The following is a 55,409-nucleotide window of genomic DNA, read 5'->3' on the forward strand; positions in this document are numbered from 1 at the left end:
CTGTGGTCACCGGCGGTGCCGTAATCACCGGGCGGCTGGCTCCGGAAGCCGCGTGGCGGCAGCGTGTGTCGGAGGTGCTGCGGGACTCGGACCGCCTCGGCCCGTTCTCCGACGTCTTCACCACCGACCGGGCGCAGGGCCGGTCCCGCAGCGGCGAACCGCCCACGCATCTGCACTTCCACGTCGCCCGCATCCTTCAGGGCACCATCGGAATCCCCGAGACGGGCGGGATGTACCGCGTCGCGATCAAGGACGTCAGCGCCTGGACGGTCGGCGACTTCAGCTACTCGGACCACTGACCCGCCTGCGGGGCGGCATACGACGAGAGCCCGGCCGGCATCTGCCGGTCGGGCCCTTGTCGCTGCTCCGGTGCGGGTTCTCGGCCGGCTGGTCCGGCTACACCGGCGAGCCGGCGCCGAGCTCTGCCGCAGCCTTCTCCAACGGCGTGAGGACGGGCGCGGGCGCGGCTTCCTGCCGGGCGCAGCAGGTGAAGCCGAGGCGGGTCATGGCCCTGGTGACCTCACCGGCGGTGAAGTCACGCCGGTCCTGCCGGGTGATGACCTCGCCCACCTGCTTGACGGGGTAGTGGCGGCGTCCGATGATCACGGACTCGCCCACGACGGGCTCCGGCTTGATCCCCTTCATCGACTCCAGCACTCCGCTTTTGGTCAGGTCGAAGGGGAAACGGGCGATGACGCAGCGCATGGTGCCTCACAGGTGGTGGGAAGTTTCGGCGGGGGAGCGGATCAGTGCGAGAGGGCGAGCACGCCCACCGCGCAGCCGTACTCGTCGACGACGGGCAGGGCCGCGAGCTGCCTGTGCAGCATCGAGCGCTCCGCTTCGACCATGGTGGTCACGGGGGAGGCGAACGGCCCGCCGTCGCCGGCGATGTCCCGCAGGCGGATCCGATCCGTGTAGGCGCGACCGTCGCGGACGGCGGTGAGCCGCGCCCTGGTGACCAGGTCGCTGTACCGGCCGTCCACGTCACAGACGAGCAGGTGCCCGACCCGGGCACTTGTCATTACGGACAAGGCCACTTCCACGGTCATGTCGTCCCAGACCTGCGGTCCGGGCGCGTCCATGGCGTCGACCACCGTCCGGGGGACGGGGCAGGCCGGGCGCGGCTTCGTCTGAACCGGCGTCAAAATGCCTCCTGCGGAGATGGGCCGGGTGCTCCGGTCACGAGGGTTCACGGGACAGAACTCAGGCCGCCGCGTCGACGGCCGGCCCCCGCCGGCCCGTGCGGCGCGCCGCCTGGCCGGTCCGGCGCTCGCCGTTGCGGCTGCGCCGCCCGCGGGAGGCGGAGGCGCCGCGCTTGGCGCGCTCGACGACGGGCGCCGCGATGACGACCGGGACGCCGGTCGGGGTCTGCGCGCCGGTGATACGGCTCAGTTCGGACTCGCCCGAGCGGACCTGCGTGGTCTGCGGGCGGATCCCGGCGTCCGCCATGAGGCGCACCATGTCGCGACGCTGGTTGGGCGTGACCAGGGTGACGACGAGGCCGGACTCCCCGGCGCGGGCCGTCCGGCCGCCCCGGTGGAGGTAGTCCTTGTGGTCACTGGGCGGGTCCACGTTGACCACCAGGTCGAGATTGTCGACGTGGATCCCGCGCGCCGCGACGTTGGTCGCCACCAGCACGGTCACATGGCCGGTCTTGAACTGGGCGAGCGTACGCGTGCGCTGCGGCTGCGACTTCCCACCGTGCAGCGCCGCGGCCCGTACACCGCTGTTCAGCAGGTGCTTGGTGAGCTGGTCGACGGCGTGCTTGGTGTCCAGGAACATGATCACCCGGCCCTCGCGCGCCGCGATCTCGGTCGTCGCCCGGTGTTTGTCCGCGCCGTGCACATGAAGCACGTGGTGCTCCATCGTGGTGACCGCGCCCGCGGACGGGTCGACGGAATGGACCACCGGGTCGGTCAGGTAGCGGCGCACCAGGAGATCGACGTTGCGGTCCAGCGTCGCCGAGAACAGCATTCGCTGCCCCTTGGGACGGACCTGGTCCAGCAGCGCGGTGACCTGCGGCATGAAGCCCATGTCGGCCATCTGGTCGGCCTCGTCCAGGACGGTGATGCCGACCTGGTCCAGGCGGCAGTCGCCCCGGTCGATCAGGTCCTTCAGCCGGCCCGGCGTCGCGACGACGACCTCCGCGCCGGAACGCAGCGCACCGGCCTGCCTGCCGATCGACATCCCGCCGACCACCGTGGCCAACCGCAGCCGCACGGAGCGGGCGTACGGAGTGAGCGCCTCGGTGACCTGCTGTGCCAGTTCCCGGGTGGGCACCAGAACCAGGGCCAGCGGCTGCCGCGGCTCGGCCCGCGCGCCGGCCGTACGGGCGAGCAGCGCGAGGCCGAAGGCGAGGGTCTTTCCGGATCCGGTGCGTCCACGGCCCAGTACGTCGCGCCCGGCGAGGGAGTTGGGGAGGGTCGCCGCCTGGATCGGGAAGGGTACGGTCACGCCTTCGCCGGCGAGCGCGGCCAGCAACTGCCCGGGCATGTCGAGATCGGCGAACGCCTCGACGGCGGGGAGCGCGGGAGTGACGGACACGGGGAGGGCGAACTCGCCCTGCGGCGCGGCGGGACGGCGTCCGTAGCCGCCGATGCGTTTCGGGGCTCCGGAGCGGCCGGAAGCCGAGGCGCCCGGACGACCGCCCCTCGTGGAGTTGAAACCGCCGTCGCGGGTACGGGTGAAACGGTCGTTCTTACGTGTGCGGTTCATGCAGAACCTTCCTTGGATCGGCACGTATCAAGGAATTTCTCCGGCAGTGAGCGGCGCAGAGAATCGCAAGAACGAGCCGTGAAAAAATGCGAAAGCGAATTCGACCGGCGGATGACTCTCGCGGGTCGAGAGGCTGGAACGGGAGGCGCGATCCGGATCGGAAAGGCCAGGGTCGACGGCGCGGAGGCTCCGGCGGATCTGCGTCGGGGCCGGCGGTGGAACATTCGTCCAGTGGCGGGGCCGCGGAGCGCGAGACGGCGGCGCTGCCCCGGAAATGCAACGAGCCGGGGCCCGCACCCCAAGGTGCGGGCCCCAGCTGTCGAATGCGCGTGTGAGCGTCAGACGGAGACGATGTTCTCGGCCGTCGGGCCCTTCTGGCCCTGCGCGATGTCGAAGCTCACCTTCTGGCCTTCCTGCAGCTCGCGGAAGCCCTGGGAGGCGATGTTCGAGTAGTGGGCGAACACGTCGGCGCCGCCACCGTCCTGCTCGATGAAGCCGAAACCCTTTTCCGCGTTGAACCACTTCACGGTGCCAGTAGCCATGTCATATCTCCTTCGGGGCAGTGCCCGGAGTCCGCACTGTGCCGACTCCGTGTCGCCGCGATGATTGCCCCGCCCGGAAACTGCCGGAAATACAAAAGGACTCTCATCGGCCTGGAGGGCCGGTGAGGGAACTTGGAATTTTGGGAACCACAACTGCAACTGAGATCGACAGTAGCACGGCACGATCGACTCGTGCGGGTCAATTGGCCTGGTCCGCCGGTCGCGCGAGAAACCCTCATTGCGCGTCGCGCCGATTTCTCACTTCACCAACACAGATATTGGTTTGCCCGGAGCACAGCGTTTGCTCGGAGGCCGCTGCGCGAGCAGGGACGCGGCGTCCTCCGGCCGGGAAGGCTCCCGCTTCCGGCGGTGTGAGCCAAGGCACAGGACGTCTTTTCCCCTACGGCATCGGGATCTCGAAGTGCACGGTGCCGACGCCGCAGCCGTGCTCGCCCGTGGTGCGCGCGTCGAAGATCTCCTTGGCCATACCGCGCCAGAAGGCTTCGGCGCCCTCCACGTCGACATTGGTGTGCAGGTAGATGCTGTCGTATCCAGGCGTGTTGGCGACGAACTCACATGCCTGGCGCACCAGCGTCCGCGCCAGGCCGTGCCGCCGGTGCTCCTGCCGTACGTAGACCCGTACGAGCTGCGCCGTGGAACCCGAGGGGTAGCGCTCCGCCAGCCACCGAGGATGCGGCGGGTGTGCCGGACCCGACGAACGTACGCCCGTCGTGGCCACCACTTCGCCGTCGCGCTCGGCGACCAGCAGCAGGTGGCGGGGGTCGTCGAGATAGGTGGCCTCGAGGGCGACGACGTCGCGGTGCCATTCGGGAACGTAGCCGTACCCGAAGTCGCGGTAGAAGGTGTCGAGCATGAGTCGGCGGGCGCCCTCCGCGTCGGCCGCGGTGGCGGGGCGCAGGGTGTAGGACGGGTGTGCGGGGCGGATCATGGGGGGCTCCTGTGGGCAGCAGAGGGGTCAGGGTGTCGGCAGTCCGGGGCCGGCGCAGTGCACATCCGCCGCCGGGACGGTTCCGTGGATCAGATACGCGGCCGCCGCCTCGTCCACGCACGCGTTGCCGCGGCTGGCGAAGACGCCGTGCGAGTAGTCGTCGTGCAGGGTCACGAGACGTGATCCCGGCAGTCGGCTCGCCAGTCGCCGCGCGCCCTCGATCGGCGTGACGGGGTCGTACTCGGACGCGACCAGCAGGACCGGCGGGGCTTTTGGACTGCCGAGACGGGTACGCAGAGCGGGCCGGTGGTGCCAGTAGGCGCAGGCGGAGGCTTCCATGCCGGTGAGGACGGGCAGCGGGTCCAGCCGGCGTATTCGCCGCAGGTCCGTCACGACGCGGGAGGCCGAAGGGCCGGGGCCGTCGGCGCACTTCACGGTGCGGTTGGCGGACTCGTACGTACGGGAGGCAGGGCTGTCGAAGGGCTCCTTGGGGCGGAGCAGTGCGGTGCTGCCGTCGCGCAGGTACGCGCGGATGCCGTCGGCGAGGCCCGCCCAGCGCTCGGTGCGGCCGAGGGCCCGGTAGACGGCCCGGTCGAACTCGGCGGCTCCGAAACCGTCCTGGGGGCGGGCCGCCAGCCGGTCGCGGGCGCGTTCGTAGGCATCTCGTACGCCGGCGGACCCGGAACCGGACCCGGAACCGGACCCGGACCCGGAACCGGACCCGGAACCGGACCCGGACCCTGAACCGGACCCTGAACCGGACCCTGAACCGAGGCCGAAGCGCTCCTCGTGCCGGGCGGCCCAGGCGAAGAACACCTCGCGCTGGCGCAGCAGGGCCTGGCTCTGCAGCAGGTCGAAGTCGTACCAGTCCCACGGGCCCACGACACTGTCGAGCACCATCCGGCCGACGTGCCGCGGGAACAGGCCCGCGTAGGCGGCGCCCAGGTAACTCCCGTACGAGACACCGAGAAAGCTGATCCGGTCCTCGCCGAGGGCGGCGCGGATGGCGTCCATGTCGTGGGCGGTCGCGGTGGTGGACAGGTGCGGCAGGGCCTCGCCGACGCCGGTGGCGCAGTCGTCCGCCATGCGTTCGAGCGAGTCGAGGTACGCCTTCTCCGCGGTGCGTCCGACCGGTACGGGGTCGGGGCCGGGACTGTCGAAGAGGCCGCCCATGGCGCCGCAGTCGGCGGGCGCGCTCCGCCCGGTGCCGCGTGGGTCGAAGCCGATGACGTCGTACGCGCGACGCACGCTCTCCGGGAGTTTCGCCCGCTTCGTGACGGCGTAGGACAGCCCGGACCCGCCTGGTCCGCCCGGGTTGACCAGCAGGACGCCGCGCCGCTCCTTCGGTGTCCCGGAGGCGGGCACCCGCGAGACGGCGATGTGTATCCGCCTGCCGTCCGGGTCCGCCCGGTCCAGCGGGACCTCGAGCGATCCGCATTCGACCCGGTCGGGTGCGGGCGGGGCGGGTACGGACTTCGGGCAGGCGTCGAAGCGGAGCGGGGTGGTGGTGCCGCGGGGCTGGGCGGAAGCCGCGGAGGCCGGCGTGGCGGTCAGGGCGAGCGCGGCGACGAGGGCGAACAGGGCACTTCGGGGACGTACGGCGTGTGACACGGATCTCGCATTCGGGAAGCGACGTTCCATCAGGTGACAATGAAAACGATTATCGATAAGGTCGCCCTCGGTCAAGCCGGTGGCGCCCGCGGGGAGTCGCCGACGGGACAGGAAGCCTCAACCGCACTGTGAGAAGGGGAAAGCCGTGGCTCATCTGCTGATGGTCGAGAGCTGGGTCGGATCGATGAGCAGACTGCTGCCGAGGGCTGTCCGCGAGGCAGGCCACGAGTTCACGTTCCTGACGCGAGATCTGCACCACTATCTGCGCTCCGCACCCGAGGGCACCGCACATCCCCTGCTCGCCGCCCGGCACGTGCTCACCACGGAGACCAACGACACCGACGCGCTGCTCCCGTTCGTCGAGCGGGCCCATGAAGTGCTGGGCTTCGACGGAGTGATCACCTCCTGCGACTACTACCTGCGGACCGCCGCGCGGATCGCCGGCCGTCTGGGGCTGCCCGGACCCGCACCGGAAGCCGTCGAGAACGCGTGCCGCAAGGACGCGACCCGCCAGGTGCTGGCCGAAGCGGGGCTGCCGGGACCGCGCTTCGCGGTCTGCGCCGACTGGGCGGAGGCCGCCGGCGCGGCCCGCGAGATCGGCTATCCGCTGGTGCTCAAGCCCGTCGACCTGTGCGCAGGGATGTTCGTACGCCGCGTCGACGACGAACCGGCGCTCGCGGACGCCTACCGGGCACTCGCCGGATTCCCCGTCAACGCCCGCGGCCAGCGCCGGGCCCCCGTCGTGCTGCTCGAGGAACTCCTCGAAGGCCCGGAGGTCAGCGTCGAGACCGTGTCGCACGCCGGGACGTCGCACGTCATCGGCGTCACCGACAAGAGCGTCGGCGGCGCCCCCGCCTTCATCGAGACCGGCCACATGTTCCCCGCCGCGCTGTCACCGGCGGACCACGAGGCGGCGGTGGAGACCACGCGCCTGGCCCTCAAGGCCCTCGGCCTCGACGGCGTCGTGACCCACACCGAGATCAAGCTGACGGCCGACGGCCCGCGCGTCGTCGAGGTCAACCCCCGCCCCGCGGGCAACCGCATCACCGAGCTCATACGCCATGTCACCGGCATCGACCTCGCCGCCGCCTGCGTGGATGTCGCTCTGGGCCGCGAACCGGATCTGCGCCCCCGGGCCACCGGACTGAGCAGCGCCGCCATCGGCTTCCTGGTGCCGGACAGGGAGGGGACACTGGAGGCCGTCGACGGAGCCGACGCGGTGCGCGGCGCCGACGGCCTGCTGGAACTCCAACTCGCCGAGCCGGGCAAGGCCGTCAAGGCCGCGGGCAGCAACAACGAGTACCTGGGCCACGTCATGGCCTCGGACGCCGACGGCCCGGGCGCCCGCGATCGCGTCGAAGCACTGCTCGCCGGGCTCAGCCCCCGGGTGGTGACCCGATGACCACCCTCGACGGCGTGCGGAACGACGGCGCACGGAACGACGGCGCACGGAACGACGGCGTGCGGAACGACGGCGCACGGAACGACGGCGTGCGGAACGACGGCGTGCGGAACGACGACGCACGGAACACGGCCTCCTCCTGCTCCTCCTACGACGATCTCGTCGAGCGCGTCCTGGACGGGAGGATGGGCCCCGACCCGCGCGGCGTGCGGGTCGCGGTCGCCTTCACCACCCGCCAGGCGGTACGGCACGAGGGACGCAGCGGCGGCTACCGCAACGAGGTGCTGAGCCTGCGTCTCGCCGAAGCGGTGGGTTCCTGCGCGGTCGAACCGGGCCGGCTGCCCGACAGCGCCGTCGAGGACTGCGTCGGCGCGGACATCGCCCGCCTGCTGGAACACGAACTGCTGCCGGTACGGGTCGCCGCCCTCGACGCGTACCTGATGCACACCCTGCCGCACGTTCCCGAGAACGGCGCGCGGCCCTTCCCGCTCGCCGCCGGCACGTCGCTGGAGAAGTCCCGCGCCAGGGCGGCGGCCGTCGTTGACCTGGTCGACATCCCGCCCGGTGCCACCGTGCTCGTGGTGGGCGTGGTCAACTCGCTGCTGGAGGCGCTGCGGGCGCGCGGCCTCGCGTACATCCCCTGCGACCTCAAGGGCGGCGCGACCGAGTGGGGCGAGCCGGTGTCCACGGACGCCCTGGCGGAGCTGGAGCGCTGCGACGCGGTCCTCGCCTCCGGCATGACCCTCGGCAACGGCAGCTTCGAGCCCCTGCGGCAGCACGCACAGCGCCACGGCAAGCCACTGGTGATGTTCGCGCAGACCGGCAGCGCCGTGCTGCCGCGTCTGATCGGGGCCGGGGTGAGCGCCGTGTGCGCGGAGCCGTACCCCTTCTTCTGGCTCGACGGCGGTCCGGGGACCGTCCACCGCTACGGAGCCGCCCTGTGACCACGGCCGTGCTCGGCACCGGGAACACCGCGGGCAACCGGCAACTGCTCGGCCTGCTCGGCCGGACCCCGCTCGCCCGCGTCTTCGTCGACCTGCCGTGCCCGCAGCCGGGCTTCTGGGCCAAGCTCGAAGGGCTCGGCGTCGGTGGGATGAAGGCCAGGGCGGCGGTCTCCATGCTGCTCGGCGCCGAGGAGCGCGGCGAACTGCGTCCGGGCGCACCGGTGGTGGAGTCCACGTCAGGCACGCTCGGCGTCGGACTGGCCTTCGCCGGGCAGGCCCTCGGCCACCCGATCGTGCTGGTCGGCGACATCGAGCTCGAACCGTCGATGCGGCAGCTGCTGCGCTCGCACGGCGTTCGCCTGGAGCTTGTCGACCGTCCCGCGGCGGAGGGCGGCTGGCAGGCGGCCCGGCTGGCCAGACTGCGCGAACTGCTGACGCTGCTCCCGGACGCGTACTGGCCCGACCAGTACAACAACCCCGACAACACCCTGGGTTACGCCTCCCTGGCAGCCGAACTGGCCACCCAGCTCGACCATCTCGACGTGCTGGTGTGCAGTGTCGGAACGGGTGGCCACAGCGCGGGCGTCATCGGCCCCCTGCGCCGCCACTGGCCCGGCGTACGGCTCATCGGAGTGGACGCCACCGGTTCGACGATCTTCGGTCAGCCCGCGAGACCACGACTGATGCGCGGTCTCGGCAGCAGCATCCACCCGCGCAACGTCGCCTACGACGCCTTCGACGAAGTCCACTGGGTCGGTCCCGTGGAGGCCGCCGACGCGTGCCGTCGGATGGCCGCCGGCAACTTCGTCAGCGGGGGCTGGAGCACCGGGGCAGCGGCACTCGTCGCGGCCTGGGCCGCCCGCGTCCACCCGGGGGCCGTCGTCGCCACCGTCTTCCCCGACGGGCCGCACCGCTATCTCGGCAACGTCTACGACGACGACTTCGCCGCCGCCCACGGCCTCGACCCGGCGACGGCCGCCACCCGTCCCGTCGAGATCCCGAACCCGCGTGCCGTGGAGGCCACCGGATGGGCCCGGTGCCGCACCGTCACCGATCCACTCGACACCACCTTGGAAGAGAACCCGTGAAAGCCGGCCGGCGCACCGTACGCCTCGAACTCACCGAACCGCTGCGCATATCCCGCTCCACCATGACTGCCCGTGAGGCGGTGTGGCTGACCGTCGAGCACGAAGGGCTGCGCGGCCACGGGGAGGCCGTCAGCAGCGTGTACTACGGCCTGGACGCGGACACGCTGGAACGGCTGCTGCAGGTGGAGTCCCACTGGTTGGCCCGCTTCGCCGACCCCGAGACCGCGCTGGAGGCCTTCCGGGCCGGCGAGCGGGAAGGTGCCGCCCCGCCGGCCGTGACCGCCGCCGTGGAGTCGGCGCTGCTGGACCTCGTGGGCAAACGCGCGGGCGTCCCGGTCCACCGGCTGCTCGGCGCCGAAGGCGTTTCGCCCGGCACTCCGCCCGGCACTCCGCCCGGCACTCCGCCCGGCACTCCGCCCGGCGTCGCGCCCGGTGCCCCGTCCGGTGCCCCGTCCGGCGTCCCGTCCGGCGTCGCGACCGCCCGCACCATCGGCATCACGACACCGGGACGGGCCGAGACGCAGGCCGCCCGCCTGGTACGGGACGGATTCTCGGTCCTCAAGATCAAGGCAGGGTCCCCGGACCCGGCAGAGGACCTTGACCGCGTACGAGCCGTACGCGCCGCCGCCCCCGACGCACGGCTGCTGCTGGACCCCAACGGCGCGTGGGACGCCGGCACGGCGGAGCGACTGCTGCCGCTCTTCGCGGAGCTCGGAGTTGAGGCCGTCGAGCAGCCGTTGACGCCCGGCGACCCGGAGGCCCTGGCGAAGCTCGCTGAACGCTCACCGCTCCCGGTCATCGCGGACGAGGACGCGGTCGACCACGAGGACGCGCGCCGCCTCGCCGGACGTGTCCAGGGGATCAACGTCAAGCTCGCCAAGTGCGGCGGCGTGAGCGCCGCACTGCGGATCGCCGCACTCGTCGCGGGCACGGGCACCGAGCTGATGCTCGGCTGTCTCACCGCCAGCACGCTCGGCATCGCCCCCGCCGTCCATCTCGCCGACCGCGCCCGCTGGATCGACCTCGACGGGCATCTGCTGCTCGCGCAGGACCCGTGGACCGGGATCGGCGGCTTTGACGGCACCGTACGGGCGGGCGACGGCCCGGGTCTCGGGGTGCACCCGAACAGCGAGGCCGCACAGGGCGCCGAGGAGGCACGGGAGTGAGGACATGGCACGAGATACGAGGGTTCCCGCTCGCCATCCGGCTCCTCCTGGTCAACCAGCTCGGCGTCAACACCGGCTTCTACCTGCTCGTCCCGTACCTCGCCCTGCACCTGGGGGAGAACCTGGGGATGTCGGCGGCCGTCGTCGGCATCGTCCTCGGGGTCCGTAACCTCAGCCAGCAGGGCCTGTTCCTCATCGGCGGATCGGCATCCGACCGGCTCGGAGCGCGCGGCGTCATCATCGCCGGGTGCGCCCTGCGCACCGTCGGCTTCGGGCTGTTCGCGCTCGGCGACGGGCTCCTCGTACTGCTCGCCGCCTCCGTGCTCAGCGGGCTGGCCGGTGCCCTGTTCAACCCTGCCGTGCGGGCGTACCTCGCCCTGGAGGCGGGCGAGCGCAAGGCCGAGGCGTTCGCCCTGTTCAACGTGTTCGCCACGACCGGGGCGCTGATCGGACCGCTGCTCGGCAGCGCCCTGCTGCTCGTCGACTTCCGTGCCTCCGCGCTCACCGCCGCCGGGATATTCGCGGTGCTCACCGTCGCCCAGGCCATGGTGCTCCCCGCCCGCAAGGCGGTGCCGAGCGGGAACAGCGTCCTCGCCGACTGGCGGGAAGTGGTCGGCAACCGGCGCTTCCTGGCATTCGCCCTGGCCATGGTCGGCATGTTCACCATGGAGAACCAGCTGTACCTGCTGCTGCCGGAGGGCGCGCGCCGGGCCACCGGCTGGGACGGTGCGGCCGGCCTCGTCTTCCTCGTCGGCACTCTCACCAACCTCTGGCTCCAGCTCCGTATCACCCGCGCGTTGAAGGAGCGCGGCAGCCGCGGCCGCTGGATCGGCGCCGGACTCGCGCTGATGGGGCTGTCGTTCCTGCCGCCGATGGTGGTGGCGGGATCGGGGACGGCTCCCGACGGCGTCGCGGACGCGGTGCTGCGCGCTCTGCCCGTCCTGGCCGGGGCCGTTCTGCTCTATCTCGGGGTGATGATCGCCCAGCCGTTCGTGATGGAGCTGATCCCGGGCTTCGGCCGGAGCGAGCTCACCGGCACGTACTTCGGCCTGTTCTACGTGGTGTCGGGCATCGCCGCCGCGGTGGGCAACGCGCTCGTCGGCTGGGCCATGGACGCGGGTGAACACGCGGACGCGCGCTGGCTGCCGTGGGCCTGCTGCGTGCTGATCGGGCTCGCGTCCGCCGCCGGCGTCGCCTGGCTGCACAGCCGCCGGGTCCTTCCCGGCGCCACCGCGACCGTACCGGCCGGCGCGACGGTGTGAGGAGACACGTATGACGACCACCACGAACCTGCTCACCGACAACCCCGCGCTCTACGAGGCCCGTTTCCCCGACCCGGACCGGGCCGCCGGGCGCTGGGCGGAGGACTGCCTGCGGCGGTACGGGGCCGGCGCGCGCGTCCTGGACATCGGCTGCGGCACCGGCCGCGACGCCGCCCACCTGCACGGCGCCGGTCGCAGGGTCACCGGCGCCGACCTGTCGGACGCGATGCTGGCGTACGCCGCGGAACACCATCCCGGCCCCGCGTACGTACGGGCCGACCTGCGCGCCTTCGACCTCGGCCCGCGGTCCTTCGACGCGGTGGTGTGCCTGGACAGCGCGCTTCTGTACTGCCACACCAACGACGACCTCGACGGCTTCCTGGACTCCTGCCGCCGCTCGCTCGCCCCCGGCGGCCTGCTCGTCGCGGAAATGCGCAACGGTGCCTTCTTCCTGGGCCGTACGGAACTGCTGGACGCCCCGACCGTCAACGGCTTCACCTGGCAGGGAACCGCCTACCGCTCCACCACCACCCTGTACGTCGACAGGAGCGCGCAACTCCTGCGCCGCACACGGGTGTGGACGGCCGACGACGGTTCACCGCCCGTCGAGCAGCGCTCCGCGTGGCGCCTGCTCTTCCCCCAGGAGCTGCGCCACGTCCTGACCGCGCACGGCTTCGAGGTGCTGGACCTGCACGACGGGCCAGGCCCACGCACCGAGCCGCCGTGGCGCGAGGGCGATCTGCCGGGCCCGGCGGCCGACGCCGACCGGCTCCATCTCGTCGCTCGCCTGACACGACCCGTCTGAGCCCGGCTCCCCGCCTTCACCCGCTCGCATCACAGCAAGGACACCGCCATGAACGGCACCCCGATGAACGATCCCTCCGTGAACGAACCCTCCGTGAGCCACGCCTCCGTGAGCCACGCCTCCCTGGGCGACGTCTCCATGAGCGGCGGCTCCCTGAGCGACCGGGCAACGAGCGGCGCCGTGAACGCCCGCCGGTTCCCCGGCCTGCGCCGCCGCGGCTTCCTCGCCGCCGCCGGAGGCGCCGCGGGGCTCGGTGCCCTCGCCCTCACCGGCTGTGCCGGATCCGGCCCCTCCACCTCCGCGGGCAAGGGCGAGGGCAAGCCCAAGCGGGGCGGACGGCTGCGCGCCGCCTTCGCCGGCGGTGGCGCGAGCGAGACCCTCGACCCGCACCTCGCCAACCTCTTCGCCGACGTCGCCCGCGCCAAGGCCCTCTTCGACAAGCTCGCCGACTACGGTCCCGACCTGGCCGCACAGCCCCGCCTCGCCGCCCGGTGGGAGCCGAACGCCGGCCTGGACCGCTGGAAGGTCACCCTGCGCGAGGCCTCCTTCCACGACGGCAGGCCGGTCACCGCCGCCGACGTCCTCCACAGCTACCGGCGCATCGCCGACCCGAAGAAGGCGTTCCGCGCCAAGGCGTCCCTGGAGCCCATCGACCTCGAGGCGAGCCGCGCCACGGACGACCGGACCGTCGAGTTCGTCCTCAAGCGTCCGACGGCCGAATTCCCGAACGTGCTCGCGGCGTTCGGCGCGTACATCGTCCCCGCGGGCGAACAGGACTTCGACAGGAAGCCGGTCGGCAGCGGCCCGTTCCGCTTCGTCTCCTTCGCCCCCGGCAGGTCCGCCGTCCTCAAGCGCAACGACGACTACTGGGACGGCGCCCCCCACCTCGACGAGCTGGAGTTCGTCGTCGCCAACGAGGAATCCGCCCGCGTCAACGCCCTCCTCGGCGGCCAGGTCGAGTACGCCCACGAACTCAACCCCACCACCGCCCGTGCCCACGAGGGCAACGGCCGGATCGAGATCGTGCGGCTGCGCAACAGCGTCATGCAGTGCTTCGCCATGAAGACCGACCGCAAGCCCTTCGACGACAAGCGCGTCCGTGAGGCGTTCTTCCTGATCGCCGACCGCAAGGAGCTCGTCGACGGCGCCCTGTCCGGCGCGGGGGAGATCGGCAACGACCTGTTCGGCAAGGGCTACGAGTACTACGCCGCCGGCCTGCCCCAGCGCGAACAGGACCTCGACCGGGCCAAGGCACTGCTGAAGGAAGCCGGGGCGGAGGGCCTCGAGGTCACCCTCGACACCTCCCCCGTCGCCGCCGGATTCACCGAGGCCGCCGCGATCTTCCGCGACCAGGCCGCCAAGGCCGGCGTCACCGTCCGTATCAGGACCGGAAGCAAGGACAGCTACTGGAAGGACATCCTCGACTCGGGCACCATCTGCTCCTACCGCTCCGGCGCCATGCCCATCGAGGCCCACATCTCCCAGCGACTGCTCAGCGGGTCCACCACCAACGCCACCAAGTGGCACCACAAGGACTTCGACGCCCTCTACCAGCAGGCGCAGTCCACCAAGGACAAGCAGCAGCGCGCCGCCGTCTACGAGCGCATGCAGCGCCGTCTGCACGCGGAAGGCGGCTTCCTGGTCTGGGGGTTCTCCGACTGGATCCTCGGCACCGCCCCCCGCGTCCGGGGCGTCAAGGCCGACGCACCCGCCAACTCCCTCGACTGGGCACGCTTCGACAAGGTCTGGCTCGCGTGAGCGGACTGCGCTCCTGGATCGCCCGGCGGCTGCTGTTCGGTGTGGCGCAGACGGCGGCCGTCGTGCTGCTGGTCTTCGCCCTCACCGAGGCGCTGCCGGGCGACGCCGCCGTCGCGCTCGCCGGGGACCAGCCCGACCCCGAGCGCATCGCCGCCATCCGTGAGGCGATGCGTCTGGACCGGCCCGCGCACGAACGTCTGGCGGACTGGGCGGCCGGTCTGCTGCACGGCGACTTCGGCACGTCGCTGGCCTCCGGGCGGCCCGTCAGCACGTACATCACGGGCGGCTTCGGTCCCACGATGTTGCTCGCCGGCCTGACCGTGGCGCTGCTCGTCCCGGTCGGCGTCGGCCTCGGCGTGCTCGCGGCCCGCCACGAGGGCCGGCTCGTGGACCGGCTCGTCAGCTCGGTGACGCTCGGCGTGTACGCCGTGCCCGAATTCGCCTTCGGGGTACTGCTGATCACGGTCTTCGCCCTGCGACTGGGCTGGCTGCCACCGACCGCGGTCGGCTACGGCACCGACCTGCTCGCGCACCCGGCGGCCCTGGTGCTGCCCGTCCTCGTCCTGCTGTCCCGGCCGGTGTGCTCCCTCGCCCGCCTCGTACGGGCCGGCATGATCGACGCGCTGGCCTCCCCGTACGTCGCCCAGGCCCGCCGCTACGGCATCCCCGGCACCCGCGTCCGGTACGGGCACGCCCTGCCGGGCGCCGTCGCGCCCGCCGCCCAGCAACTCGCCCGCACCGTCGACTGGCTGCTGTGCGGGGTCATCGTCGTGGAGGCCCTGTTCGTGATTCCCGGCCTCGGAACCGTCCTGATGAACGCGGTCGCCGAACGCGACGTCCCCGTCGTCCAGGGCCTCGCCGTCGTCTTCGGTGTCGTGACCGTCGTCCTCAACATCGGCGCCGACCTGGTCGCACGCCGCTTCGCCCCCCGCATGGAGGTGGCGGCATGAAGCCCCGCTTCGCGCTCGGCGCGGTCGTCGTCGGCGTACCGCTCGCCCTCGCCCTGCTCGGACCGCTGCTCGTGGGCGACCCCGGTCCGCGCGCCGCGTCCTTCACCCTCGGCGGCGGGCACTGGCTCGGTACCGACTTCGTCGGCCGGGACGTGTGGCGGCAGGTGCTGCTCGGAGGGCGGTCGGTCGTCCTCGTCGCCCTCGCGGCGACGGCACTCGCCTACCTGGTGGCGCTTCCCCTGGGCCTCATCAGCGCCCTCACGCACCGCACCTGGCTCGAGGAGCTGCTGATGCGGCCCCTGGACGTGCTGCTCGCCGTGCCGTCGCTGCTGATGATCCTGCTCGTCGCCGCCGTGTTCTCACCGGGCACGGTGGGGCTCGCGCTGCTCGTGGCGCTCGTCAACATCCCGGACGCCGCCCGTATCGTGCGGGCCGCCGCCGCGGAGGTCGCCTCGCGCCCCGCGGTCGAGGCGCTGCGGATGCAGGGCGAGTCCTGGTGGCGCACCGCCGTCGGCTACGTCGGCAGGTCGGTCACGCGCACGCTCGCCGCCGACGCCGGCGTACGGCTCACCGGCGTGCTCTACCTGGTGGCGACCGCCGCGTTCCTCGGCGTCGGCGTGGAACCGGACGCCGCCGACTGGGCCGTGATGGTGGACCGGAACCGAACCGGACTGTTCGTGCAGCCCTGGGCCGTGGTCGTGCCCGCCCTGCTCATCGTCGCCCTCACCATGGGCGGCAACCTGCTCGTCGACGCCCTGCTGGAGAAGAGGAAACGTACGTGAACGCGGTGCCTGTCGCGGAGATCAAGAACCTGCGCGTGGAGGTCGGCGGCCGGGCGATCGTCGACGGGGTGAACCTGCGGGTCCTCCCCGGCAGGATCACCGCCCTCGTGGGCGCGTCCGGCAGCGGCAAGACGACCACGGGCCTCGCCCTGCTCGGCGAGCGTCCGGCGGGCGCCCGCGTCAGCGGCGACGTACGCGTACCGGACGGACTGGTCGGCTACGTTCCCCAGCACCCGGGCGCCGTCCTCAACCCCGCCCGCCGTGTCGGCGCACTGCTGCGGGACATCGCCCTCACACAGGTACGGCGCCTGCCGCGGGCCGAACGCCGCGCCGCCGTCCGTGAACGCGTCCTGCGGGCCCTGTCCCTCGCCCAGCTCCCCGACGCCGAGACGATGCTGCGCCGCTACCCGCACCAACTGTCGGGCGGCCAGCAGCAGCGCGTCGTCCTGGCGCAGGCGCTGCTGCTGGGAGCCAAGGTGATCGTCGCCGACGAACCGACCACCGGCCAGGACGTCCTGACGAAGCGGCGGATCGTCGACCAGTTCGCGGCCGTCTCCCGCGAGGGCATCGCCGTCGTGCTGCTCAGCCACGACCTGGAGGTCGTACGGGCTCTCGCCGACGAAGTGCTGGTCATGCGCGACGGACGCGTGGTGGAGTCGGGTCCGGCGGAGCGCCTGTGGTCCGCGCCCCGGCACCCCTGGACCGCCGAGCTCCTGGCCGGCGAGAGCACCACCGGCTCCGTCGAGCCGCCCGCCAACAGCGGCGCGGAAGTCCTGCGGACCCTGCCCCTCACCGCACGGCACGGTCGTACGACCGTGCTGCGCACTCCCGGGCTCACCCTCCGCGCCGGTGAATGCCTTGCCGTCGTCGGCCGGTCGGGCAGCGGCAAGACCACGCTGGGACGCTGCCTGGTCGGTCTGCACCGCGACCACGACGGCGAGATCCTCCTCGACGGCAGCCCGCTCCCGCGAAGTCTGCGCGACCGCACGCGCCGGCAACTGGCCGCCGTGCAGTACGTCTTCCAGGACGCCAGGGCCGCCTTCGACGAACACCGGCCGGTCCTGGACCAGGTGGCCCGCACCGCGGTCCGGCTCCGCGGAGCGACCGAGGCGGACGCGCTCCTCGAAGCCCTCCGCACGCTGACCGATCTCGGCCTGGCCGAAGACCTCGTACGCCGCCGGCCGCCCCAGTTGTCCGGTGGGGAGCTCCAGCGCGCCGCGCTCGCCCGAGCCCTGCTGGCCCACCCCCGCGTGCTCATCTGCGACGAGATCACCTCCGGCCTGGACACGGTCACCCGGCGCGGCATCCTCGACACCCTCGCCGGTCTGCTGCGCGAGCGCCGCGATCTGTCGCTGGTCCTGATCACCCATGACCTGGACACCGCCGCGCCGGCCACCCATATCGCCGTCCTCGACGGAGGCGAACTCGTGGAGGAGGGCCCGGCGCGGCAGATCCTCACCTCGCCACGGCACCCGTTCACCGTCGCCCTGATGGAGACCGCCGCACACCTGACGGCACAGTCGCGGGCCTAGCAGCGGCCGTGAGGAGCGCTGACGTCCGTCCGTCGTCCTGCGCTTCGGCGCTGCCTCCCACGGCCCGGCAAGCACGCAGGCGCCCGCCTGTCCGCCGGAGTCCCGCATCCACTCCCGGTACCGGATCGATCCGGAACGGCCCCCGTCCGTGCCGGCCCTCCGCACCTGGTACGGAACGGTTCTCAAGGCGGAGATCCGTTCGCACGGCGACGGCATCCATCTCACCGTTCCCCGGCCTCGATGGCGCCGGGGCGCGCCGGGCGAGGACGACCCGGCCCGGCCCCGGCGGTCGTAGCGGCGAGGCACAGGCAGGCGTGGGACCTCAGTTGGCCCGGACGACCGGGCTGTCCTCGAGGCGTGGGACCTCAGTTGGCCCAGACGACCGGGCTGTCCTCGTACGCGTCGCCCTCGTCGAACGAGGCGGCCGTGACGGGCGCGCCGTTCGTGGCGCTGAGGGCGCAGGTCTCGAACGACGCACCCTTGGTGGTGAACTCCTTGGGCGCGCTCTCCTTGTCGCACTTGCCCGCGATGTCGCCGATCAGCACGACGCCCGTGCCGCTGCCGTCCTCCAGCACGCCGTCCAGCCTCACCGACGCGTACGACAGGTCGGTGCCACCGACGTTCTCCACCTTCATCTTGATGAAGTAGGGCGTCATTCCCTTCGCCTTCTCACCGAAGGCGGCCATGTCGGCCTCGGTGCCCTTCTCGATCGCCGTGACGGTCACGGCGATGGTGCCCTTCTTGCTGCTCGAGTACTCGAACGGCAGAACAGCCCTCTCGCCGACCTTGAACTTGGTGCCCGGTGCGGTGACATCACCCTCGACCGGAGCGGCACCGTCGTCGCCGCCCTCGGTGGCCGGGGGTTCGCTGCTCGGCTCGGACGGAGCAGAGGCCGACGCCTCCGGAGAGTTCTTCGCCGCCGATCCCTCCTCACTGCCGCCACAGGCCGTGAGCCCGAGCCCCGCGGTGACCAGAGCAGCCGCGAAAGCGATACGTCCCTTGTGCGTCACTATTACCTCGCTGGTTACGAGAGCTGTCCGATACGACAGCTCGAATGTGCGATTCCTCAAGAAAATGACCGACAATGCAGCCGGACGTGCCGGAGTATCCTGACACGGAATTCCGTTGCTCAGGCGCACAGTTGCACCTCCCGGAATACGTCTGGTACACGCCGGGAACACGTCTGGTACACGCCGGGAACACGAGACGGCTGCCGTACGGCTCGGCGGACGCCGGCTCCGACGGCGGCCGTCTCCTCGGCCGAATTCCGCGCGCCGGTGTCCTGTCCCGCCGCGGCTCGCAGCCGGGGCCCTGCGGCCCGATTAGCGACCCGGAACTCATGGCCGCCGCCGCAGAAGGAACGAGCGCTCGTAATCCGAAACGCCTTGAGAATTCACCGTCGAATCCGGACTCGCCTTCAACCCTCTTAGGTCGCCAATTCGGGTGACTTGGGCGACTTGAGCGACTCGGCGCACGCGGTCGATATCGCGGACAGACGCGTCGCATCGGCCGACCGACTTGATCGTCGTCGGGAAGGGGAGCGACCCAGGGGCCGCCGTCACGACGCGGCGCCGAGTCCCGGCCCTACGTACGGGCACGAGGGCCCAACGGGCGGCAGGAGTGGGACCCGGCCGGTGCCTTCAGGACGTGTACAGCGACTGGAGCCGGGTCACCCGGCCCTCTCCGTCGAAACTCAGGTCGTACCCGACGAGCGTGCGGGCCGAGGACGACTGGGCCGTCAGCCGCTTGACGAACTCGGCCTGGGAGAAGGGCGCGGCATGCTTCTCATCGCCGATCGGGACCGACAGCAGCAGCTGGGCGTCCTCGGCCATGGGCACCTCCGTGTAGGGCCCCTCACCCGGAACGATCACCCAGGCCTCGAACTGCGGGTGTGACTCCTTCTGGGCGGGCCGCACCGACAGGTACGTCCGTCCACCGCTGGTCCTGGCCTCGTTGATCTGCACGAACTGCTTGGTACCGGCCCAGGGGGCGGCACTCTTCGACGCCGACGCGTCGTCCGGGCCCGCATCGCCGTCCGACGCGGTGGCAGGGACCGTCGCGTCGGCCGACGCGGAAGGAGTCGCCGTTGCCGCGGGTGCGGTGGGAGCCGCCTGCCCGTCGTCCTCGGCACCGCACCCGGTGAGGGCGACAAGGCTGAAGGCGAGAGCGGCGACGCAGCGTACGGTGGCCCGGCGGTGTGAGAAGCGCATGGACAAGGGGTCCCCCAAGGATCATGTGTGGTTCGGCTACACGGTCTCTACGCGCAGCCTCACCCTCGGGGTTGCATGCCGATCCAGTTTATTTTCGCGCCGCCCGCCCCGGCGTTCCGGTGCGGACTCAGTCGGCGAGCCAGTACGCCTCCCGCAGTGAGCGCACCTGGCCCGCGCTGTCGTAGTCGATCGCGAAAACCCACTGCCGCTCGGCGGACAGTCGGTCCACCAGCCGGTCCAGCCGCACGTCCGCAGGGGCCCCGCCCGCCAGTCGCCGTGCCTCGACCAGCGTCCCCCGCGGCAGGGTCAGTGTGTGAACCACACCGGAGGGTGCCGTGGTCCCCCGCACGGTACGGAGCTGCTCGACGGTGACCCGCACCGTGTCCCCCTTGAACACCGCGCCGTACACACGACCCAGCTCGGCGGCGTACTCCTCACCCGGAGCGGGTATCGGCGGCACGAACCGCGAAACGGTGGGCGTCGGGTCGGCGGCGGGCGGCTCGGCCCCCCGGAAGGCTGTGGTCAGTGACAGGCCCCCCGCGGCCAGAGCCACGACCAGCAGCGTGCCGCCGGACGCCAGAGCGGCCCGCCTGCGGCGCAGGCGCTGCTCACCACGCGCTCGGATCCGCTCGGCGGCAAGCGGCGCCGTGTGCCGCCGCCCCGACTCGGCGAGGTCGGCCAGACATACGTCGAGTCCCGTCTCGTCAGCCATGACGCACCTCCGACAGCCGCGTCGTCCGCGGATCCAGCTCAGTATCGGCCAGCAGTCGGGCCAGCGCCGTACGCCCCCGGCTCAGCTGCGCCTTGACCGTGCCGACGGGGGAGTTGGCCTCGGCAGCCACCTGCTCGACCGTCAGGTCGCACAAGTGGTGGAGCACCACGGCCCGTCGCTGCGCCTCGGGGATCTGCCGCAGCGCCTGAACCAGCAGCACATGGTGCGGTTCCGGTGGCGGAACCGTCGCAGGCGGGCCCTGCCGCCGGGCGAAGGCGAGCGCGGTGCGCACCCGCCGCCACCGGCTGACCGCCAGCCGCCAGGCCACCGTGCGCACCCACGCCTCGGGGGCGCTGTCCAGGTCCAGCTCGCTCCGGCGTTCCCACGCCCGGGCGAATGCCTCCTGGACCACGTCCTGCGCCTCGGCGAGGTCGCCTGTCATCGCGTACAGCTGGCCGATGAGCCGGCTGACGCTCGCCGCGTAGAAGGCGTCGAACTCGTGCTCGTCCACACCCCGGCCGCCGCGTGGTTCATCTGGTCGCATGCGCCTCCCGTCACGCTGCACCGTGCCACTTGGCTCCCGCGCAGCACAAGAAGACGGCGACGCGCGGCACCCCCAGAGCCTGCCACCCCGCCGCCCGTCCGGCCTCGCCCCGACGAGTCGCGGTCGATCGAAAGGGGCGGCGTCCGGATCGGTCACCGTCGTCGATGTCCACGAGCGATGTCAGCCTCCATCCACCGAACCCGGGTGACGCCGGCTTCGGTGCGGCACCTGAGCCCGCCGGCTGCCGTGACCCCCTGAGCCCCGCGCCCTGCGGCACGCCTCGGCACGGGCAGCCCCGCGGGAGCTCCTCAGTCCACGGGGATCAGGTGCGCCCAGACGGTGCGAAGCCTCTCGAGCAGGACACGCTGCTCGTCGATCCAGCCACGGTCCACGGTGAGGGAGACGGCGAGTCTTGTGGTCTGCTGGTCCGCGACGGTGACCGTGATCCCATCGTGGTCGTCCTCCCGCCGGTCCAGGCGGATGCCGATCTCGGCGACGCGCGCGGCTTCGCGCCAGACGGCGTCGTTCCCCGCGGCGACCTCGTCCAGCACGTGCGCCCAGCCGGCCAGGTCGGTCGGGTCCACGTAGGTGTCCTGGACGCCGGACACGAAGTCGTTGTGGACCAGGAGCTGTCCCTTCACGTCCGGGATTCCCGGGGCGTACGAGTCGTTCAACTCGACCACGACACTGCCGCCGTACGTGCCGGTGATCCGCAGCACCGCGAACCGCTCGTGCTCCGTCATGTCCACCCCCTGGGTGCTCTGTCGAGTGTCGATGTCGCGCACTCCAGGCCGTGCCAAGCCGACCGGATTCGAACCGGCGTCCTCGCGGTTTTGGAGACCGCGCGCGACCACCTCTGCGCTACGGCTCGGCCCAGCCGCGATCCTAATCCCGCCGCGCCGCAGGACAGACCGAAGCGCCGAATCCCCTGATCACCACAGGACGCGGGCGATCGCCGAGGCCGCGGTACGGCGGTGCTGTACGGACGACCGCTTCCTCCCGCAGCGACTCGGACGACTCATCGGCCTCCGGCTGATGCGCCCACTCTGCCGCTGCTCATCGGCGTTGTCGCGCAGTTGGACGCTCAGAACCGGAGTTCCGCGATCGCCGGATTGGCCGCCAGCCGTGGGTGATCGACGACGAGCTGCGACAGCACGGACTCGCGAAGGACCAGACAGGCGTTCCTGAGATCAACGCGATCGCAGACCGCTTCTGCCGTTGTGTAGGAGCAGGAGACCCGCACCTGCTCGCCGTCCGGGAGGAAGTCGATCAAGTCGGCGTTCTCCGTGAAGCCGATGTTCGTGGGCTCGCCTCGCTCCAGGTCTTCGAGTGCCCCCTTCATCGACCACAGGAAGTCGAAAACGGGCGTCCACGACCACGGCGGTGTCAGATCCACCTCGCCGACCCTGAACGTGAGGTCGGACAGGAAGTAGTACCAGCGCAGGTCGGAGCCGCTGACGACGGCGAGGTCGACTCCCTCGCGGTTCTCCTGGCCTTGGCCCACGTACGGACCGGTCCGGTGGTATTCGATCTTGATCATCGGAACTCCTGTTGACGGTGACGCGCCTTGCCCATGAGCGCGACAGCAGCTGATCATTCGAGCATGAGGCCAGAAGTCCAGGTGTTCGTCGCTGAAGGCCCGCTCCCCGACTGGGACAGGAGCGAAGAAGAGATCGACAGGCGCGACAGGCAGCTTCGGGCAATCTCCCGACCGGTTACGGCGGAGGAAGCACGGGCGCTGGCAGCGTGCTTCGGGACCGACGACTGCTATGGCGTCGCCTGGACGCTGGTGCACCTCATCGAGACGGGCCCTGGACCGGTGCCCTCAGTGGCTCCTCCTGCACCAGACGCCGACCACTGGCACCACACCCTGCGGGGGCGGTGGGGGACACCGGGGCCGTGATCCTCGAGACTCGCCCATGCCTGCTGCCTTGACGCTATGCCAGGGACGGCAGCTGGGCGCCCGGACCACGCACGCGGTCCGGGCCCCTGCTCCTGCGATGCTGCCCTGGCGCGGTGGCGCGTCAGCTCTGTGCGGTGTCGTCGCCCGCCTGCCCGTCGCCTGCCGCTGCGCCTGTCTTCTCGCGCATCTTGCGCACCAGCTCGGCCTTCTGGTCGGCCGCACCCTTGCGGTCGAGGTTCCGGTGCGGTCCGTTGTTCTGCCGCTCTGCGCGGGACAGCTTCTTGCGCTGGCCGCCGCCCATGCCCACGGGGTTGTTGATGTTCTTGCTCACTGTCATGGGTTCTCCCGGATTGATGTGAAGTGATCTACGGATTCATCGACGGGGGACGGGCGCGGCGACGTCGAGGGACGTCAGCAGGGGCCCATCACGCTCTCACTCGTAAATCGGCGTCTGGAAGAACATGACAAAGACGTTACCCGGTTCCGTCGGCCCCGCCCGCCAAGTCTCTCGCCGCCCCGGCGTCGGCCGGGCCTGCCGTGAACGCCCGGCTCAGGTCTCGACGGATGTCACTGGGCCGTTGCCGGCGTGGTGACTGGTCGCGAGCAAACCGGCGACATGAGTTCGGGATCTGTGCAACCCGGCGTGCAAGGCCACTACGGCAAGCGATTGACACGCGTCAACGGGGTGCCCTGTTCCGGGCGTCCCCCTCAGCGTGCTGTCAGACCGCCGTCAGAGGGTGACACGACTCCCGATTCGTATGCCGTGATCACCAACTGGGCGCGGTCGCGGGCGGCCAGTTTGGACAGCAGGCGGCCGATGTGAGTTTTCACCGTGCCCATGCTCAGATGCAGGCGGGCCGTGATCTCGTCGTTCGACAAGCCCCGTGCGATCAGCTCCAGGACCTAGCGCTCCCGTTCCGTCACCCCAGTCAGCAGGACAGCAGCGGGGCCGGGCAGCGGGGCCGGGCGGCGGGCGAACTTCTCGATGAGACGGCGGTTCGCGGACGGGGCCAGCAGGGAGCCAGCCCTGGCGACGACCCGGACGGCGGCCAGGACTCGGCCGGGGTGACGACGGCCTTCCCGGTGAGGACCGCTGCCGCCGCGAGGGCGAGTGAGGCGCCGAGTACCGGCTGCGGCCTCCGCGCCCTGCCGGTCGGCGAGCTGGAAGGCGAGATGGTCCACACCGGCGTGGAACGTCCGGGCGAAGAGCCCCATCACGGCGAGGACCCCGCCCCAAAGGGCCGTTCCAGGACTGCGACGGCCGATCCGCGCCGCCAGAACGGCGAGCGCCGGCCACAGCAGGACGGTCCCGCCGCGAAGGCGCCGTACGAGAGCGCGATCGGGCCGGGGTGCTCGACCCGGGCGGCGAGCTGCTCCGGGAAGAAGAAGGGGAAGGGCAGCCGCAGCAGGACTCCGACCCCCAGCAGTACAGGTGCCGCCACCAGCGAGACGCCGCCCACCCACCGCCCGGGAAAGGGCGCGTCGCCGTCCCACGCCAGGGCAGCAGAGGAACCTTGGCAGGAGTGGCGGCGCCGTGTACGGCGCGTGCTCTCCGCCTCGTTGTCGTCATGTCCTGAACGATCCCGCTCGGACGGCGATTTCCGCGTCGGAGCACGGTCCGATCCTCCCGCCGCCCCCGCATCGGACCGTGGTCCGACATCCGCGAACCCGCGCTCCGAGCTTGGGTCAGCGAGCGATGATGCACGCCCGGCTGCCGCGAAGCCCGCTGCCTTGCGGGGATCTTGGTCAGCCTGGCCTTTGCCGGCCAGGGCAGACGGTCGGTTGGCGGCAGGACTGCACAACACCGGCAAGATCCAAGCGGGTTGTTCGCGACCTATCAGGGAAAGATTTCGAGTGGATCTCAGTGAGTCGGAGGGGGCTGCTCATGAGCGGTGCATCACGGTCGCGGAACAACAGGTCAGAGCCCGGGCCGCCGCCCGAGCGCGCCACCGATCGCTTCAGCGACGGCACCCCTGATCCCCTCGCCTCGATGCTGGCCAAGGTCAATAGGGGGGAACACATATCGGCTCCTGGAGACAACGCGGACGGCGAAGGCCGCGACCCCAGTGACGAGGAATGGCGGGAACATGATCGCCACGGCCCCTATGCGCAGGGGCGTCGCCGGAGGAACTGACGCGCAGGGAGGCGTTCCAGTCCGCGGCAGCGCAGGCGGGGCTTGGAACGAGGGCTGCTCACGAGGTAGAGAAACTCTCTCCCGCGCAGAGGTCTGGAGCTCGTCACCATCCGGCTTGTGGTTCGCCCAAGACCTCGCTGCCGATGTGTGCGGCGAGTTTCTGGGCCCGGGACAGGTCCCCGAACTTGCCCATGTGGACGAACACGGTGTGATGGTCGGTCCACGGGTCCCACTGAGCGCTACCACCGTGGAACACGACTTGGACTCCGTCGTACTTCGTCGACCCGTAGTGATCCGCTTCCGGTTCGTCCGGCCACATGCCGTGCCAGTCGATGGCGGCCATGCCCTGGCCAAGAGCACTTACGAAGCGCTCCTCCACGCTCCCTCGCGGGACCTCCTCCATGAGGTCCAGTGGGAGGTGCTGTTCCAGTGTGGCGTCGTCCGTCGCCGTAACGTCGAGGTCGAACCAGACGTACTCCCCCGCCGGGCCGGTGCGCATCTCCGTGTAGTCCAAGTTCGCCTCGGGCAAGATCGACGTCATTTGCCGAAGGTCTGCGACGGTCCGTAGTTCGGCGAAGAGCCCGACCTTGTCATCGTGCTTCGCCAGTAGCGCGTACAGGCGCTTGGCCTGTGTGTACGCCACCGTCGCGTCGGTGGTCTCGAGAACGGGATAGGCCGTGGAGTTACCCATGGACCGAACCGTCACATGCGTTTTCGGCCCCTCGCCAACGTATTTACCGCACTGTGGTCAGGTGACTGCCGTCATGGCTCCGGACGTGGGGGCCGTGCCCGTCCAGTGCGTCGAGCAGGCGCACCGCGTAGACCTCCGCCACCCGCTCGGAGACCTCTTCGGCGTGAGCCAGTCAACTGCTGTCGATCGGCGGAGGTTCGCTCGACGCCGTCGGATGGCTCGCACCGGAACACCAGGACGACGATGTCGCGCGCCGTGTGCTTGTAGACCCCGGTGAGCTCGCTGACCTAGACCCGGATGCCTGTCTCTTCCCAGACTTTGCGGGCCGCTCTGTCTTCGGGGAGTTGGTGAGCTCGAGCACGCCGCCCAGGAGCTCCCACGTTCCGTTGTCTGCTCAGCGGATCGCCAGGAGTCGCCCGTGCTCGCGCACGACCGCTCCGCGACTGACACGGAGTGCAACAAAGAAGCCCCAGGCCGCTGGCCTGGGGCTTTTGCTTGGAGCGGGTGACGGGAATCGAACCCGCGCTCTGAGCTTGGGAATCACCGCGCCTTTGGGCGTAGTTGGCGACCTGACCAGCGGCAACGGGTGCCAGGGCGAAGCCTTGCGCTCATCCTGACACCCGCTATTGACCGTGGCTTACCGACTTGTTGGGCACGGATCGGGCACGATGCTAAGCATCGCCTTTGGGCGTTCGATCGGAACCTGTTCAGCCCTCGTGCGACCGCCGGACAGAAGAACCCGTGTGCGCGACTGTTCACCGTCGTTGACGCCAGTGGTGGATGTCCGAGCTGTCCTGACAGGCAGTCAGGACGCACCGCCGCTACGAGTTGATGAGCTCGACGGTGTACACCTTGCTAGAGCGCAGCCGTAGAACGACAGGCATGACGCCATCTTCGTAGACTCCATAGAAGTCCATGAAGTCGCCGACCGTGGAGAACGAACTGGCTTCGACTGTTCGCTCGTCGTCGTAGCCCTTGTTGATCGCGTACTTGTCCATGGCGATCAACCCTTCGAGCGCTTGGGGTCATTGCCCTTGGGGACGGTGTTCTGCTCTCGCACCTGACCGTTCTTGCCACGGACGCGAAGCTCCCCGCCCCCGTCGTTGGCGAGGATCTCCTTGCCCCTTGAGATGGCTTCCGCCTGGGTCGGGAGGACTGCACTGGCGCGTTCGGATCCGGGCTTCGTCACAGCCCATCCATCGTCGCGGGGTGAAATGTCTCGTACGTTCGGGCGGTCTGACATGAGCTGTCCGTTCCGAGGTCAGACGCGCAACACCGACGTCTTGGAGGAACCAAGAGATGCCGGTAGGGTCCCGAAAGCGCGACCAACGCATCAGGCCCTTGTTACACGTCCGACCTCAAGTCGGGCCCCGACAGGGGCCTGCTTTGGTTGACGATGTAAGTGAAGCACCTCCGACTGCCCGTCAGCAAGCAAGCCACCCCTACATGTAGGGGTGGCTTGCGGGAGCGACACAAGATGTGGCTCTGAGGGCAGAGTCGTGCAATAGGCTACCGCCCCCCACTGACAACTTGCGGCGCCTCAGTAACCGGTTGAGTCGGCGGGCCTCCCATGGCGAGGGTGGTGCATCTGCTATCGGCTCATCGGGATCTCGTAGACGATCTCGCACAGAGCGGCGGGGATGACGACGTCTGCAGTCTCCACGGGCCGTCCCTGGTCGCTGTAGTACGTCCGCCGGATGTGCGTAACCAGGGCTCCCTTCTGGATCCCCAGGAGTGACGCCTCTTCGGCGCTCGCCTGCCGCGGCTCCGGCTGCTCCACGGCGTGGCTGACCGTGATGCCGATCGCGGCCATGCGGTTCGCAACTCCCGCTCCGGCGTGTGGTCCTCCCTCGGGAAGGACGACGAGTGTGCCGGCGGTGAGGTCGTACGGCTCCCAGCTCGTCGAGAGCTGTACGGGCTTGCCGTCGGCGAGGAACTCGTACACGGTGCGGACGCACAGGTCGCCTTCGCCGATGCCGAGCCGCGCCGCGATCTCGGCAGGCGCCGGGACCTTGGCCTCGGTCCGGCTCTCCCAGTTCCCTTGCTTGCCCACGGCCGTCATGTCCGCGCGGAACGGGGAACCGTCGCGCTGCTCTCGCGCCGAAGAGCGGACCATGCGTACGCGTTGCCGGGGTTCTGCGACGTACGTGCCGGAGCCTGCGCGGCCTTCGAGTACTCCCTGGGAGATCAGTAGTTCCTGCGCCCGGCGGACCACGTTATCGCCGACGCCGCACTCCTCGGCGATCTGGGCGCGCGAGGGGAGCCGGTCTCCGGGTGTCCACTCGCGCTCCGCGATGCGCTGCCGGAGAACGTCGGCGATGCGGAGATACGGCGGTTGCTCAGGCATATGGAAAATCTAGTCCACTAGCTCTAATCTAGTTAACTAGCTTCACGTAAAGTGATCGCCTGGCGACGGAGGCTTTCCTGTGCCCGCTTCGGAGGCAAGCGCCGAGGGCATCGCCGCCCGGCTTTCAGCCCTCGGACTCACGCCGCGCGTGGACCAGCACGCCCGGTACACGTCGATCGAAGCGGAGGTGCCGGAACCCCTCTCGGCTGAGACATGGCGGGAGGTCTTGAACGTGGTGGCGGAGGCCGATCGGTTCGGGCTTCTCGCCGGCAAGTCGGACGGCCGCACCTTATGGGCCGCCGTACACAGAGCGGTCCCCGCGACGGGCGATGTCCGGTGACCTGGCCATCAGCGATAGGAGCTGATCAGCGTGTTCAACCGTATCCGCCGCGCCGTCTCGCAAGCCAGAGCGCGGTACCTCCCGAGAGGTCGGCACCGCCGCCCCTTGAGCCCCGCCCGGCCGACCGCCGTTCACCTCGGACGCTCCAACGGGCCGACGCTCCTCGTGGGCCAGCACCGGAACCGTGAGGACGTTTCTTGCTGGCGAGGAGACCGCACTCGTCCGCCCATACGTGCTCGCCAGCGAAGAGCGCGCGTCGCGAGGCTCGACGGCCGCCCCCAACGACCTCTTCGCGTACACCTGCTACGCGCCGGAGGTGGCCCTCTGATGCCTCCTCGGCGACAGCCTCGCGCGACGCACTCCGCCGCTCCCTACCAGTCGAACGCCTGCCGGATCGGTACGCACCATGAGTGCGCGCAGTCCTCCCCCGCGACGGCGCCGGCCGACGTACCCCTGGTCTACGAAGCCTGCGCCTGTTCGTGCCACGCGGCAGTCGACCGGGGCGCGGCGACGGAGGTGTCCCCGTGAGGACATGGGCACCCAGCGGCGGGCTTGCCGCCAGCGTCGAGATCACCCCGGTGACTGTGCGGCGCGGCGACGTTATCCAAATCGGTGGCCAGCCGTGCCGCGTGGCCGATCTTTTCCATCTGCCCGGCGGGGCGAAGCGGCTGCTCTTCGAGTCGGGGGAACTGCTGACCATGCACTCCCGAAGCCGTCTCGTCGCCCTGCGGATGCTGAGAGTTGGTGATTCACCCAGTGCCTTCTCGCCGCCACGTCGTCGCCGATGATCTCCGGAACCAGATTGCGACTGGTCGCATCAAGGCCGGCGAACGTCTCCCCTCTGAGGCGGAGCTTGCCTCCCGCTACGCGGTCAGCACACCAACGCTGCGAAGCGCCCTCGCCGTCCTCCAGGGCGAAGGGCTCGTCGAGAAGATTCACGGCAAGGGGAACTTCGTCCGGAGCCCCCTGCGAAGAGTCACGTACCTTGGCGGCGGTCGCCTGTCCAGCGTGCGAACCATGGCCGACGCCGCCCTCGAAGTCACGATCCGCGCGACCAGTCTCCGGGCGCAAGGGGACCTCGTCGCCCTGCTCAAGGTCTCCGCGAGTAGCCCGTTGACCGAGTTCCGCTGTCTCAGTCACGACGGGGAATCGCCGCACAGCCTTGCCCGGATCTATGTTCCTCGCGATCTGGCACCGGTCGACGTGTCCAGCCCGTCGCCCTGGTGCGAGGGGACGGAAGCGGAGTTGACGGCGTTCTGCCCGCGACTGGCGTATGTCCAAGAGACGGTCAGCGCCCGCCTCCCGACACCGGAGGAAGCGGCGACGCTTCGGATCAGCTCAGCCCTGGCCGTTCTCGCGATCACCCGCATTGCGGCCGACATCACCGGGCGCGTGATCGAGGCCGCGCTCCTGGTGTTCCCCGGCGACCGCGCCAACGCGGTCTTCAAAACCCACCACATGACCGAAGAGAGGGGGACGGAAGGATGACGACTCACAGCGAACTGCGCCTCCTCCCGTGGGTCGGCCCTGAGGGCAAGCCCTGCTACCTGAGCACCGACGACAGCGACGGTCACCTGTCCCGCCTGGCCGACCACACCGAAGCGGTGCAGCTCGGCATGGCGGAGGAGCTCCTGGAGCACGGTCAGAAGTACTCCACGATGTAGGGCCGGAAGAGCTGCGGCTCCTGGCGATGAAGCTGACGGGAGCGCTCCGGGCCACGCTCCGCGTGGCGGTAAGCCGCGGCCACCGCCTGGCGACACCGGACCTGGCCGTTCCTGACGGAGACGACGAGGGCCCTCGACTGCCGGCGTCGGCCTTCGGATAGCCGCAACGCGCAGCCAACGATGGAGAGAAGCTCCGGGCTCACAGCCTGGGGCTTCTCTTCTTGGACCGGGACGCCATCTGCACGCCGTCCGACAGTCCTCGCGACCGCGTCGGTCAGTGACAGCTCTGCCCAGTACATGGTCCGTTGCGTAGGTGATCAGCCTGTTCGAACTACGCGGGTGGGGCGACACCCGCTTTAAGGCGTTCGATCACGGGGCTGGCTGTCCTCAGGAATACTGGGCCTAGGTGCCAGGAAGGCAGCTGTGCCATGATCCGCCCGATAAAGCCGTCGTCCGCAGCTGTTGATGTCAGCTATGGATGTCGGGCGGAACTGACTCCGACCTTGTCGACTCGACTGGAGCGCTACCCCCTGCGACCGAACCACTTGAAGTTTGCATCAATCAACTTATGCATTGTCTCTACCGCTTCAGTGTGCTCCTTGAGGGCGCGTGCCCTCCAATCTGGGTCGTTTTTGTGTCTCGCTACGTCACTGGCCTGCCATCCCGAGGCTTGGTATGCATTGGCAAGCTTGACCTGCGCCTCCCGAGCGAGCTCACGGATCCGGCGTCGAGGATGTCCGGTGCTCACCACGAGAAGCCGTTCGCGAGCGGTCTGGTTCTGCTGTGCTAGCTGTGCCCACTTTGCCGTCTCGACCTCCGGGTCCGAGCTGACGTTGAACGACACTCGGTCGGGATGTACGAGGTCGAGTAGCAGCATCGCCGGGCCGAAAGCTTCTGCATCGCTTGACTGGCGCCCGCGACGCAACCCCAGATAAGTCAGAACCGCCGGGACTCCTGCGCCAATCAGGCCACCGATGAGAGCGCTCCACTCCATGCTGTCGCCCTTCGTCTGCTCTTGAACCGGCCGCGCGTCGCTTGTCGCCAACGTAGGGCCGTCATCAGGCCGGTGCACTTCCTCTTGCCCTGTGTCTTGCTAGTGATCTCGGCGACCTGAGTTTTCGTTGGTCCGGGGGCTGGTCGGGCGCCCCTTGCTGGTCGTCATTGGTCGTCGTTGGCCACTCTCGAGCGGCCTCGGCCGGCCGAGAGACGGTCCAACTCCCGTGCAAGTCCGGTGTCACCCTTGCAGCAACTGAACACATGTGCGCTGCGATACACCGTAATCTCGCAATATGACTGGTGATGCGACCGATTCCAAGGATCAAGATCCATCCGTTAGAGGGGGACCAAGGGGGGTGAAGCCCCTGCAACAACTCTCGTCCCAACAGCCCTCCCTATCAACGGCAGCACGGGCCCAGCAGCAGATCTCGGCCCACGTGAGCACGCAAGTAGCGCAGGCAGTAGTGCGGATGCAAGAGCAGCTCTCGGCCCAGAATGCGCCCATCGCTGCGGTAGTCGCCCGAGCTCAGCAACAACTCTCCTCCCAGGCCCGGTCCGCAGCGCTCGCTCACCAGCGCGGGCAGCAGACGATGATGCAGTCTCTGGTCCCGGCCCTACGGACGGCCACGGTGGCGCAGGCCCTGAACCAAACCACCCTTGTCGCTCTCCGCGAGCTAGCGAACGGTTCTTGGCAGCGTCAGATGCATGCCGCCATGCCACTCCTGCAAGATCGCTTCGCTCCGGCAGTACTCGACGTCGTCGACACGGCTCTCCAAGGGCTCGAGGAACTGGCGGAGGAAGCGGAACCCGGAGCACTTCGAGAAGATCTCTCTGAAGAGACAGTCAGAGAAATCGAGGAAGCTCTCTCTAGCTTCGAAGATGCGACTCAGGGACTTCCTCCCGCCGTTACCCGCCGCTTGTGGATCTTGTGGGTCCAGATCTTCGTCTTTGCCCTGTCGCTGCAAGCCCTTGTGCTCCTTCCTGTCGCTGCGGAGGTTGCGGCACTCATGGGCAGCAGTGCTCTACCGGCAGCGCAGCAAGCGGGGCTCGCTGCTGCGAGAGTCTGGGACAGGCTGCACGGTCAGTCGGACCCGGCTGCGTCCAGCGACGAATGATGCTCGACAGCCCTGAAGCAACAAGCCCGCTTCTGCTGAGGCCGGCGGAGTCGCAATGACTCAAACCTTGTCGAGATGCGGTCAGTAGCCGAAGAAGTGACGCGGGGCCTCGCTGACCTGCGGCCTCCTGAGCGACCAACGCTGTGAACAGCGGTTTAGCTGTCGACGGTTGTCAACGTTGGTCGCCTTCGGCTGCCTTCGGACGGCCCGGCGACGGCCCCGAAGTGCCTTTATGTGATCTGGCGAACGAACTTCCGGAACTTGGTGTGAGCGCCTGGAGCCATCGGCATGTCGAGCTCGCTGCCCGATGATCAGGCATCGGGCACGGAACGGGCACGCGAAGCCTGATCCGGTCTAGACAACAAAGAAGCCCCGGACTCTTGGCCTGGGGCTTTCTCGTGGAGCGGGTCACGGGAATGAACCCGCCCTCTGAGCTTGGGAATCAACGGTTCTTGAGAAGGCGAAGCCGCTCTGGCCTCCATGCTTGGCGGGTGCGGGCAAGGGCGGTGCGGCCTCTGGAAGCCGTACTCGTCCGCTGCTGTCCGCTCCGAAGGGCACGGATGGGGCACGAACGCGGTTGCTGCCAGGGAGCGGCCTTTGGGTGTGTCACGCCCAAGCGGTGATGAGGTCGTCGGGGGTGAGGTTGAGGATGCCGGTGGCGCTGCTTCCGCTGCGGGCGACGGCGAGCAAGGGGGTGGAGTCCTCAGTGCCGGGCAGTTGTGAGCGGTGGGCGACGAGTCGGGCGAGGTCGCGGTTGTCGAAGGGTTTGTTCTCCAGCCACTTGATGGATCCGACGAAGGTGATCTTCTTGGCGATAGGGGATCGGTCGGCACCGACGAGGTCGATTTCAGGGTCGTTGGTGCGGGTCCAATAGCCGCCGATCACGTTGGTGGCCTCGGGTAGCCGGTCGTCGGTCAGGCGCCACAGCGCCTCGCGGATCACAGGTTCGACGGCGCGGCCCCGCCAGGACGTCCAACTGGTGCGGATCGATTCGAGTACACGGTCTCCACGCCCGCGCTCGATCATGGGGATGCCGGGCCCGATGAAGGAGAGCCAGAAGCGCAGGTACGGATCGGCGACGTGGTAGCGGCTCTCACGGCTCGGCCTGGTGGACAGGGGAAGGTCGGCCGCCACCATGCGTCGGCTGGTGAGGAGTTCCAGGGATCGTTTCACGGAGCCTGGATTGAGGTCGCCGGCTGCCCGGCCGATGAGGGTGAAGGTGCGTTCCCCGTGTCCGATGGCGCTCAGTACGGTGCGGGCCTGTGCCTCGGTGGGGAATTCGGCGGCCAGAGTGCGCTCGCCACTGACGAGGAGGGCGGATGTCGGACGGACCAGTGCCTGTTCCAGGTAGTCCCAGAGGGTGGCACCTGCAGGCCATTCTTCAAGGATGAGCGGGAGGCCGCCGGAGACGAGAAAGGCGTCGAACGCTTCAGCCGGCGGGAGGTCGAGCATGGCACCGACCTCGGCCGGATTGAGCGGAGGCACGACCATCTCGGTGCCGCGCTGGTAGAAGGGACGACCGTAGGTGTTCAGCTGCTCCATCATCGCGATGTCCGAGCCGATGAGGACGAGTAGTACGGGGAGCTTGGACAACGTCCGATCGAATGCCTTCTGTAGCGCGCCCTCGAAAGTGGGGTCATCGCGTACGAGGTAGGGCATCTCGTCGAGTACGACCACGCTGGGTGTGTTTTGAGGCAGGACGCTGGCGAGCAGGCTCAAAGCCGCGTCCCAGGTCTGCGGGGTGGCGAAGTCCGCGACCCGACCGGCGTCGGGGAGCGGAGAGGCGGCGAGCTCGGCGGCGAAGCCTGCCAGATCCTCGGCCTTCGAGCCGCCGACTGCGGTGAAGAAGACATGAGGAAGCCCGGAGCGTTCCAGGAACTCCTCCACGAGCCGGGACTTGCCGACGCGCCTCCGCCCTCGGATCAGTACGGCGCGCCCGGGCCGACCGCTGCGTCCGCCGGTCCGTACAGGGGCCAGTAGGTCATCCAGAAGGCCGAGCTCCGTACGACGCCCAACGAATCCGTTCACAGGCTCCACCTCGCCCATCGTTCATTCCCTGCGGACAGATTACTTCCTTGAATGAAAGTTGCGCGAATGCAATGCTTCCTTCGTGGCTGGTGCCGGTTGTCCGGTGAGACGAGCTGCTGTCGATCAGGAGACGTTCGCTCTCTGTCCCCAGCCACTTCTGGCTTCCGAAGATGCCGGGGAGCAACTGCTCGAATCCCGCCCGGTCGGTGAACTCATCTACGACCACCTTGGGGATGTCGCGGCGGGGCACGGGGGCGAGTGGGGTGCCCGTCACCGCGGCGCGAAGGCAGTTCATCGCTCAGGCCCTCTTCATGCTCATGGAGCCTGTGGCGGAGATGTCGTGGGCTCTGGGACACGCCAAACGATTCGTACTTGTTCGTCGAGGGGGAGCGAGGGGCCACCCACGTAGATGCATTGGATGAGATAGAGGATGGCCAGCCGGTAGGCGTCCGGTTCGATGTCGTCCACCGTCTCCACTGTTGCCCGGCTGAGTTTGTGCACCTGTCGGACGATGCGTGGCTCGGTTTCGAGGGAGCCGAGTTCGGCCACGATGCTCGGCTCCAGATCGATTTCCTCTCGCATCGCTCGGATCGAGCGCTGCACGAGGTCGGGCTCGGCATCGATGCGGTCGAGTATGCGGTCGAGCACGTAGGCATGGATGACGTCCGCTTCGATACTGCCGTGTTCCTCGGGCTCCTCCCCGGTGCAACTTGGGCAGCCCTCGCATTCGACGAGTTCGTCCTCCGGACCTTCGTCGGCCTGCCGGGTGGAGGCGAAGCACGCGGCCACCCACATGAGCTCGGTTCGGTTAAGCCCCAGGTCCTCTGCAGTCCACAGATCGACGTTCGGGACCCCGGGGCCGTCCGAGGGTTCCGGCAACGGAAGCTCGGACCGCATCAGCGACTCCAGAGTGACCCAAGCCGGTTCCCATTCCTGGGTGCTGAGCAACAGCGTCGCCACTGCGTCGCCTGGGCGCTTCCAGAAGATGAGGTCATCGTCGTCACCGTTGACGAAGTGCAGAACGTGATCTGCAGGGTCGAATTCCGCTCCGGACATCTCCTCGAGATGAGTGAGGACGGCCTGCCGGCCCCGATAGCGGCCGACGTAGCGGCGTGCCTGCGCGACGAAGGAACCCATGGTGGTGTCGTCCAGCACCGCATTGGGGCTGATCCCGATGAAGTGTGGTGCATGGAAGGAACCGGAGCGGCGCAGTTGTTGGGTGGCGTTGGCCCAGTACAACTTCTTGCTATCCGGGTCGTACACCACACAGTAGACCGGGATGTTGCCCTCTGACCAGGTATCACGATGCCGGTCGACGGGCACGACGTAGCCGTTGCCCCGACGCCAGCTGCTCCCTCCCTTGACCTGGACCTTGATCGTGTCGCTGGTGACATCCCCTTCGTCGGTGAAGGTGACGTAGAAATCCTCACCGAAGTCGTTCTGCCCGGATATCTCCTGCACGATGTGGTCGTGCTCTTCAAGCAGCGTGCGCAGCGCGTTCACTGCGGCCTGGCCTACCCGCCGCCCTTCGGGGATCTTCGGCATGTCACTTTCTCCACAGGTTCCTCGTCTACTCGGGCGAGCCGTGACAGCCCCGCCCCCGGCCACCTTGCACCATGCGTCTGACATCGCCTCTGTGGAGTGACCGGATGACCAAGCGCAGACCAGGAGCGCCCCGAGCCGGTGCAGCTAGGAGCGGCGTCCGCGGGATGGGCGCAGGCGGCGTAGAGGCGGTGCGCGACGTTTCGATCGGTCCGGACAACAAAGAAGCCCCGGGCTCTTGGCCTGGGGCTTTCTCGTGGAGCGGGTGACGGGAATCGAACCCGCGCTCTGAGCTTGGGAAGCTCATGTTCTACCATTAAACTACACCCGCACGCGCACCGGTGATCGGTGCCGCATCGTCGCACACTCTACCCCATTGCTCGCCCCACGGCGTATTGCGCCGCGGGGCGTTCGTGCTGTCCCTGGCGTGGACGCGCGTGCGAGGGGCGGGAGTTGGGGCGTACGGTGGCGAGGCGGAGTGCCGCGTGTGGTGGCGTCCGAGACATCCCCTAATGTGAGGTTCGTCCGCATTCGTTGGGGAAGGGGCCCGATGGACTTGATGGAGCGCACCGTCGTCCGCTGTGCCGAGGGGCATGTGTTCAGTACCGCTTCGTTTCCGATGCAGCAGCTCGGGACCGACCGGATCGGGCCAGGACGGCTCATCCGGTGCCCGCGGTGCGCGCGGTTGAGGAGCGCCGTGCCCGTGGTGCAGGGGCGGCAGCGCAAGCAGTGAGCCGGTAGTCAAGGGTGGTCGGAGCGCGCGGGCCGGTGTCCGATTGGGGACGGCCCGCGCGCTCTGCGTATCCTCGGGGCGTGCTTCTCTCAGACAAGGACATCCGGGCCGAGATCGACGCCGGACGCGTGCGCATCGATCCGTACGACGAATCCATGGTGCAGCCCTCGAGCATCGATGTGCGGCTGGACCGCTACTTCCGGGTGTTCGAGAATCACCGCTATCCGCACATCGACCCCGCGGTCGAGCAGAGCGACCTGACCCGGCTCGTGGAGCCCGAGGGCGACGAGGCGTTCATCCTGCACCCCGGCGAGTTCGTGCTGGCATCGACCTACGAGGTCATCTCGCTGCCCGACGACCTCGCCTCGAGGCTGGAGGGGAAGTCCAGCCTCGGGCGGCTGGGCCTGGTGACGCACTCGACGGCCGGCTTCATCGACCCCGGGTTCTCCGGACACGTGACGCTCGAGCTGTCGAATCTCGCCACGCTGCCGATCAAGCTCTGGCCCGGTATGAAGATCGGGCAGCTCTGCATGTTCCGGCTCACCTCGCCCGCCGAGGAGCCGTACGGAAGCTCCCGGTACGGCTCCCGCTACCAGGGGCAGCGCGGACCGACGGCCTCCCGGTCGTTTCTCAATTTCCATCGGACGCAGGTGTGAGGACCGGAGCGGCATGAGTGACGTACGCGAGAACCTGACCTACGAGAAGTTCGGCGGCGCGATCCGCGAGCTGGCGCAGACTATCGCCGACGACGGCTACGAGCCCGATGTCGTGCTGTCCATCGCGCGCGGCGGTGTGTTCGTGGCCGGCGGTCTGGCCTACGCGCTGGACTGCAAGAACATCCACCTCGTGAATGTGGAGTTCTACACCGGGGTGGGGACCACGCTGGAGATGCCGGTCATGCTGGCACCGGTGCCCAACGTCATCGACTTCTCCAACAAGAAGGTCCTCATCGCGGACGACGTCGCCGACACCGGCAAGACGCTCAAGCTCGTCCACGACTTCTGCCTGGACCATGTGGCGGAGGTGCGGTCCGCCGTGATCTACGAGAAGTCCCACTCGCTCGTGAAGTGCGAGTACGTCTGGAAGCGCACGGACGACTGGATCAACTTCCCCTGGAGTGTGGAGAAGCCGGTCGTACGCCGGAGCGGTCAGGTCCTGGACGCCTGACGGCGGGAACAGCGACACGACACGGGCGCGTACGAGGAGGCCCCCGCCGGACCGGTTCGTTCGGTACGGCGGGGGCCTTCGTGCCTGCGTGGCTCAGATGGTGCCGAGCTTGATGATCGACAGCAGCGCGATCAGCTGGATCGCCGAGGCGCCGAGAGCCTTGGGCCACGGCAGGTCGTGCGACTTGCTCACCATCGAGGTGAACAGCGCGCCCGCCGCCAGCCAGGTGACCCAACCGAGCACCTGCACCAGCGAGTTCTCGCCGCCGAGGAACATGGCGAAGACCAGGCGCGGTGCGTCCGTGATCGACATGATCAGCATGGAGAGACCGACCGTGGGCTGCCATGCGCCGGTGCCGCCGAGCTGCCGCGCCAGGGTGTTGGTCACGGCGCCGAGGACCAGGCCACTGATGACGAACGTGACGCCCGTGATCAGGACGTACGGAACGGCGTTGGAGAGCGTCGCGTTGATGACCTCGTCGCGGGGCGCGTCGAAGCCGAAGATCGCGAGCGTGCCGTAGAGGAAGGTGACGACGAGCGCCGGTACCCAGACCGGGTAGTCGCGCATCTGCAGGAACGTCGGGCCCGGCCGCAGCACGATGCCGCTCAGCAGCTGCTTCCAGGGCAGCCGGGGGCCGGCGGGGGCCACCGGGGCGGCGGCACCGGCGTGATAGGTCGCGCCGTCACCGTAGGGGTCGTCGTGCACGCTGAACATCTGCGTGTGTCCAGGGTTGTTGGCCGCGTACGGGTCCTGGGGCGCGCCGTACTGCGGGTGCGGGTCGCCGAAGTACTCCGGCTCGCCGTACCCGCCGCCCTGAGGTCCCGCTCCGTGTTGGGGCGCGCCGCCGGCCTGGGGCCACTGCTGCTGCCGCTGTTGCTGCCCGTACGGCGGAGCTGCCGCGTGACCGCCGCCGCCCTGGTAGGGCGGCGGTGCCTGCTGCGCCTGCTGTCCTTGCGGGGTGCGGTTGTCCCGGCCGCGTCCGATCCTGAATCCAGCCACGTAATCGAACGTACCCGGTCCGCGAGCGCGAGGTGGCGGCGGGCCGGGTTCCAGGGCCCTTTGCTGCCGAGCTGTGACATCCCTTAGGGGAACCCTGGGGGGACTTCCTCACCGGGCCCGACCGCAGGTCAGAAGGGGTTCGGCAACGGGCGGCCGGGTAGGAGCGATCAGGCGGGCGGCAGGAAGACGGACGTGCTGAAGGTGACGGCCGGGCGGGCTTCGGCGGGCCTCGCGGCCGGGTACAGCGCGATGACGTCGACGCGCTCTCCGCGGTGGGTGCGTGTCACCAGGTCGAGCTTCCGGTCGCCGTCGAAGTCCGCGTACGCGAGCACGTCCGTCACCGGTTTCGTCTCGCCCGCTGGGAGATCGGGGGCGGGCGGGAGCGTGAGCGCGTCGAAGACATACGCCCCACCGGGGCGGACGGGACCTCCGGGGCCGCCGAGCAGGAGCGTGCCCCTGGCGGCCGCGCCCGCCACAGGGGTACGGGGCAGGACGACCAGGTCGTCGGCGCCGTCGCCGTCGGTGTCGGCCGCCCCCGCGGGCGCCGCGATGGCCGGTCCGCCGCCGGGGACGGGCGCGGTGGCGGCGCGCGGGGCACCGGTACGGGAGAACGGGCCGCGCAGGAAGCTGACGCGCCCGGCGGAGGCGGTGACGGCCAGGTCCGTGGACCCGTCGCCGTCGAAGTCGCCGCAGACGGGGTGGTCGGGCCAGTCGTCGCCGTGGCGGGCCTGCTCGGGGACGCGCAGGACGACGGCCTTCCCGGTGATGCCGGAGGGGGAGCCGAAGAGCAGCTGGAGCGGTACGGGCGGGCGGCCGGTGCCGTCGTACGGCGGGTCGGTGGTGACGATCAGGTCCGCGTAGCCGTCCTCGTCGAGGTCGCAGGAGACCTTGGCGTCGAACGCCGCAGGCAGCACGCCCTCGACCTCTGCGCCGTGCGTCCGGGGTGCGAGGAGTTGACGTGTCGCCGGGTCGAGGCGACGGTCGGTGCCTGTGCCCGCATCGGTGCCTGCGTCTGCGCCTGCGTCTGCGTCTGTGCCTGTGCCTGTGCCTGTGCCGTAGACGATGCCGATGCCCGCGTCGTCCCCGTGGCTGTCGGCCGGGGCCTTCACCAGGTCGTTCAGGACGAGATCGCGGTGTCCGTCGCCGTTGAAGTCGGAGGGGACCTTGCTGCCCTTGCCGTGCGGCACGGGGAGCGCAGGGGTGGTGGTGCGGGCCGCGAGGGGGGCCGCGTCGCCGTTCTTGGTCGTGGGACGGTCGGCAGGCGGGGGGCCGGCGCACCCGGCCAGGGCCGTCAGCAGCAGCGCGGAGGTGCAGAGCGCGCTCACCGTCGCCGCGAAGGCCGGTACTCGCACGAGCCACCCCCGTATCGCTGTCGTCCACCGTCCCGCCTCGCCCCCGCACGATGCTCGGGGAGGCGGCGCTGCCGGGGCAATGGACGATTCCTGATCGAAGGCCAAAGGGTATGCGCCATGGGCGGCCCGGGACCGCCGGTTCAGCGCAACCGGACCGGCGGCGGCCGCGGGCGCCAAGTCCTCGGGACGGACCGGGCGGCGGGGCGCCGTGACCCTCGCATACGCGAGCGGCCGGTCCTGCCCCCGAGGCAGGTCCGGCCGCTCGCTGTTCTCCCGAGGAGACGGTTACTTCACGGGCTCCGGTTCCGGAGCGTCCTCGGACTCGGTCTCCGGGGCCGGGTCGGCCGGCGGGGTCTTCACCGAGTCGAGCAGCAACTGGGCGACGTCCACGACCTGGAGGGACTCCTTGGGTGCCTTGCCGCCCGCGGTGGAGCCGCTTTCGGCCTCGGCCTTCTTGCCGTTGACCGAGTCGGTGAGCATGACCAGGCAGAACGGGCAGGCGGTGGAGACGATGTCCGGGTTGAGGGACAGCGCCTCGTCGACGCGCTCGGTGTTGATGCGCTTGCCGATCCGCTCCTCCATCCACATCCGCGCGCCGCCGGCGCCGCAGCAGAAGCCGCGTTCCTTGTGGCGGTGCATCTCCTGCTGGCGCAGGCCGGGGACGGCCGACATGATCTCGCGCGGGGGCGTGTAGACCTTGTTGTGGCGGCCCAGGTAGCACGGGTCGTGGTAGGTGATCAGACCGTCGACCGGCGTGATCGGGACGAGCCTGCCCTCGTCGATGAGGTGCTGCAGCAGCTGCGTGTGGTGGATGACCTCGAACTCGCCGCCCAGCTGCGGGTACTCGTTCGCGATCGTGTTGAAGCAGTGCGGGCAGGTGGCGACGATCTTCTTCGCCGACTTGGGCTTCTTCGTCTCCGGGTCGTCGTCGTCCTCGCCGAAGGCCATGTTGAGCATGGCGACGTTCTCCTGGCCGAGCTGCTGGAACAGCGGCTCGTTGCCGAGGCGGCGGGGCGAGTCACCGGTGCACTTCTCGTCGCCGCCCATGATCGCGAACTTGACGCCCGCGATGTTCAGCAGCTCGGCGAAGGCCTTGGTGGTCTTCTTGGCCCGGTCCTCCAGGGCGCCGGCGCAGCCGACCCAGTAGAGGTAGTCGACCTCGCTGAGGTCCTCGACGTCCTTGCCGACGATCGGGACCTCGAAGTCGACCTCCTTGGTCCACTCGACGCGCTGCTTCTTGGCCAGACCCCAGGGGTTGCCCTTCTTCTCCAGGTTCTTGAGCATCGTGCCCGCCTCGGACGGGAACGAGGACTCGATCATGACCTGGTAGCGGCGCATGTCGACGATGTGGTCGATGTGCTCGATGTCGACCGGGCACTGCTCGACACAGGCGCCGCAGGTGGTGCAGGACCACAGGACGTCGGGGTCGATGACGCCGTTCTCCTCCACGGTGCCGATCAGCGGCCGCTCGGCCTCGGCGAGGGCGGACGCCGGGACGTCCTTCAGCTGCTCCGCGGTGGCCTTCTCGTTGCCCTCCATGTCCTTGCCGCCGCCGGCCAGCAGGTACGGGGCCTTGGCGTGCGCGTGGTCGCGCAGGGACATGATCAGGAGCTTCGGCGAGAGCGGCTTGCCGGTGTTCCACGCGGGGCACTGCGACTGGCAGCGGCCGCACTCGGTGCAGGTGGAGAAGTCGAGGATGCCCTTCCAGGAGAACTGCTCGACCTGGGAGACGCCGAACACGTCGTCCTCGCCCGGGTCCTCCCAGTCGATCTCCTTGCCGCCCGACGTCATCGGCTTCAGCTCGCCCAGGGCGGACTCGCCGGTCGCGTTGCGCTTGAACCAGATGTTCGGGAAGCCGAGGAAGCGGTGCCAGGCCACACCCATGTTGGTGTTGAGCGAGACCGTGATCATCCAGATCAGCGAGGTGCCGATCTTGATCATCGCGGTGAAGTAGACCAGCGTCTGCAGTGTGGCGACGCTCAGCCCCTTGAAGGCCAGCACCAGCGGGTACGAGGCGAAGTACGCGGCCTCGTAGCCCTCGACGTGGTGGATGGCGCCTTCCAGGCCGCGCAGCACGTAGATCGCCAGGCCGATGGTGAGGATGACGTACTCGACGAAATACGCCTGCCAGGCCTTGGAGCCCGCGAAGCGCGACTTGCGGCCGGCCCGGGACGGCAGGTTCAGCAGCCGGATCGCCATCAGGACCAGGATGCCCAGGATCGTCATGACACCGATGAACTCGATGTACATCTCGAACGGCAGGAAGCCGCCGACGATCGGCAGTACCCAGTCCGCCTGGAACAGCTGGCCGTACGCCTGCGCCAGCGTCGGCGGCAGCGTCAGGAAGCCGATCGCGACGAACCAGTGCGCGAAGCCCACGATGCCCCAGCGGTTCATCCTGGTGTGGCCGAGGAACTCCTTGGCCAGGGTGATCGTGCGGGCCTTGGGGTTGTCGGTGCGACTGCCCGCAGGCACGGGCTGACCGAGCTTGACGAAGCGGTAGATCTGCGCGACGGCTCGGGCGATGAGCGCAACGCCGACCACGGTCAGGGTCAGCGACACAATGATCGCGGCGAGTTGCATTTGGGGGCTCCTCGGGCCTGCGAGGTGGGAAAGTCCGACACTACTAAGCGGTAACTTAATCAGTCTGTCTGAGACTACCCACTTATTCCGCCGCACTGTAGTTGGGCAGGCGGTGATCTGTGTCGCTCAGGCAACCCTGACCGGGGTGACCGGGGCGGGGTGGACGGGGCGCCGTCCGGCGACCGCCACGGGCACCGTGCGGGCCAGGATCGCCAGGTCGAGTCCCAGCCAGTGCTGCTCCACATAATGCAGGTCCAGCACGGCCATTTCCTCCCAGGGCAGCTCCGAGCGTCCGCTGACCTGCCAGAGGCCGGTGATTCCGGGGCGTACGGAGAGCCTGGCGCGCTCGGGTCCGGTGGCCACCGAGCCGGCCCTCGGCGGCAGGGGATGCGGTCCCACCAGGGACATCTCCCCGCGGACGACGTTGAGCAACTGCGGGAGCCGGTCCAGGAAGTGGCGGCGCAGAGCCCGGCCCACGGCGGTGACGGAGTCCCCGTGCCGGCTGCGGAACATGAACATCGCGAAGGTGCGGCCGCCGCGACCCACCCGGTCGGTCCGTCGCAGGACGGGTCCGGGCGAGCTCGCCGCCACCGCTGCCGCCGTGACGAGCAGCAGCGGGGACAGCAGGAGCAGGAGCAGCAGGCCACCTGTCAGATCGATCGCTCTCTTCGATGACATGGGAGCGCCCTTCTCATCCATACTTGATACTTCTTGACCGATTTTTTCGGATATGACTCTCCCAGAGCGCGGGTGTCGAAAGTGTGCGCCACGCGCGCGGGCGGCTCGGGGGCTCGGACCCCGAGATGCGCGGTGCATGGAGTCGGTGGGTGCCGGGCAGCGGCCAGGGGTTGGCGCGAGAGCTGCACGTAAGGGCGGGATAAAAGTTGAGTGGGCTCGACTCAGGTCTATTGACTGGGTGAGAGCCGTCGTGCATCCTTGAGCCAGATCCACTCAAGTCAGTTGTTGGAGGAATCGAAATGGCACGTGCGGTCGGCATCGACCTGGGCACGACTAACTCCGTCGTCAGCGTTCTGGAGGGCGGCGAGCCCACCGTCATCACCAACGCCGAGGGTGCCAGGACCACGCCGTCCGTCGTCGCCTTCGCGAAGAACGGTGAGGTGCTGGTCGGCGAGGTCGCCAAGCGTCAGGCGGTCACGAACGTCGATCGGACCATCCGGTCCGTCAAGCGCCACATGGGCACGGACTGGAAGATCGAGCTCGACGGGAAGAACTTCAACCCGCAGCAGATGAGCGCGTTCATCCTGCAGAAGCTGAAGCGCGACGCCGAGTCGTACCTGGGCGAGAAGGTCACCGACGCGGTGATCACCGTCCCGGCGTACTTCAACGACTCGGAGCGCCAGGCCACCAAGGAGGCCGGTGAGATCGCCGGTCTGAACGTGCTCCGCATCGTCAACGAGCCCACCGCGGCCGCCCTGGCCTACGGCCTGGACAAGGACGACCAGACGATCCTCGTCTTCGACCTCGGTGGCGGCACCTTCGACGTCTCGCTGCTGGAGATCGGCGACGGCGTCGTCGAGGTGAAGGCCACCAACGGTGACAACCACCTCGGTGGTGACGACTGGGACCAGCGCGTCGTCGACTACCTGGTCAAGCAGTTCCAGTCCGGGCACGGCGTCGACCTGTCCAAGGACAAGATGGCCATCCAGCGTCTCCGCGAGGCCGCGGAGAAGGCGAAGATCGAGCTGTCGTCCTCGACCGAGACGTCGATCAACCTGCCGTACATCACGGCCTCCGCAGAGGGCCCGCTGCACCTCGACGAGAAGCTCACCCGCGCGCAGTTCCAGCAGCTGACCGCGGACCTGCTCGAGCGCTGCAAGACCCCGTTCCACAACGTCGTCAAGGACGCCGGCATCGCGCTGTCCGAGATCGACCACGTGGTCCTGGTCGGCGGTTCGACCCGTATGCCCGCCGTCGCCGAGCTCGTCAAGGAGCTGACCGGCGGCAAGGAGGCCAACAAGGGTGTGAACCCGGACGAGGTCGTCGCCATCGGCGCCTCGCTCCAGGCCGGTGTCCTCAAGGGTGAGGTCAAGGACGTCCTGCTCCTCGACGTGACCCCGCTGTCCCTCGGTATCGAGACCAAGGGCGGCATCATGACCAAGCTCATCGAGCGCAACACCACGATCCCGACCAAGCGGTCCGAGATCTTCACCACGGCCGAGGACAACCAGCCGTCCGTGCAGATCCAGGTCTACCAGGGCGAGCGCGAGATCGCGGCGTACAACAAGAAGCTCGGGATGTTCGAGCTGACCGGTCTGCCGCCGGCCCCGCGCGGTGTGCCGCAGATCGAGGTCTCCTTCGACATCGACGCCAACGGCATCATGCACGTGACCGCCAAGGACCTGGGCACGGGCAAGGAGCAGAAGATGACCGTCACCGGCGGCTCCTCGCTGCCGAAGGACGAGGTCGACCGGATGCGCCAGGAGGCCGAGCAGTACGCGGACGAGGACCACCGCCGCCGCGAGGCCGCCGAGACCCGCAACCAGGGCGAGCAGCTCGTCTACCAGACCGAGAAGTTCCTCAAGGACAACGAGGACAAGGTCCCCGGCGACGTCAAGACCGAGGTGGAGACCGCGCTCACCGAGCTGAAGGAGAAGCTCAAGGGCGAGGACTCGGCCGAGATCCGCACCGCGACCGAGAAGGTCGCCGCGGTCAGCCAGAAGCTCGGCCAGGCGATGTACGCCAACGCCGCGCCCGAGGGTGCTGCCGCCGGCGGCGCCGAGGGAGCGGCCGGCGCCGCTGCCGACGACGACGTCGTCGACGCCGAGATCGTCGACGAGGACAAGCCGAAGAAGGACGGTGCCGCGTGACGGAGGAGACCCCGGGCTTCGAGGAGAAGCCCGACGTCCCCTCGGGCGCCACCCCTGACGACGCCGCCGAGACCGCCGAGACCTCCGAACAGGAGAGCCCGGCGGCCCCGGCAGGGGACGCAGCAAAGATCGCCGGCCTGACGGCACAGCTGGACCAGGTCCGTACCGCCCTCAACGAGCGGACGGCCGACCTCCAGCGGCTCCAGGCCGAGTACCAGAACTACCGCCGCCGCGTGGAGCGCGACAGGGTCACGGTCAAGGAGATCGCCACGGCGGCGCTCCTGACCGAGCTGCTGCCCGTGCTCGACGACATCGGCCGCGCCCGGGAACACGGGGAACTGGTGGGCGGGTTCAAGGTGGTGGCGGAGTCTCTCGAGACCGCCGCCGCCAAGATGGGCCTGCAGCAGTTCGGCAAGGAGGGCGAGCCCTTCGACCCGACGATCCACGAGGCCCTGATGCACTCGTACGCACCGGATGTCACCGAGACCACGTGCATCGCGATCCTGCAGCCCGGGTATCGCAGCGGTGAGCGCACCATCCGCCCCGCGCGGGTCGCGGTCGCCGAGCCGCAGCCGGGTGCGGCGCCCGCGGCGCAGAAGGAAGAGACGCAGGCCGACGAGGAGAGCGGTGGCCCCGAAGAGGGCTGACGCGGGAAACGTCCGGAAGGAGGGACGCCGATGAACACGAAGGACTTCGTCGAGAAGGACTACTACAAGGTCCTCGGCGTCCCCAAGGACGCCACAGAGGCCGAGATCAAGAAGGCGTACCGGAAGCTCGCCCGCGAGTTCCACCCGGACGCCAACAAGGGTGACGCCAAGGCCGAGGAGCGCTTCAAGGAGATCTCCGAGGCCAACGACATCCTCGGCGACCCCAAGCGGCGCAAGGAGTACGACGACGCCCGCGCCCTGTTCGGGAACGGCGGCTTCAGGGCACCTGGAGCCGGCGGTCCCGGCGGCGCCTTCAACTTCGACCTGGGCGACCTCTTCGGAGGTCCCCAGGGCGGGGGCCAGGGCGGCGCGGGCGGCTTCGGCGGTGGCCTCGGGGACGTCTTCGGCGGCCTGTTCAACCGGGGCGCCGGTGCCGGCGCCCGCACACAGCCGCGCCGCGGCCAGGACATCGAGTCCGAGGTGACGCTCAGCTTCACCGAGGCGGTCGACGGGGCCACGGTCCCGCTCCGGATGTCCAGTTCGGCTGCGTGCAAGGCGTGTTCGGGCACCGGTGACAAGAACGGCACCCCGCGGGTGTGCCCGACCTGTGTCGGAACCGGCCAGGTCTCGCGCGGCGGCACCGGTTCCTTCTCGCTGACCGACCCGTGCGTGGACTGCAAGGGCCGCGGCCTGATCGCCGAGACCCCTTGCGACGTCTGCAAGGGAAGCGGCAGGGCCCGTTCCTCGCGCACCATGCAGGTCCGCATTCCCTCCGGAGTCTTCGACGGGCAGCGGATCCGGCTGCGCGGCAAGGGCGCTCCGGGCGAGCGCGGCGGCCCGGCCGGCGACCTGTACGTCGTCGTCCACGTCGACGCCCACCCGGTCTTCGGACGCAAGGGCGACAACCTCACCGTCACGGTGCCCGTCACGTTCACAGAGGCGGCCCTCGGCGGCGAGATCAAGGTGCCGACGCTCGGCGGCCCTCCGGTCACCCTCAAGCTGCCCGCCGGCACACCCGGTGGGCGCACGATGCGCGCCCGCGGCAAGGGTGCGATCCGCAAGGACGGCACCCGCGGCGACCTGCTGGTCACCATCGAGGTCGCCGTACCCCAGGAACTGGGCGACAAGGCGAAGGAAGCGCTGGAGGCGTACCGCGAAGCCACCGCGGACGAGGATCCGCGGACGGAGCTGTTCCAGGCCGCGAAGGGAGCTTGATATGGACCGGTCGGGGCGCAGTCGCAACCCTTACGAACTGACCGACGAGTCGCCGGTGTACGTCATCTCGGTCGCCGCGCAGCTGTCGGGCCTGCATCCGCAGACCCTTCGGCAGTACGACCGGCTGGGTCTCGTCTCCCCCGACCGCACGGCCGGCAGGGGCCGGCGCTACTCGGCCCGCGACATCGAACTGCTCCGTACGGTGCAGCAGTTGTCGCAGGACGAGGGCATCAACCTGGCGGGCATCAAGCGGATCATCGAGCTGGAGAACCAGGTCGCGGCGCTTCAGCAGCGGGTCGCCGAGCTGTCGGCGGCCGTCGAGGGCGCGGCGGTGGCGATGCAGCAGCGCGAGGCCCAGGTGCATGCCTCGTACCGGCGCGATCTCGTGCCGTACCAGGACGTGCAGCAGGCGAGCGCCCTCGTCGTGTGGCGGCCCAAGCGCACCGACTGACACGACTGCGGAAACGGCGACCTGTACGGCTGCGGGCCGGAGGAACGAACGGTTCCTCCGGCCCGCAGCCGTATCGCGGAGCGTACGGTCCGCGCCCACACGACGAACATCGTGCGCGAACTGAACCTGAAGTCACGCTTCGAAGCGGCGCTCGTCTCCCACCTGTACGCGGACGACATCAGGGGCCTCAGGTCTGATCGGACCGCGGGGCCACAGGGGAAGCAGCCGGGTTCCGAGCCGCCCCGGGCCGCAGCTCCTCGTGAGCGGGAGCCCGTCGGCGTACTCGGAGGGAGACGCGGACGTCTCCGGCGTGCCCTACGGGACGGCGGCGCCGACGGCGTCGACCGCCATGATCCACATGGGCTGCCCACCGGTCCCGAAGGCCGCCGCCAGTGCGTACGCGACCGCTGCGTCGGCCGCCGCCACCTCGGCCTCCTCCCGCCACTCGGCGATCACCAGGCCGTCGCCGTCGCTCGAGAAGTCCCCCATGCGCACGCCGTCCCTGGTGAACCTGCTGCTCGGGATCGAGTCGGGCCGGAGGCGGTAGGACTTCCCGTCGTACGTCACGTCCACCCGGTACGAGCTCCGGCTCAGCCGCCCCTTGCCGGGCCTCAGTTCAACGGTTTCGCCGTCCACGCTCATCGTGAGGTGGCGGGGGTCGCGCGTCCCGATGGCGATGTGGTCGTCCTTCTCCGACTCCGCGGCGCGGACGATCTCCACACGCGGGACCTTCTCCCCGTCGACGACCAGCGTTTCCTGGTTCTCCAGATGGACGGTCACCTCACCGAAGCGGGTGTCCTGGACGGTGACTGAGGTGGGGGCGGGGTCGTGCTCGGTGTCGTGCATGAGGTTGTGGTCCTTCGTCCTTCAGCGTGGTCAGAACTGACGGTGTGTGGGGCTGCCGGGTCAGTCGACGACGGCCCGCTGGGCCGCGGTCAGCTCCCGGTACAGATCATTCCTCGCAGCTCCTGATGGCGGCCATGGCCGTGGACCCGGCCGTCCTGGAGGAGGACCGGCCGGTCCGCCGGTGTCACGGTGGACATCCGGTGGACGATCATCAGGACCCTCGTCCAGCAGCACCGGGGCTTGCGGAGCGAGGCCCTGGCGATGGCGCGGCGTCGGCGCTCGCCGCCGGAAGGGCCAGGCGCCCCCGCCAGGCGCCCCCGCCGGGCGCCCCACGGCCGACCGGGACGGCGACCTGACCCCGGCGGTCGGGCCAGGCGTCCTGGCCCCGCCTCCCGGTGCCTCACCTCACGGCGTGACGGGGTCCTCGCCCAGGATCCCCGACTGGGCGATGAGATAGCCCAGTTGCGCCCGGCTTCCGCTGCCGAGTGTGGCGTTCAGCTTCGCGATGTGCGCACGACAGGTGCGCACGTTCATCCCGAGGCGGCGCGCGATCGAGTCGTCGACATGGCCTTCGACGAGGAGTTTGGCGATGGAGCGCTGCACGCTGGTGATGCCGTCCAGTTCGGGGGCGTACGACAGTTGCTCCTCCCACGGGGTGGCGTGCAGCCAGAACTGCTCGAAGACGCCCACGAGATAGCGCACCAGGCCTTCGTGACGCAGCTCCAGGGCGACCTGCCGGTCGCTGCGAGCCGGCACGAAGGCGACCTTGCGGTCGACGATGATCAGACGGTCGATGATCTCCTCGAGGGTGCGGACCTCCACCCCGTACGGACTGACCCGCTCGACGTACGCCAGGGTCGACGGGTGGTGCCGGGCGGTGTGCTGGTAGAGGGTGCGCATCTTCACGCCGTTCTTGAGCAGCGGCTCGGCCCGTCGCAGACCGTGCTCCAGGGTGTCCGGTCGCCGTCCGCTGCCCGGCTGGATGGTCAGGAGCTCCACGGCGCATTCGGTGGTGACACGGTCCAGTGCTGCGTTGATGAGTCCCAGACCCTCGAGCACGGTGATCGCGTGCCGGGTCGAGAGATCCTGGGCCGTCAGGTTCATGAACGGCTCGAATGTGCCCGCGATGGACATGGCGAGCTGCCGGCGTTCCTGGATCTCCCGCTCGATGGGGTATATCAGCTGGTTGAGTGCGAGTGACGGCGGAACCGGTCGGAGCCACTGCGCGTCGTCGGGGTCGGGTCGCAGCAGGGAGAGATCGAGGAGGCATGGTACGTCCGCGGCCTCCGCGCGGGAGACCTGGCCGCTGCGCAGAGCCGTTGCGTAGAGATTCTTCCCTGCTTCGCACAGTTCGGCACCAGTATGCTTATGCCCGATATTGTCCTGGCTCGACGTCATTTGACACCCCCTCAGGGTCCTGAATTACAGGAACATGATGCCTGTGGTCGCTGGTGGAAGCATTCGGCGTGAGACATCGTCTTAGACGCGGGGGGAGGGTATTGAACAGAATGGGGTGGAGATCCTCCATGAACAGGACGGTTCGCATACTTTGCGCACTTGCTGCCGGTGCAGCCGCGTTCAGCGTCAGTGTGATCAGCGGTGAGCCGACTTGGGAGTCCGAGCCGGCGCACACGGTGATCGCGGGTGAGCCGACTTGGGAGTCCGAGCCGACGCACGCGGTGATCGCGGGTGAGCCGACTTGGGAGACCGGGCCGGGCGGTGTCGTGACCACGGGCACCGACGAACTCACATGGGAGATCGCTCCCGTGGACGCGGATCCGGGCGCATGACCATCCCTCCGGATGATCGTGTCTTCCGGCGCGAGATGGCGACGGCCTATCGGTCCGGGTGGCATTTCATCGACCTCGTCACTGCGATTCCGCATCGTGGCGACTCGTTGATGGTCACCCTGTTCGGTGAGCCGATCGTCGTCGCCCGCGAGGAGGACGAGGACGTCCGCGCCTACCGCTGCCTGCGCCGGCCCCGAGGGGCACCACAGCCCGTCCGCTGTGCCATCCGGTACGGCATGATTTTTGTCAATCTCGACCAGCGTGAACACCAGCTGGCCGAGCCGGACACCACCGCCACCCCCCGCAGTGCCTGAGCGATTCCCCCGTCGTTTCAAATCGCTCAGGTGCTTCCCCCACACAGCGGCGCCATCGTGGACCTGAAACACGATGGCGCCGTTGTGCTGCCCCGAAACGTTTCCGTCGAGGCCGGCCGCACCCGCCTCGTCGCCGTGCCCGGCCGCGCCCGCCCCGTCGCCGCGCCCGGTTATGCCCGGCCCATCGCGCGGGTCAGCCTGATCTCGATGACCACCCGGTCCGGATTGGGCGTCGGGGTGCGTCCGTACCGCTCCGCGTAGCGGCTCACCGCGTCCGCCACCACCTCCGCCTCCGTGCGGATGGTCGCGACGCCCTCCAGCGTCGCCCAGCGCCCCTTGTCCACCTGGCAGACCGCCACCCGTGCCCCCTCCGGGCCCGCGGCCAGGATGTTGGCGACCTTGCGGCTGTTCTTGTTGGTGATCACCCGTGCCCTGCCGCCCTTTGGGTCGTAGGTGACCCCCACCGCGACCACGTGGGGAGTGCCGTCCGGACGCGGGGTCGTCAGGGTGCACATGTGACGGTCGCGCCAGAAGCTGAGGTAGGTGGCGCCGGGGTTGCGCGGGTCGATGGCCATGCTGCGGAACCTATCTCCGAGGCCCGTCGGGCTGTCCGGCAGCACCCTGAGTGGAATAGACTCAACTTTGTGCACGTTGACTGAGTCAGTATTGACGATGAGTCCATCAGCGAGGAGGAGAGACCGCACGTGGACGCAGAGCTGACCAACAAGAGCCGGGATGCGATCAACGCCGCGACCAGCCGGGCCGTGTCCGAAGGACACCCGGATCTGACGTCCGCGCATCTGCTTCTGGCCCTCCTCGAGGGCGAAGGACATCAAGCAGCCGAGAACATCACCGACCTGCTCGCCGCCGTCGAGGCGGACCAGGCCGCGGTGCGGTCCGGTGCCGAACGCGTCCTCGCGTCGCTGCCGAGCGTCACCGGTTCCACGGTCGCCCCGCCGCAGCCCAACCGCGAGCTGCTCGCCGTCATCGCCGACGCCGCGCAGCGGGCGAAGGAGCTCGGGGACGACTATCTGTCCACCGAGCACCTGCTCATCGGGGTCGCGGCGAAGGGCGGCGCGGCCGGTGAGGTGCTGAACCAGCAGGGCGCCAGTGCGAAGAAACTGCTGGACGCGTTCGAGAAGGCAAGGGGAGGGCGCCGGGTGACCACACCCGACCCGGAAGGTCAGTACAAGGCGCTGGAGAAGTTCGGCACGGACCTCACCGCCGCGGCCCGCGAGGGCAGGCTCGACCCGGTCATCGGCCGGGACCAGGAGATCCGCCGCGTCGTACAGGTGCTGTCGCGGCGCACGAAGAACAACCCGGTGCTCATCGGCGAGCCCGGCGTCGGCAAGACCGCCGTCGTCGAGGGCCTCGCCCAGCGCATCGTGAAGGGCGACGTCCCCGAGTCCCTGCGGAACAAGCGGCTGGTCGCGCTCGACCTCGGAGCGATGATCGCCGGCGCCAAGTACCGCGGCGAGTTCGAGGAACGCCTCAAGACAGTGCTGTCCGAGATCAAGGCCAGCGACGGCCAGATCATCACCTTCATCGACGAGCTGCACACGGTCGTGGGAGCGGGCGCCGGCGGCGACTCGGCCATGGACGCGGGCAACATGCTCAAGCCGATGCTGGCCCGCGGCGAGCTCCGGATGGTCGGTGCGACGACCCTCGACGAGTACCGCGAGCGGATCGAGAAGGACCCTGCCCTCGAGCGCCGCTTCCAGCAGGTGCTGGTGGCGGAGCCGACCGTCGAGGACACCATCGCGATCCTGCGCGGCCTCAAGGGGCGCTACGAGGCCCACCACAAGGTGCAGATCAACGACTCGGCGCTGGTCGCCGCCGCCACCCTCTCCGACCGGTACATCACCTCCCGCTTCCTGCCCGACAAGGCCATCGACCTCGTCGACGAGTCCGCTTCACGGCTCCGTATGGAGATCGACTCCTCGCCCGTCGAGATCGACGAGCTGCAGCGCGCCGTCGACCGGCTGCGGATGGAGGAACTGGCGCTCAGGAACGAGTCCGACCCCGCCTCCAAGCAGCGGCTGGAGAAGCTGCGCCGCGACCTCGCCGACAAGGAGGAGGAGCTGCGCGTCCTCACCGCCCGCTGGGAGAAGGAGAAGCAGGGCCTCAACCGTGTCGGTGAACTGAAGGAACGCCTCGACGACCTGCGCGGCCAGGCCGAACGGGCCCAGCGCGACGGCGACTTCGACACCGCCTCCAAGCTCCTGTACGGCGAGATCCCCGGCCTGGAGCGGGAGCTGGACGAGGCCGCGAAGGCGGAGGCCGAGCAGGAGGCCGCCAAGGACACGATGGTCAAGGAGGAGGTCGGCCCCGACGACATCGCCGACGTGGTCGGCTCCTGGACCGGCATCCCGGCCGGCCGCCTCCTCGAGGGCGAGACGCAGAAATTGCTGCGCATGGAGCAGGAACTGGGCCGGCGGCTCATCGGACAGAGCGAGGCCGTGCAGGCCGTGTCCGACGCCGTGCGCCGGACACGGGCCGGCATCGCGGACCCCGACCGGCCCACCGGGTCGTTCCTCTTCCTCGGCCCGACCGGTGTCGGCAAGACCGAGCTGGCGAAGGCACTCGCGGACTTCCTCTTCGACGACGAGCGGGCCATGGTCCGCATCGACATGTCGGAGTACGGGGAGAAGCACAGCGTCGCCCGTCTGGTCGGCGCGCCTCCCGGCTACGTCGGTTACGAGGAGGGCGGCCAGCTCACCGAGGCCGTACGCCGCCGTCCTTACAGCGTGGTGCTGCTGGACGAGGTCGAGAAGGCGCACCCCGAGGTCTTCGACATCCTGCTCCAGGTGCTCGACGACGGCCGTCTGACCGACGGACAGGGCAGGACGGTGGACTTCCGCAACACCATCCTGATCCTGACGTCGAACCTCGGCAGCCAGTTCCTGAGCGGGCACGGCCCGGCGGATTTGACGACCTCGGACGAGCAGCGGAAGCAGCAGGTCCTGGAGGTGGTGAGGGCCTCGTTCAAGCCTGAGTTCCTCAACCGGCTCGACGACCTGGTGGTCTTCTCCGCTCTGACCAGGGACGAGCTGGCCCACATCGCCGAACTGCAGATCGGCCGCCTCGCACGGCGTCTGGCGGACCGCCGGCTGACCCTGGACGTCACCCCGGAGGCACTGGCCTGGCTCGCCGACGAGGGCAACGACCCGGCGTACGGCGCCCGCCCTCTGCGCAGGCTGATCCAGACCGCGATCGGCGACCGCCTCGCCAAGGAGATCCTCGCGGGCGAGGTCGAGGACGGCGACACCGTACGTGTGGACCGTTTCGGGGACGGTCTGATCGTCGGCGCGGCGCGGTAGCGGCCCGTCGCGGCGCTCCGGCCGCCGGTGCCTCAGGGCCCGGCGGCCGGATCTTTGTCAGCCCGCAGCGGATCGCGGGCGGCGGGGCTTGCCAGCCCCCGCCGGGCATGGGAGAGGATGGCGGCATCCGTACGAAGGGAAATACACGGTGACCATCGATCCGTCCTCGATTCCGAATTTCGGGGGCCAGCCCAAGCCTCAGGCCGCAGGACCGGCGGGCCCCGTCGTTCCCGACCAGGATCTCGTCAAGCAGCTCCTCGAGCAGATGGAGCTGAAGTACGTCGTCGACGACGAGGGTGACCTCGCGGCGCCGTGGGAGGACTTCCGCACCTACTTCATGTTCCGCGGGGAGGGCGAGCAGCAGGTCTTCTCGGTGCGGACGTTCTACGACCGTCCGCACGCGGTCACGGAGAAGGCCAGGATCCTCGACGCGATCGACGACTGGAACCGCCGCACCCTGTGGCCGAAGGTCTACACCCACCTCCACGAGGAGGAGGGCGCCGAACTCCCGACGATCCGCCTCATCGGTGAGGCGCAGATGCTGATCGGCACCGGTGTGAGCCTCGAGCACTTCGTGTCGTCGACGGTCTCCTGGGTGCGCGCGTCGATCGAGTTCGACAAGTGGCTCGCGGAGCAGTTCGGCCTCGCTCCCCAGGAGGACGAGAAGCCGGCCGACGACGCCTGAGACGTTCAGCCGCACAAGGGCCCGGCGGGCTCGCGATCCTCGTGACCGCGAGCCCGCCGGGCCCTGGCGTCCGCCCGGGTTGCCGGCTCAGGGCGCCGGGCCCTGGCGTCCGCCCGGGTTGCCGGCTCAGGGCGCCAGGGACTTCAGGCGGGCCACCGCCTCCTCGAGGACGTCCACCCTCTTGCAGAACGCGAACCGCACGAACGGGGCGCCTTCCCCCCGGTGGTCGTAGAAGACCGCGTTCGGGATGGCGACCACGCCGCAGCGCTCGGGCAGCGCCCGGCAGAACGCGAAGCCGTCCGACTCGCCCAGCGGCCGGATGTCGGTGGTGACGAAGTACGTGCCGGCCGGGCGGTGCACCGTGAAACCGGCCGCGGACAATCCCTCGCTCAGCAGGTCGCGCTTCGCCCGCAGGTCCTCGCGGAGCCCGTCGAAGTACGTGCCGGGCAGGGCGAGCGCCTCGGCGACCGCGTACTGGAACGGGCCCGCGGAGACGTACGTCAGGAACTGCTTGGCGGAGCGGACCGCCGTGATCAGCTCCGGCGAGGAGGTCACCCAGCCGACCTTCCAGCCGGTGAACGAGAACGTCTTGCCGGCGCTGGAGATCGTGACCGTGCGCTCGCGCATCCCGGGGAACGACGCCAGCGGCACGTGCTCGCCGTCGAAGACCAGGTGCTCGTACACCTCGTCGGTGACCACGAGAAGATCCCGTTCGACCGCCAGCGCCGCGATCGCCGCGAGTTCCTC

54 protein-coding genes, 2 tRNA genes and 3 pseudogenes (2 of these 59 running past the window's edge) are annotated in these 55,409 nt (G+C 69.5%); 27 read left to right on the plus strand and 32 right to left on the minus strand.

Features of this window, described 5'->3' with window-relative positions:
• Positions 1–299, plus strand: the 3' portion of a protein-coding gene (locus ACFYV1_RS16680) for a hypothetical protein (protein WP_389396194.1). It extends 76 nt beyond the left edge of the window; only the last 299 of its 375 coding nucleotides appear in the window; its start codon lies off the left edge, out of view; it ends in the stop codon at positions 297–299.
• Between the two features lie 97 nt (positions 300–396).
• Here ACFYV1_RS16680 and ACFYV1_RS16685 read toward each other — a convergent pair whose 3' ends face one another.
• The 6 genes from ACFYV1_RS16685 to ACFYV1_RS16710 form a co-directional block, all read right to left on the minus strand.
• A complete protein-coding gene (locus ACFYV1_RS16685; protein ID WP_389396195.1) occupies positions 397–705 on the minus strand; it encodes an SCO5918 family protein in 309 nt (102 codons plus the stop codon).
• A gap of 41 nt (positions 706–746) precedes the next feature.
• Positions 747–1,145 (minus strand): CBS domain-containing protein, encoded by a 399-nt coding sequence (locus tag ACFYV1_RS16690; RefSeq protein WP_389396196.1) that lies wholly within the window; start codon positions 1,143–1,145, stop codon positions 747–749.
• A 58-nt stretch (positions 1,146–1,203) separates the two neighbouring features.
• On the minus strand, positions 1,204–2,715 hold the full coding sequence (locus tag ACFYV1_RS16695) for a DEAD/DEAH box helicase (protein WP_389396197.1): 1,512 nt from the start codon (positions 2,713–2,715) through the stop codon (positions 1,204–1,206).
• A gap of 338 nt (positions 2,716–3,053) precedes the next feature.
• Positions 3,054–3,257, minus strand: a complete 204-nt coding sequence (locus tag ACFYV1_RS16700; RefSeq protein ID WP_073966507.1) for a cold-shock protein — start codon at positions 3,255–3,257, stop codon at positions 3,054–3,056.
• Between the two features lie 400 nt (positions 3,258–3,657).
• Entirely contained in the window at positions 3,658–4,206 is a 549-nt protein-coding gene (locus ACFYV1_RS16705) for a GNAT family N-acetyltransferase (protein WP_389396198.1), read from the minus strand.
• A 27-nt stretch (positions 4,207–4,233) separates the two neighbouring features.
• Entirely contained in the window at positions 4,234–5,817 is a 1,584-nt protein-coding gene (locus ACFYV1_RS16710) for an alpha/beta hydrolase (RefSeq protein WP_389396199.1), read from the minus strand.
• Between the two features lie 145 nt (positions 5,818–5,962).
• Here ACFYV1_RS16710 and ACFYV1_RS16715 point away from each other — a divergent pair, with 145 nt between their 5' ends.
• The 10 genes from ACFYV1_RS16715 to ACFYV1_RS16760 all read left to right on the plus strand — a co-directional run bounded on the left by ACFYV1_RS16715 (position 5,963) and on the right by ACFYV1_RS16760 (position 17,506).
• Complete coding sequence (locus ACFYV1_RS16715; RefSeq protein ID WP_389396200.1) at positions 5,963–7,219, plus strand: ATP-grasp domain-containing protein; 1,257 nt, start codon at positions 5,963–5,965, stop codon at positions 7,217–7,219.
• Between the two features lie 185 nt (positions 7,220–7,404).
• Entirely contained in the window at positions 7,405–8,163 is a 759-nt protein-coding gene (locus ACFYV1_RS16720) for a Rossmann-like domain-containing protein (protein WP_389396448.1), read from the plus strand.
• Complete coding sequence (locus ACFYV1_RS16725; protein WP_389396201.1) at positions 8,160–9,251, plus strand: PLP-dependent cysteine synthase family protein; 1,092 nt, start codon at positions 8,160–8,162, stop codon at positions 9,249–9,251. The genes ACFYV1_RS16720 and ACFYV1_RS16725 overlap by 4 nt, the downstream gene beginning before the upstream one ends.
• Positions 9,248–10,417: a mandelate racemase/muconate lactonizing enzyme family protein gene (locus tag ACFYV1_RS16730; RefSeq protein ID WP_389396202.1), complete on the plus strand. Its 1,170-nt coding sequence runs from the start codon at positions 9,248–9,250 to the stop codon at positions 10,415–10,417. The genes ACFYV1_RS16725 and ACFYV1_RS16730 overlap by 4 nt, the downstream gene beginning before the upstream one ends.
• Entirely contained in the window at positions 10,414–11,679 is a 1,266-nt protein-coding gene (locus tag ACFYV1_RS16735; protein ID WP_389396203.1) for an MFS transporter, read from the plus strand. The genes ACFYV1_RS16730 and ACFYV1_RS16735 overlap by 4 nt, the downstream gene beginning before the upstream one ends.
• Positions 11,680–11,689: 10 nt before the next feature.
• Complete coding sequence (locus ACFYV1_RS16740; protein ID WP_389396204.1) at positions 11,690–12,484, plus strand: class I SAM-dependent DNA methyltransferase; 795 nt, start codon at positions 11,690–11,692, stop codon at positions 12,482–12,484.
• 138 nt (positions 12,485–12,622) lie between these two features.
• Positions 12,623–14,242 carry an ABC transporter substrate-binding protein gene (locus tag ACFYV1_RS16745; protein ID WP_389396449.1) on the plus strand — a complete coding sequence of 540 codons (1,620 nt, stop codon included), beginning with the start codon at positions 12,623–12,625 and terminating at the stop codon, positions 14,240–14,242.
• Complete coding sequence (locus ACFYV1_RS16750; protein WP_389396205.1) at positions 14,239–15,192, plus strand: ABC transporter permease; 954 nt, start codon at positions 14,239–14,241, stop codon at positions 15,190–15,192. Before ACFYV1_RS16745 ends, ACFYV1_RS16750 begins: the two co-directional genes overlap by 4 nt.
• The gene (locus tag ACFYV1_RS16755; protein WP_389396206.1) at positions 15,189–15,974 is read left to right on the plus strand and encodes an ABC transporter permease; all 786 of its coding nucleotides are present in this window, start codon (positions 15,189–15,191) and stop codon (positions 15,972–15,974) included. The genes ACFYV1_RS16750 and ACFYV1_RS16755 overlap by 4 nt, the downstream gene beginning before the upstream one ends.
• Positions 15,971–17,506 carry an ABC transporter ATP-binding protein gene (locus ACFYV1_RS16760; protein ID WP_389396207.1) on the plus strand — a complete coding sequence of 512 codons (1,536 nt, stop codon included), beginning with the start codon at positions 15,971–15,973 and terminating at the stop codon, positions 17,504–17,506. Before ACFYV1_RS16755 ends, ACFYV1_RS16760 begins: the two co-directional genes overlap by 4 nt.
• Positions 17,507–17,871: 365 nt before the next feature.
• Here the strand turns inward: ACFYV1_RS16760 and ACFYV1_RS16765 are convergent, their stop codons facing one another.
• From ACFYV1_RS16765 to ACFYV1_RS16835, 15 genes and pseudogenes are all read right to left on the minus strand, one after another.
• Positions 17,872–18,516 carry a hypothetical protein gene (locus ACFYV1_RS16765; protein WP_389396208.1) on the minus strand — a complete coding sequence of 215 codons (645 nt, stop codon included), beginning with the start codon at positions 18,514–18,516 and terminating at the stop codon, positions 17,872–17,874.
• Positions 18,517–19,146: 630 nt separating this feature from the next.
• On the minus strand, positions 19,147–19,716 hold the full coding sequence (locus ACFYV1_RS16770; RefSeq protein ID WP_389396209.1) for a hypothetical protein: 570 nt from the start codon (positions 19,714–19,716) through the stop codon (positions 19,147–19,149).
• Between the two features lie 127 nt (positions 19,717–19,843).
• Complete coding sequence (locus ACFYV1_RS16775; RefSeq protein WP_389396210.1) at positions 19,844–20,428, minus strand: hypothetical protein; 585 nt, start codon at positions 20,426–20,428, stop codon at positions 19,844–19,846.
• A complete protein-coding gene (locus ACFYV1_RS16780; protein WP_389396211.1) occupies positions 20,421–20,972 on the minus strand; it encodes a SigE family RNA polymerase sigma factor in 552 nt (183 codons plus the stop codon). The genes ACFYV1_RS16775 and ACFYV1_RS16780 overlap by 8 nt, the downstream gene beginning before the upstream one ends.
• Before the next feature lie 308 nt (positions 20,973–21,280).
• Positions 21,281–21,715, minus strand: a complete 435-nt coding sequence (locus ACFYV1_RS16785) for a DUF5959 family protein (protein WP_389396212.1) — start codon at positions 21,713–21,715, stop codon at positions 21,281–21,283.
• A 53-nt stretch (positions 21,716–21,768) separates the two neighbouring features.
• Positions 21,769–21,843 (minus strand) — tRNA-Trp (locus ACFYV1_RS16790).
• 213 nt (positions 21,844–22,056) lie between these two features.
• Positions 22,057–22,512 carry a hypothetical protein gene (locus ACFYV1_RS16795; RefSeq protein ID WP_389396213.1) on the minus strand — a complete coding sequence of 152 codons (456 nt, stop codon included), beginning with the start codon at positions 22,510–22,512 and terminating at the stop codon, positions 22,057–22,059.
• 484 nt (positions 22,513–22,996) lie between these two features.
• Entirely contained in the window at positions 22,997–23,212 is a 216-nt protein-coding gene (locus ACFYV1_RS16800; RefSeq protein WP_389396214.1) for a DUF6243 family protein, read from the minus strand.
• A 371-nt stretch (positions 23,213–23,583) separates the two neighbouring features.
• A pseudogene (locus ACFYV1_RS16805) lies at positions 23,584–23,940 on the minus strand (response regulator transcription factor); the annotation flags it as partial.
• A 149-nt stretch (positions 23,941–24,089) separates the two neighbouring features.
• Complete coding sequence (locus ACFYV1_RS16810; protein WP_389396215.1) at positions 24,090–24,317, minus strand: hypothetical protein; 228 nt, start codon at positions 24,315–24,317, stop codon at positions 24,090–24,092.
• Positions 24,318–25,112: 795 nt separating this feature from the next.
• Positions 25,113–25,700, minus strand: a complete 588-nt coding sequence (locus ACFYV1_RS16815) for a hypothetical protein (protein ID WP_389396216.1) — start codon at positions 25,698–25,700, stop codon at positions 25,113–25,115.
• 43 nt (positions 25,701–25,743) lie between these two features.
• A pseudogene (locus tag ACFYV1_RS16820) lies at positions 25,744–26,162 on the minus strand (NUDIX hydrolase).
• Between the two features lie 359 nt (positions 26,163–26,521).
• Positions 26,522–26,698 carry a hypothetical protein gene (locus ACFYV1_RS16825; protein ID WP_389396217.1) on the minus strand — a complete coding sequence of 59 codons (177 nt, stop codon included), beginning with the start codon at positions 26,696–26,698 and terminating at the stop codon, positions 26,522–26,524.
• Positions 26,699–26,703: 5 nt separating this feature from the next.
• Entirely contained in the window at positions 26,704–26,943 is a 240-nt protein-coding gene (locus ACFYV1_RS16830; protein ID WP_389396218.1) for a DUF2188 domain-containing protein, read from the minus strand.
• A 348-nt stretch (positions 26,944–27,291) separates the two neighbouring features.
• Positions 27,292–28,047: a GntR family transcriptional regulator gene (locus ACFYV1_RS16835; protein WP_389396219.1), complete on the minus strand. Its 756-nt coding sequence runs from the start codon at positions 28,045–28,047 to the stop codon at positions 27,292–27,294.
• A gap of 79 nt (positions 28,048–28,126) precedes the next feature.
• Between ACFYV1_RS16835 and ACFYV1_RS16840 the strand changes: the two genes are divergently transcribed.
• The 5 genes and pseudogenes from ACFYV1_RS16840 (at position 28,127) to ACFYV1_RS16860 (ending at position 32,162) form a co-directional block, all read left to right on the plus strand.
• Positions 28,127–28,387: a hypothetical protein gene (locus ACFYV1_RS16840; protein WP_389396220.1), complete on the plus strand. Its 261-nt coding sequence runs from the start codon at positions 28,127–28,129 to the stop codon at positions 28,385–28,387.
• Between the two features lie 184 nt (positions 28,388–28,571).
• Positions 28,572–28,715 carry a hypothetical protein gene (locus ACFYV1_RS16845; protein ID WP_389396221.1) on the plus strand — a complete coding sequence of 48 codons (144 nt, stop codon included), beginning with the start codon at positions 28,572–28,574 and terminating at the stop codon, positions 28,713–28,715.
• A gap of 416 nt (positions 28,716–29,131) precedes the next feature.
• Complete coding sequence (locus ACFYV1_RS16850) at positions 29,132–29,875, plus strand: GntR family transcriptional regulator (protein ID WP_389396222.1); 744 nt, start codon at positions 29,132–29,134, stop codon at positions 29,873–29,875.
• Positions 29,872–30,212, plus strand: a pseudogene (locus tag ACFYV1_RS16855) (hypothetical protein). Before ACFYV1_RS16850 ends, ACFYV1_RS16855 begins: the two are co-directional and overlap by 4 nt.
• Positions 30,213–31,517: 1,305 nt before the next feature.
• Entirely contained in the window at positions 31,518–32,162 is a 645-nt protein-coding gene (locus ACFYV1_RS16860; RefSeq protein ID WP_389396223.1) for a hypothetical protein, read from the plus strand.
• Positions 32,163–32,768: 606 nt separating this feature from the next.
• On the opposite strand, the gene ACFYV1_RS16865 is transcribed toward ACFYV1_RS16860, so the two are convergent.
• The 3 genes from ACFYV1_RS16865 to ACFYV1_RS16875 all read right to left on the minus strand — a co-directional run bounded on the left by ACFYV1_RS16865 (position 32,769) and on the right by ACFYV1_RS16875 (position 36,063).
• Positions 32,769–34,190, minus strand: a complete 1,422-nt coding sequence (locus ACFYV1_RS16865; protein ID WP_389396224.1) for an ATP-binding protein — start codon at positions 34,188–34,190, stop codon at positions 32,769–32,771.
• 315 nt (positions 34,191–34,505) lie between these two features.
• Positions 34,506–35,735 (minus strand): DUF4365 domain-containing protein, encoded by a 1,230-nt coding sequence (locus ACFYV1_RS16870; protein WP_389396225.1) that lies wholly within the window; start codon positions 35,733–35,735, stop codon positions 34,506–34,508.
• 254 nt (positions 35,736–35,989) lie between these two features.
• Positions 35,990–36,063: transfer RNA gene (locus tag ACFYV1_RS16875), tRNA-Gly, on the minus strand.
• A 219-nt stretch (positions 36,064–36,282) separates the two neighbouring features.
• On the opposite strand from ACFYV1_RS16875, the gene ACFYV1_RS16880 reads away from it, so the two are divergent.
• The 3 genes from ACFYV1_RS16880 (at position 36,283) to ACFYV1_RS16890 (ending at position 37,632) form a co-directional block, all read left to right on the plus strand.
• A complete protein-coding gene (locus tag ACFYV1_RS16880) occupies positions 36,283–36,465 on the plus strand; it encodes a hypothetical protein (protein ID WP_389396226.1) in 183 nt (60 codons plus the stop codon).
• Between the two features lie 80 nt (positions 36,466–36,545).
• Positions 36,546–37,121, plus strand: coding sequence for a dCTP deaminase (gene dcd / locus ACFYV1_RS16885; RefSeq protein WP_389396227.1), 576 nt, complete (start codon positions 36,546–36,548; stop codon positions 37,119–37,121).
• 13 nt (positions 37,122–37,134) lie between these two features.
• A complete protein-coding gene (locus ACFYV1_RS16890) occupies positions 37,135–37,632 on the plus strand; it encodes a phosphoribosyltransferase (protein WP_005314570.1) in 498 nt (165 codons plus the stop codon).
• Between the two features lie 93 nt (positions 37,633–37,725).
• Here ACFYV1_RS16890 and ACFYV1_RS16895 read toward each other — a convergent pair whose 3' ends face one another.
• From ACFYV1_RS16895 to ACFYV1_RS16910, 4 genes are all read right to left on the minus strand, one after another.
• Complete coding sequence (locus ACFYV1_RS16895) at positions 37,726–38,631, minus strand: Yip1 family protein (protein ID WP_389396228.1); 906 nt, start codon at positions 38,629–38,631, stop codon at positions 37,726–37,728.
• A 167-nt stretch (positions 38,632–38,798) separates the two neighbouring features.
• On the minus strand, positions 38,799–39,983 hold the full coding sequence (locus ACFYV1_RS16900; RefSeq protein WP_389396229.1) for an FG-GAP repeat domain-containing protein: 1,185 nt from the start codon (positions 39,981–39,983) through the stop codon (positions 38,799–38,801).
• Positions 39,984–40,268: 285 nt separating this feature from the next.
• Complete coding sequence (locus ACFYV1_RS16905; RefSeq protein WP_389396230.1) at positions 40,269–42,566, minus strand: heterodisulfide reductase-related iron-sulfur binding cluster; 2,298 nt, start codon at positions 42,564–42,566, stop codon at positions 40,269–40,271.
• A gap of 126 nt (positions 42,567–42,692) precedes the next feature.
• Complete coding sequence (locus tag ACFYV1_RS16910; protein WP_389396231.1) at positions 42,693–43,244, minus strand: sugar transferase; 552 nt, start codon at positions 43,242–43,244, stop codon at positions 42,693–42,695.
• Between the two features lie 299 nt (positions 43,245–43,543).
• On the opposite strand from ACFYV1_RS16910, the gene dnaK reads away from it, so the two are divergent.
• From dnaK to ACFYV1_RS16930, 4 genes are read left to right on the plus strand one after another with little or no spacing between them, the layout of a single operon-like run.
• The gene (gene dnaK, locus ACFYV1_RS16915; protein ID WP_389396232.1) at positions 43,544–45,394 is read left to right on the plus strand and encodes a molecular chaperone DnaK; all 1,851 of its coding nucleotides are present in this window, start codon (positions 43,544–43,546) and stop codon (positions 45,392–45,394) included.
• Positions 45,391–46,041 carry a nucleotide exchange factor GrpE gene (gene grpE / locus ACFYV1_RS16920; protein WP_389396233.1) on the plus strand — a complete coding sequence of 217 codons (651 nt, stop codon included), beginning with the start codon at positions 45,391–45,393 and terminating at the stop codon, positions 46,039–46,041. Before dnaK ends, grpE begins: the two co-directional genes overlap by 4 nt.
• Before the next feature lie 30 nt (positions 46,042–46,071).
• Positions 46,072–47,256 carry a molecular chaperone DnaJ gene (dnaJ, locus tag ACFYV1_RS16925; protein WP_389396234.1) on the plus strand — a complete coding sequence of 395 codons (1,185 nt, stop codon included), beginning with the start codon at positions 46,072–46,074 and terminating at the stop codon, positions 47,254–47,256.
• A 1-nt stretch (position 47,257) separates the two neighbouring features.
• Positions 47,258–47,707: a heat shock protein transcriptional repressor HspR gene (locus ACFYV1_RS16930; protein ID WP_389396235.1), complete on the plus strand. Its 450-nt coding sequence runs from the start codon at positions 47,258–47,260 to the stop codon at positions 47,705–47,707.
• Positions 47,708–48,022: 315 nt separating this feature from the next.
• Here ACFYV1_RS16930 and ACFYV1_RS16935 read toward each other — a convergent pair whose 3' ends face one another.
• Together ACFYV1_RS16935 and ACFYV1_RS16940 are read right to left on the minus strand one after the other, a co-directional pair.
• Positions 48,023–48,553 carry a hypothetical protein gene (locus ACFYV1_RS16935; RefSeq protein ID WP_389396236.1) on the minus strand — a complete coding sequence of 177 codons (531 nt, stop codon included), beginning with the start codon at positions 48,551–48,553 and terminating at the stop codon, positions 48,023–48,025.
• 405 nt (positions 48,554–48,958) lie between these two features.
• Positions 48,959–49,951 (minus strand): helix-turn-helix transcriptional regulator, encoded by a 993-nt coding sequence (locus ACFYV1_RS16940; RefSeq protein ID WP_389396237.1) that lies wholly within the window; start codon positions 49,949–49,951, stop codon positions 48,959–48,961.
• Positions 49,952–50,079: 128 nt separating this feature from the next.
• On the opposite strand from ACFYV1_RS16940, the gene ACFYV1_RS16945 reads away from it, so the two are divergent.
• Both ACFYV1_RS16945 and ACFYV1_RS16950 read left to right on the plus strand, forming a co-directional pair.
• Positions 50,080–50,343 carry a hypothetical protein gene (locus ACFYV1_RS16945; RefSeq protein WP_389396238.1) on the plus strand — a complete coding sequence of 88 codons (264 nt, stop codon included), beginning with the start codon at positions 50,080–50,082 and terminating at the stop codon, positions 50,341–50,343.
• Positions 50,340–50,657, plus strand: a complete 318-nt coding sequence (locus ACFYV1_RS16950; RefSeq protein ID WP_307707498.1) for a (2Fe-2S)-binding protein — start codon at positions 50,340–50,342, stop codon at positions 50,655–50,657. Before ACFYV1_RS16945 ends, ACFYV1_RS16950 begins: the two co-directional genes overlap by 4 nt.
• 170 nt (positions 50,658–50,827) lie before the next feature.
• On the opposite strand, the gene ACFYV1_RS16955 is transcribed toward ACFYV1_RS16950, so the two are convergent.
• Positions 50,828–51,232, minus strand: a complete 405-nt coding sequence (locus tag ACFYV1_RS16955; protein ID WP_389396239.1) for a pyridoxamine 5'-phosphate oxidase family protein — start codon at positions 51,230–51,232, stop codon at positions 50,828–50,830.
• A gap of 129 nt (positions 51,233–51,361) precedes the next feature.
• Here ACFYV1_RS16955 and clpB point away from each other — a divergent pair, with 129 nt between their 5' ends.
• Both clpB and ACFYV1_RS16965 read left to right on the plus strand, forming a co-directional pair.
• Positions 51,362–53,977 (plus strand): ATP-dependent chaperone ClpB, encoded by a 2,616-nt coding sequence (gene clpB / locus ACFYV1_RS16960; protein ID WP_389396240.1) that lies wholly within the window; start codon positions 51,362–51,364, stop codon positions 53,975–53,977.
• A gap of 148 nt (positions 53,978–54,125) precedes the next feature.
• Entirely contained in the window at positions 54,126–54,662 is a 537-nt protein-coding gene (locus ACFYV1_RS16965; RefSeq protein WP_389396241.1) for a YbjN domain-containing protein, read from the plus strand.
• A 126-nt stretch (positions 54,663–54,788) separates the two neighbouring features.
• On the opposite strand, the gene ACFYV1_RS16970 is transcribed toward ACFYV1_RS16965, so the two are convergent.
• On the minus strand, positions 54,789–55,409 hold the 3' portion of the coding sequence (locus tag ACFYV1_RS16970; RefSeq protein WP_389396242.1) for a pyridoxal phosphate-dependent aminotransferase. 585 nt of this gene lie beyond the right edge of the window; 621 of the gene's 1,206 nt are visible here — the last part of the coding sequence; its start codon lies off the right edge, out of view; its stop codon occupies positions 54,789–54,791.

Source organism: Streptomyces sp. NPDC003023 (assembly GCF_042888225.1).
GTDB lineage: Bacteria > Actinomycetota > Actinomycetes > Streptomycetales > Streptomycetaceae > Streptomyces.

Bases quoted from the DNA above. Each gene is read 5' to 3' on its own strand.
- ACFYV1_RS16685 (WP_389396195.1), bottom strand. From the start codon at position 705: ATGCGCTGCGTCATCGCCCGTTTCCCCTTCGACCTGACCAAAAGCGGA.
- ACFYV1_RS16695 (WP_389396197.1), bottom strand. From the start codon at position 2,715: ATGAACCGCACACGTAAGAACGACCGTTTCACCCGTACCCGCGACGGC.
- ACFYV1_RS16700 (WP_073966507.1), bottom strand. From the start codon at position 3,257: ATGGCTACTGGCACCGTGAAGTGGTTCAACGCGGAAAAGGGTTTCGGC.
- ACFYV1_RS16705 (WP_389396198.1), bottom strand. From the start codon at position 4,206: ATGATCCGCCCCGCACACCCGTCCTACACCCTGCGCCCCGCCACCGCG.
- ACFYV1_RS16720 (WP_389396448.1), top strand. From the start codon at position 7,405: ATGGGCCCCGACCCGCGCGGCGTGCGGGTCGCGGTCGCCTTCACCACC.
- ACFYV1_RS16740 (WP_389396204.1), top strand. From the start codon at position 11,690: ATGACGACCACCACGAACCTGCTCACCGACAACCCCGCGCTCTACGAG.
- ACFYV1_RS16745 (WP_389396449.1), top strand. From the start codon at position 12,623: ATGAGCGGCGGCTCCCTGAGCGACCGGGCAACGAGCGGCGCCGTGAAC.
- ACFYV1_RS16755 (WP_389396206.1), top strand. From the start codon at position 15,189: ATGAAGCCCCGCTTCGCGCTCGGCGCGGTCGTCGTCGGCGTACCGCTC.
- ACFYV1_RS16770 (WP_389396209.1), bottom strand. From the start codon at position 19,716: ATGCGCTTCTCACACCGCCGGGCCACCGTACGCTGCGTCGCCGCTCTC.
- ACFYV1_RS16775 (WP_389396210.1), bottom strand. From the start codon at position 20,428: ATGGCTGACGAGACGGGACTCGACGTATGTCTGGCCGACCTCGCCGAG.
- ACFYV1_RS16780 (WP_389396211.1), bottom strand. From the start codon at position 20,972: ATGCGACCAGATGAACCACGCGGCGGCCGGGGTGTGGACGAGCACGAG.
- ACFYV1_RS16785 (WP_389396212.1), bottom strand. From the start codon at position 21,715: ATGACGGAGCACGAGCGGTTCGCGGTGCTGCGGATCACCGGCACGTAC.
- ACFYV1_RS16795 (WP_389396213.1), bottom strand. From the start codon at position 22,512: ATGATCAAGATCGAATACCACCGGACCGGTCCGTACGTGGGCCAAGGC.
- ACFYV1_RS16800 (WP_389396214.1), bottom strand. From the start codon at position 23,212: ATGACAGTGAGCAAGAACATCAACAACCCCGTGGGCATGGGCGGCGGC.
- ACFYV1_RS16815 (WP_389396216.1), bottom strand. From the start codon at position 25,700: ATGGGTAACTCCACGGCCTATCCCGTTCTCGAGACCACCGACGCGACG.
- ACFYV1_RS16825 (WP_389396217.1), bottom strand. From the start codon at position 26,698: ATGGACAAGTACGCGATCAACAAGGGCTACGACGACGAGCGAACAGTC.
- ACFYV1_RS16830 (WP_389396218.1), bottom strand. From the start codon at position 26,943: ATGTCAGACCGCCCGAACGTACGAGACATTTCACCCCGCGACGATGGA.
- ACFYV1_RS16835 (WP_389396219.1), bottom strand. From the start codon at position 28,047: ATGCCTGAGCAACCGCCGTATCTCCGCATCGCCGACGTTCTCCGGCAG.
- ACFYV1_RS16860 (WP_389396223.1), top strand. From the start codon at position 31,518: ATGCAAGAGCAGCTCTCGGCCCAGAATGCGCCCATCGCTGCGGTAGTC.
- ACFYV1_RS16870 (WP_389396225.1), bottom strand. From the start codon at position 35,735: ATGCCGAAGATCCCCGAAGGGCGGCGGGTAGGCCAGGCCGCAGTGAAC.
- ACFYV1_RS16880 (WP_389396226.1), top strand. From the start codon at position 36,283: ATGGACTTGATGGAGCGCACCGTCGTCCGCTGTGCCGAGGGGCATGTG.
- ACFYV1_RS16890 (WP_005314570.1), top strand. From the start codon at position 37,135: ATGAGTGACGTACGCGAGAACCTGACCTACGAGAAGTTCGGCGGCGCG.
- ACFYV1_RS16905 (WP_389396230.1), bottom strand. From the start codon at position 42,566: ATGCAACTCGCCGCGATCATTGTGTCGCTGACCCTGACCGTGGTCGGC.
- ACFYV1_RS16910 (WP_389396231.1), bottom strand. From the start codon at position 43,244: ATGTCATCGAAGAGAGCGATCGATCTGACAGGTGGCCTGCTGCTCCTG.
- dnaK (WP_389396232.1), top strand. From the start codon at position 43,544: ATGGCACGTGCGGTCGGCATCGACCTGGGCACGACTAACTCCGTCGTC.
- dnaJ (WP_389396234.1), top strand. From the start codon at position 46,072: ATGAACACGAAGGACTTCGTCGAGAAGGACTACTACAAGGTCCTCGGC.
- ACFYV1_RS16930 (WP_389396235.1), top strand. From the start codon at position 47,258: ATGGACCGGTCGGGGCGCAGTCGCAACCCTTACGAACTGACCGACGAG.
- ACFYV1_RS16935 (WP_389396236.1), bottom strand. From the start codon at position 48,553: ATGCACGACACCGAGCACGACCCCGCCCCCACCTCAGTCACCGTCCAG.
- ACFYV1_RS16940 (WP_389396237.1), bottom strand. From the start codon at position 49,951: ATGACGTCGAGCCAGGACAATATCGGGCATAAGCATACTGGTGCCGAA.
- ACFYV1_RS16945 (WP_389396238.1), top strand. From the start codon at position 50,080: ATGAACAGGACGGTTCGCATACTTTGCGCACTTGCTGCCGGTGCAGCC.
- ACFYV1_RS16950 (WP_307707498.1), top strand. From the start codon at position 50,340: ATGACCATCCCTCCGGATGATCGTGTCTTCCGGCGCGAGATGGCGACG.
- ACFYV1_RS16955 (WP_389396239.1), bottom strand. From the start codon at position 51,232: ATGGCCATCGACCCGCGCAACCCCGGCGCCACCTACCTCAGCTTCTGG.